The organism is Idiomarina aquatica, assembly GCF_004362895.1.
Lineage (GTDB): Bacteria > Pseudomonadota > Gammaproteobacteria > Enterobacterales > Alteromonadaceae > Idiomarina.
The window spans coordinates 56,316-113,986 of record NZ_SNXI01000007.1; the positions used below are offsets into that span (position 1 = coordinate 56,316).

The 57,671-nt window shown below is 49.2% G+C and carries 49 protein-coding genes (2 of these 49 cut by a window edge); 28 read left to right on the plus strand and 21 right to left on the minus strand.

Annotated elements, in window-relative coordinates:
* Positions 1 to 527, minus strand: the 5' portion of a protein-coding gene (locus tag DEU29_RS07120; RefSeq protein ID WP_133539559.1) for an NUDIX domain-containing protein. 85 nt of this gene lie to the left of the window's left edge; 527 of the gene's 612 nt are visible here — the first part of the coding sequence; the start codon lies at positions 525 to 527; its stop codon lies beyond the left edge, outside the window.
* Positions 528 to 750: 223 nt separating this feature from the next.
* Here DEU29_RS07120 and tolC point away from each other — a divergent pair, with 223 nt between their 5' ends.
* Positions 751 to 2,112, plus strand: a complete 1,362-nt coding sequence (tolC, locus tag DEU29_RS07125; RefSeq protein ID WP_133539560.1) for an outer membrane channel protein TolC — start codon at positions 751 to 753, stop codon at positions 2,110 to 2,112.
* A 123-nt stretch (positions 2,113 to 2,235) separates the two neighbouring features.
* Entirely contained in the window at positions 2,236 to 3,162 is a 927-nt protein-coding gene (gene lpxL / locus DEU29_RS07130; protein ID WP_133539561.1) for an LpxL/LpxP family Kdo(2)-lipid IV(A) lauroyl/palmitoleoyl acyltransferase, read from the plus strand.
* Here lpxL and glnE read toward each other — a convergent pair.
* Both glnE and DEU29_RS07140 read right to left on the minus strand, forming a co-directional pair.
* Positions 3,159 to 6,023, minus strand: coding sequence for a bifunctional [glutamate--ammonia ligase]-adenylyl-L-tyrosine phosphorylase/[glutamate--ammonia-ligase] adenylyltransferase (gene glnE, locus DEU29_RS07135; RefSeq protein WP_133539562.1), 2,865 nt, complete (start codon positions 6,021 to 6,023; stop codon positions 3,159 to 3,161). The genes lpxL and glnE overlap by 4 nt on opposite strands.
* Before the next feature lie 11 nt (positions 6,024 to 6,034).
* Complete coding sequence (locus DEU29_RS07140) at positions 6,035 to 7,639, minus strand: inorganic triphosphatase (RefSeq protein ID WP_243734507.1); 1,605 nt, start codon at positions 7,637 to 7,639, stop codon at positions 6,035 to 6,037.
* Between the two features lie 161 nt (positions 7,640 to 7,800).
* On the opposite strand from DEU29_RS07140, the gene putA reads away from it, so the two are divergent.
* Positions 7,801 to 10,968, plus strand: a complete 3,168-nt coding sequence (gene putA, locus DEU29_RS07145) for a bifunctional proline dehydrogenase/L-glutamate gamma-semialdehyde dehydrogenase PutA (protein WP_133539563.1) — start codon at positions 7,801 to 7,803, stop codon at positions 10,966 to 10,968.
* A gap of 64 nt (positions 10,969 to 11,032) precedes the next feature.
* On the opposite strand, the gene DEU29_RS07150 is transcribed toward putA, so the two are convergent.
* The 4 genes from DEU29_RS07150 to DEU29_RS07165 all read right to left on the minus strand — a co-directional run bounded on the left by DEU29_RS07150 (position 11,033) and on the right by DEU29_RS07165 (position 15,507).
* On the minus strand, positions 11,033 to 11,461 hold the full coding sequence (locus tag DEU29_RS07150; RefSeq protein ID WP_133539564.1) for a hypothetical protein: 429 nt from the start codon (positions 11,459 to 11,461) through the stop codon (positions 11,033 to 11,035).
* Positions 11,442 to 13,226 (minus strand): acyl-CoA dehydrogenase C-terminal domain-containing protein, encoded by a 1,785-nt coding sequence (locus DEU29_RS07155; RefSeq protein WP_133539565.1) that lies wholly within the window; start codon positions 13,224 to 13,226, stop codon positions 11,442 to 11,444. Before DEU29_RS07155 ends, DEU29_RS07150 begins: the two co-directional genes overlap by 20 nt.
* Before the next feature lie 94 nt (positions 13,227 to 13,320).
* A complete protein-coding gene (locus DEU29_RS07160; protein WP_133539567.1) occupies positions 13,321 to 14,055 on the minus strand; it encodes a general secretion pathway protein GspB in 735 nt (244 codons plus the stop codon).
* A gap of 3 nt (positions 14,056 to 14,058) precedes the next feature.
* On the minus strand, positions 14,059 to 15,507 hold the full coding sequence (locus tag DEU29_RS07165) for an ExeA family protein (RefSeq protein WP_133539569.1): 1,449 nt from the start codon (positions 15,505 to 15,507) through the stop codon (positions 14,059 to 14,061).
* 102 nt (positions 15,508 to 15,609) lie between these two features.
* Here DEU29_RS07165 and DEU29_RS14185 point away from each other — a divergent pair, with 102 nt between their 5' ends.
* Positions 15,610 to 16,707 (plus strand): multifunctional CCA tRNA nucleotidyl transferase/2'3'-cyclic phosphodiesterase/2'nucleotidase/phosphatase, encoded by a 1,098-nt coding sequence (locus tag DEU29_RS14185; RefSeq protein ID WP_133539571.1) that lies wholly within the window; start codon positions 15,610 to 15,612, stop codon positions 16,705 to 16,707.
* A 24-nt stretch (positions 16,708 to 16,731) separates the two neighbouring features.
* Here the strand turns inward: DEU29_RS14185 and folK are convergent, their stop codons facing one another.
* Positions 16,732 to 17,244, minus strand: a complete 513-nt coding sequence (gene folK, locus DEU29_RS07175; protein ID WP_133539575.1) for a 2-amino-4-hydroxy-6-hydroxymethyldihydropteridine diphosphokinase — start codon at positions 17,242 to 17,244, stop codon at positions 16,732 to 16,734.
* A gap of 8 nt (positions 17,245 to 17,252) precedes the next feature.
* A complete protein-coding gene (gene folB, locus DEU29_RS07180; RefSeq protein WP_133539577.1) occupies positions 17,253 to 17,636 on the minus strand; it encodes a dihydroneopterin aldolase in 384 nt (127 codons plus the stop codon).
* A 96-nt stretch (positions 17,637 to 17,732) separates the two neighbouring features.
* Here folB and plsY point away from each other — a divergent pair, with 96 nt between their 5' ends.
* Positions 17,733 to 18,329, plus strand: coding sequence for a glycerol-3-phosphate 1-O-acyltransferase PlsY (gene plsY / locus DEU29_RS07185; RefSeq protein ID WP_133539579.1), 597 nt, complete (start codon positions 17,733 to 17,735; stop codon positions 18,327 to 18,329).
* Between the two features lie 2 nt (positions 18,330 to 18,331).
* Here the strand turns inward: plsY and tsaD are convergent, their stop codons facing one another.
* Positions 18,332 to 19,351 carry a tRNA (adenosine(37)-N6)-threonylcarbamoyltransferase complex transferase subunit TsaD gene (gene tsaD / locus DEU29_RS07190; protein WP_133539648.1) on the minus strand — a complete coding sequence of 340 codons (1,020 nt, stop codon included), beginning with the start codon at positions 19,349 to 19,351 and terminating at the stop codon, positions 18,332 to 18,334.
* A 136-nt stretch (positions 19,352 to 19,487) separates the two neighbouring features.
* On the opposite strand from tsaD, the gene DEU29_RS07195 reads away from it, so the two are divergent.
* Positions 19,488 to 21,089 (plus strand): amidase, encoded by a 1,602-nt coding sequence (locus DEU29_RS07195; RefSeq protein ID WP_243734508.1) that lies wholly within the window; start codon positions 19,488 to 19,490, stop codon positions 21,087 to 21,089.
* On the opposite strand, the gene DEU29_RS07200 is transcribed toward DEU29_RS07195, so the two are convergent.
* On the minus strand, positions 21,090 to 22,124 hold the full coding sequence (locus tag DEU29_RS07200) for an alkaline phosphatase D family protein (RefSeq protein WP_133539581.1): 1,035 nt from the start codon (positions 22,122 to 22,124) through the stop codon (positions 21,090 to 21,092).
* A complete protein-coding gene (locus tag DEU29_RS07205) occupies positions 22,124 to 23,158 on the minus strand; it encodes a type IV pilus twitching motility protein PilT (protein WP_133539583.1) in 1,035 nt (344 codons plus the stop codon). Before DEU29_RS07205 ends, DEU29_RS07200 begins: the two co-directional genes overlap by 1 nt.
* Positions 23,159 to 23,179: 21 nt before the next feature.
* On the opposite strand from DEU29_RS07205, the gene DEU29_RS07210 reads away from it, so the two are divergent.
* From DEU29_RS07210 to DEU29_RS07225, 4 genes are read left to right on the plus strand one after another with little or no spacing between them, the layout of a single operon-like run.
* On the plus strand, positions 23,180 to 23,896 hold the full coding sequence (locus DEU29_RS07210; protein ID WP_133539585.1) for a YggS family pyridoxal phosphate-dependent enzyme: 717 nt from the start codon (positions 23,180 to 23,182) through the stop codon (positions 23,894 to 23,896).
* Between the two features lie 2 nt (positions 23,897 to 23,898).
* Positions 23,899 to 24,723 (plus strand): pyrroline-5-carboxylate reductase, encoded by an 825-nt coding sequence (gene proC / locus DEU29_RS07215; protein ID WP_133539586.1) that lies wholly within the window; start codon positions 23,899 to 23,901, stop codon positions 24,721 to 24,723.
* An 8-nt stretch (positions 24,724 to 24,731) separates the two neighbouring features.
* Positions 24,732 to 25,259: a YggT family protein gene (locus DEU29_RS07220; RefSeq protein WP_133539588.1), complete on the plus strand. Its 528-nt coding sequence runs from the start codon at positions 24,732 to 24,734 to the stop codon at positions 25,257 to 25,259.
* Between the two features lie 9 nt (positions 25,260 to 25,268).
* The gene (locus tag DEU29_RS07225) at positions 25,269 to 25,700 is read left to right on the plus strand and encodes a DUF4426 domain-containing protein (RefSeq protein ID WP_133539590.1); all 432 of its coding nucleotides are present in this window, start codon (positions 25,269 to 25,271) and stop codon (positions 25,698 to 25,700) included.
* Between the two features lie 8 nt (positions 25,701 to 25,708).
* On the opposite strand, the gene DEU29_RS07230 is transcribed toward DEU29_RS07225, so the two are convergent.
* Positions 25,709 to 27,436, minus strand: a complete 1,728-nt coding sequence (locus tag DEU29_RS07230; RefSeq protein WP_133539592.1) for a potassium/proton antiporter — start codon at positions 27,434 to 27,436, stop codon at positions 25,709 to 25,711.
* An 89-nt stretch (positions 27,437 to 27,525) separates the two neighbouring features.
* On the opposite strand from DEU29_RS07230, the gene rdgB reads away from it, so the two are divergent.
* Together rdgB and hemW are read left to right on the plus strand one after the other, a co-directional pair.
* A complete protein-coding gene (rdgB, locus tag DEU29_RS07235) occupies positions 27,526 to 28,140 on the plus strand; it encodes an RdgB/HAM1 family non-canonical purine NTP pyrophosphatase (protein ID WP_133539594.1) in 615 nt (204 codons plus the stop codon).
* Between the two features lie 5 nt (positions 28,141 to 28,145).
* On the plus strand, positions 28,146 to 29,285 hold the full coding sequence (gene hemW, locus DEU29_RS07240) for a radical SAM family heme chaperone HemW (RefSeq protein WP_133539596.1): 1,140 nt from the start codon (positions 28,146 to 28,148) through the stop codon (positions 29,283 to 29,285).
* 12 nt (positions 29,286 to 29,297) lie between these two features.
* Here the strand turns inward: hemW and trmB are convergent, their stop codons facing one another.
* Together trmB and DEU29_RS07250 are read right to left on the minus strand one after the other, a co-directional pair.
* Positions 29,298 to 30,014, minus strand: a complete 717-nt coding sequence (gene trmB, locus DEU29_RS07245) for a tRNA (guanosine(46)-N7)-methyltransferase TrmB (RefSeq protein ID WP_133539598.1) — start codon at positions 30,012 to 30,014, stop codon at positions 29,298 to 29,300.
* A gap of 111 nt (positions 30,015 to 30,125) precedes the next feature.
* Positions 30,126 to 31,214 (minus strand): OmpA family protein, encoded by a 1,089-nt coding sequence (locus tag DEU29_RS07250; protein WP_133539600.1) that lies wholly within the window; start codon positions 31,212 to 31,214, stop codon positions 30,126 to 30,128.
* A 204-nt stretch (positions 31,215 to 31,418) separates the two neighbouring features.
* On the opposite strand from DEU29_RS07250, the gene mutY reads away from it, so the two are divergent.
* From mutY to DEU29_RS07270, 4 genes are all read left to right on the plus strand, one after another.
* A complete protein-coding gene (gene mutY, locus DEU29_RS07255) occupies positions 31,419 to 32,477 on the plus strand; it encodes an A/G-specific adenine glycosylase (protein WP_133539602.1) in 1,059 nt (352 codons plus the stop codon).
* Between the two features lie 43 nt (positions 32,478 to 32,520).
* Complete coding sequence (locus tag DEU29_RS07260) at positions 32,521 to 32,796, plus strand: oxidative damage protection protein (protein ID WP_133539604.1); 276 nt, start codon at positions 32,521 to 32,523, stop codon at positions 32,794 to 32,796.
* Positions 32,797 to 32,936: 140 nt separating this feature from the next.
* Entirely contained in the window at positions 32,937 to 34,052 is a 1,116-nt protein-coding gene (gene proB / locus DEU29_RS07265) for a glutamate 5-kinase (RefSeq protein WP_133539605.1), read from the plus strand.
* Positions 34,049 to 35,302, plus strand: coding sequence for a glutamate-5-semialdehyde dehydrogenase (locus DEU29_RS07270; protein ID WP_133539606.1), 1,254 nt, complete (start codon positions 34,049 to 34,051; stop codon positions 35,300 to 35,302). The genes proB and DEU29_RS07270 overlap by 4 nt, the downstream gene beginning before the upstream one ends.
* 77 nt (positions 35,303 to 35,379) lie before the next feature.
* Here DEU29_RS07270 and DEU29_RS07275 read toward each other — a convergent pair whose 3' ends face one another.
* Positions 35,380 to 37,365 carry a 3-deoxy-D-manno-octulosonic acid kinase gene (locus tag DEU29_RS07275; protein ID WP_133539608.1) on the minus strand — a complete coding sequence of 662 codons (1,986 nt, stop codon included), beginning with the start codon at positions 37,363 to 37,365 and terminating at the stop codon, positions 35,380 to 35,382.
* A gap of 2 nt (positions 37,366 to 37,367) precedes the next feature.
* On the minus strand, positions 37,368 to 38,120 hold the full coding sequence (locus tag DEU29_RS07280) for a glycosyltransferase (protein ID WP_133539610.1): 753 nt from the start codon (positions 38,118 to 38,120) through the stop codon (positions 37,368 to 37,370).
* Positions 38,121 to 38,240: 120 nt separating this feature from the next.
* On the opposite strand from DEU29_RS07280, the gene DEU29_RS07285 reads away from it, so the two are divergent.
* From DEU29_RS07285 to DEU29_RS07295, 3 genes are read left to right on the plus strand one after another with little or no spacing between them, the layout of a single operon-like run.
* The gene (locus tag DEU29_RS07285; protein ID WP_133539611.1) at positions 38,241 to 38,909 is read left to right on the plus strand and encodes a flavin reductase family protein; all 669 of its coding nucleotides are present in this window, start codon (positions 38,241 to 38,243) and stop codon (positions 38,907 to 38,909) included.
* The gene (locus DEU29_RS07290) at positions 38,902 to 40,464 is read left to right on the plus strand and encodes a cryptochrome/photolyase family protein (protein WP_133539613.1); all 1,563 of its coding nucleotides are present in this window, start codon (positions 38,902 to 38,904) and stop codon (positions 40,462 to 40,464) included. The genes DEU29_RS07285 and DEU29_RS07290 overlap by 8 nt, the downstream gene beginning before the upstream one ends.
* 25 nt (positions 40,465 to 40,489) lie before the next feature.
* Positions 40,490 to 41,017, plus strand: coding sequence for a lipocalin family protein (locus DEU29_RS07295; RefSeq protein ID WP_133539615.1), 528 nt, complete (start codon positions 40,490 to 40,492; stop codon positions 41,015 to 41,017).
* 9 nt (positions 41,018 to 41,026) lie between these two features.
* On the opposite strand, the gene DEU29_RS07300 is transcribed toward DEU29_RS07295, so the two are convergent.
* Positions 41,027 to 42,793 (minus strand): DEAD/DEAH box helicase, encoded by a 1,767-nt coding sequence (locus DEU29_RS07300; protein WP_133539617.1) that lies wholly within the window; start codon positions 42,791 to 42,793, stop codon positions 41,027 to 41,029.
* 367 nt (positions 42,794 to 43,160) lie between these two features.
* On the opposite strand from DEU29_RS07300, the gene DEU29_RS07305 reads away from it, so the two are divergent.
* From DEU29_RS07305 to nspC, 9 genes are all read left to right on the plus strand, one after another.
* Entirely contained in the window at positions 43,161 to 44,618 is a 1,458-nt protein-coding gene (locus tag DEU29_RS07305) for an NAD-dependent succinate-semialdehyde dehydrogenase (RefSeq protein ID WP_432206874.1), read from the plus strand.
* Positions 44,615 to 45,985, plus strand: a complete 1,371-nt coding sequence (locus DEU29_RS07310) for an aldehyde dehydrogenase family protein (protein WP_133539618.1) — start codon at positions 44,615 to 44,617, stop codon at positions 45,983 to 45,985. Before DEU29_RS07305 ends, DEU29_RS07310 begins: the two co-directional genes overlap by 4 nt.
* Positions 45,986 to 46,070: 85 nt before the next feature.
* Positions 46,071 to 46,922 (plus strand): thioredoxin, encoded by an 852-nt coding sequence (gene trxA / locus DEU29_RS07315; RefSeq protein ID WP_133539620.1) that lies wholly within the window; start codon positions 46,071 to 46,073, stop codon positions 46,920 to 46,922.
* A gap of 72 nt (positions 46,923 to 46,994) precedes the next feature.
* Complete coding sequence (gene zapE, locus DEU29_RS07320; RefSeq protein ID WP_133539622.1) at positions 46,995 to 48,074, plus strand: cell division protein ZapE; 1,080 nt, start codon at positions 46,995 to 46,997, stop codon at positions 48,072 to 48,074.
* A 140-nt stretch (positions 48,075 to 48,214) separates the two neighbouring features.
* On the plus strand, positions 48,215 to 49,639 hold the full coding sequence (locus DEU29_RS07325) for a sodium-dependent transporter (RefSeq protein ID WP_133539623.1): 1,425 nt from the start codon (positions 48,215 to 48,217) through the stop codon (positions 49,637 to 49,639).
* Positions 49,639 to 51,276, plus strand: coding sequence for a GNAT family N-acetyltransferase (locus DEU29_RS07330; RefSeq protein ID WP_133539625.1), 1,638 nt, complete (start codon positions 49,639 to 49,641; stop codon positions 51,274 to 51,276). The genes DEU29_RS07325 and DEU29_RS07330 overlap by 1 nt, the downstream gene beginning before the upstream one ends.
* A 76-nt stretch (positions 51,277 to 51,352) precedes the next feature.
* Positions 51,353 to 53,512 (plus strand): prolyl oligopeptidase family serine peptidase, encoded by a 2,160-nt coding sequence (locus tag DEU29_RS07335; protein ID WP_133539627.1) that lies wholly within the window; start codon positions 51,353 to 51,355, stop codon positions 53,510 to 53,512.
* Positions 53,513 to 53,586: 74 nt separating this feature from the next.
* On the plus strand, positions 53,587 to 54,786 hold the full coding sequence (locus DEU29_RS07340) for a saccharopine dehydrogenase family protein (protein WP_133539629.1): 1,200 nt from the start codon (positions 53,587 to 53,589) through the stop codon (positions 54,784 to 54,786).
* Between the two features lie 3 nt (positions 54,787 to 54,789).
* The gene (gene nspC, locus DEU29_RS07345) at positions 54,790 to 55,923 is read left to right on the plus strand and encodes a carboxynorspermidine decarboxylase (protein WP_133539631.1); all 1,134 of its coding nucleotides are present in this window, start codon (positions 54,790 to 54,792) and stop codon (positions 55,921 to 55,923) included.
* A gap of 29 nt (positions 55,924 to 55,952) precedes the next feature.
* Here nspC and DEU29_RS07350 read toward each other — a convergent pair whose 3' ends face one another.
* The 3 genes in view from DEU29_RS07350 to birA are tightly spaced (at most 27 nt apart) and all read right to left on the minus strand, a layout consistent with a single transcriptional unit that may run on beyond the window.
* Entirely contained in the window at positions 55,953 to 56,609 is a 657-nt protein-coding gene (locus DEU29_RS07350) for a tetratricopeptide repeat protein (protein WP_133539633.1), read from the minus strand.
* Between the two features lie 27 nt (positions 56,610 to 56,636).
* The gene (locus tag DEU29_RS07355; RefSeq protein WP_133539635.1) at positions 56,637 to 57,398 is read right to left on the minus strand and encodes a type III pantothenate kinase; all 762 of its coding nucleotides are present in this window, start codon (positions 57,396 to 57,398) and stop codon (positions 56,637 to 56,639) included.
* A protein-coding gene (birA, locus tag DEU29_RS07360; protein ID WP_133539637.1) for a bifunctional biotin--[acetyl-CoA-carboxylase] ligase/biotin operon repressor BirA crosses the window boundary here: on the minus strand, positions 57,385 to 57,671 show its final stretch. Its footprint extends 694 nt past the window's final position; 287 of the gene's 981 nt are visible here — the last part of the coding sequence; its start codon lies off the right edge, out of view — the gene reads right to left on this strand; it ends in the stop codon at positions 57,385 to 57,387. The genes DEU29_RS07355 and birA overlap by 14 nt, the downstream gene beginning before the upstream one ends.

The window sequence follows — 57,671 nt, forward strand, 5'->3', positions numbered from 1 at the left end:
AACATGGTGATGGCTTGTTCAAATGGCAGTTTGGTTACGCGAATATCTTCGTGTTCTTCGGCAAGGCCTCCAAAATCTGAGGCCTGACTGGCATCGACTTCGGCAATATAAATAGTCAGGCGTTCGTTGGTACCACCCGGGCTCGAATAATAGCTCAACGCTTTTTGTAAGCGCTGGGTGCGTAACCCCGCCTCTTCATATAACTCCCGCGTTGCTACCTCTTCGGCACTTTCGTCAGCATCGAACATACCGGCAACAAACTCAAATAACCAAGGGCCCTGCTGGTTATTCATTGCGCCGACACGAAACTGTTCTAATACGACCAGCTCATCGGTACGCGGATCATAAGGTAACACCACGACAGCATCACCCCGGTCCATAATTTCACGGTCAATAATCGGCGACCAGCCACCACCAAACAGGCGATGTTTTAGCTGATACTTATAAATTGATAAAAAACCCTCGTATAAGGGGGTTACTTTTTCTATTTTTACGTCTTGCTTAGAAAATTTAGGCTTCACAGTCATCCTTATTGTCGCAATTCACGTTCAATTCATCGATTAACATACATTCTGTTACACTTAGGCGTGATCTGAAACCATCTTTCGCTTAAAGTTAAAGCATTCTCAGGTTAAACTAGTATTCATTCAGCTCTGTATGTAAACTATTCGGCCATTGATGGTGACTACTCTTAGGTGAACTAAGAAAATCATCAATCGCTCACATTTAAGCTACGGGACATTACGAACGATGAAAAAGCATTTACTGTCCGCAACTGTCGGTTTGGCGCTTTCCGCAGTTACTTTTACGTCAAGCGCAGACGATTTGGCTCAAATTTATCAATTAGCCGTTAGCAACGACCCGGCGCTACTGCGTGCAGCCGCCGAGCGCGATGCAACGCAAAAAAATGTTGATATCGCTGAGTCCGGTTTCTGGCCACAAGTAACGGGCTCTATTGGTATTAGTGACGCTAAAGCCGACCGTTTTCAACCAGGTCTCGGTGTTTATGAGAGCGAGCAAAATGGTTGGAACGCCGGTATCAATATCAGTCAGAGCGTATTTGACTGGAGTACCTGGAAACAAGCCGACATAGCCGAAAAGCAAGCGTATCGCGCTGAAGTTGCCTACCGTGACGCGGCTCAGGGTCTTATGCTGCGCGTAGTCAATGCCTATTTTGGCGCGCTTCAGGCACAAGATGACCTGGATTTTGCAGAAGCCGAAAAACGTGCGATAGAACGTCAGCTGGAACAAACTAAACAACGCTTCTCGGTTGGTCTGACAGCGATCACTGACGTACACGAAGCCCAAGCTCAGTACGACAGTGCAGTGGCCGCAGAAATACAAGCCCGCAACGCGGTTAAAATTGCCTTCGAAAATATCCGTGAGATTACCGGTCAATACCCGCAAACATTAGCGGGTCTGCAAACTGATGCCTTTGATCCGGTTGAGCCAACCCCAAACGAAGTGCGTGAGTGGGTAACCAAGGCAGAAAACGGTAATTTAAGCTTAATGCAAAGCATGGTTGCGGTAGATATTGCAGAGCAACAGATCAAGCTGGAACAAACCGGCCATTATCCTACCGTCTCGCTGAATGCGAGCTGGGGCACTGATGATAACGAAACCACAGTAAACGGCGACACCACCGATCTGCCACGGCTGGACTCACGGCAAATTGGTTTAAGTGTCGATGTTCCTATTTTCAGTGGCTACCGCACCAGTGCCACTGTGGCACAAGCACGCGACAACTACGTTGCTTCCAGCCAGACCATGGTAGAAACACAACGTACGGTTGAGCGTGAAGTTCGCAATGCCTATTACGATGTGACTGCGTCACTGTCGAGTATTCAGGCATTTGAGCAGGCTGTTACCTCAGCTGAGAGTGCACTTAAAGCGACCGAGGCCGGTTTTGAAGTCGGCACGCGAACCATTGTTGACGTGCTCAACAGTACGCGTAACTTGTTTAATGCTCGCCGTAACCTGGCTGAAGCACGTTATGGTTTCATCCGCCAACGGTTGGCATTAGAACAGTCAATTGGTGATTTAACACCGGAAGATCTGGAAGGCATTAATGCAGCGCTGTCTGAAAATGTTGACGGAACTGCTGCCGAGTAAAATCAAGCGGATAAATTTCGGTTTTTTAGACCTAACAAAACACCGTGAACTCATCGGTTCACGGTGTTTTTTGTTTTTATGCTAGTATGCGACGAATTGTAACGCTGATAACAAGAAAGCGCCGTGATCGAAAAACCTAAATTCCAACTTTACTTTTTACACCCTAAGTTTTGGCTAACCTGGCTAGGGGTGCTATTTTTATACTTGGTTTCATGGCTTCCTTACCGACTGCAGCTGATACTTGGTAAAGGCCTGGGTCGGTTGTTTAAAAAAGCGATGCCGCGACGTGTCAATATAGCCCGCCGGAATTTGCAATTGTGTTTCCCCGACTATAGTGACCAGCAAATCGAAGAACTGGTTAACCGCAATCTGGAAAATACCGGCATTGCTTATTTTGAAATCGGTATCGCCTGGTGGTGGCCTGACTGGCGTATTAAGCGCAAGCTACATGTTCATGGCAAGGAAAATCTGCAACAGGCACAGGCTGGCGGCAAAGGGGTGTTAATGTTGCTGTTCCATTTTTTAAGCCTGGAAGTGCATGCTCGCTTACATGGCTTTGTAAAGCCAGCGGTTGGACTTTACCGTCCTCACAACAACGCGGTTATGGAATTTTTACAAACGCGTGGCCGCGGTCGGTCGAACAAATATATGATCCAACGGCGTGACGTCAAAGGCATGTTACAGGCCATCGCCAATGGCGAGATTGCCGGCTACCTGCCCGATCAGGATTATGGCCGTCGCCGAGTCGAGTTTGTTCCTTTTTTTAACGTGCCCGATGCATCAACAACTACCGGTACGTCGTTATTTGCCAAACACCCGAATTGTAACGTATTAGTCAGCCGCTGTGTGCGACGGAATGATGGCACAGGTTACGATGTATTTTATGAACCTATGTTATTTGACTTCCCCAGCGGGGATGACAAGGCCGATGCTGCGCGCATCAACAAACTCGTCGAGCGGGCAGTTGAACAGGCACCAGAGCAATATCTTTGGGTCCACAGGCGGTTTAAAACCCGCCCGCAGGAAGACATGCAAAGTTATTACAATTAAACGCGGCTATCGGTTTTCTCGAATAAGCGTTGCCAACAGTCAATAACTGCATCACGCTCGGCACTCAAGTCATGGCTAACCAGCGCCTGTTCACCCTGCAACGCCAGGGCATGGCTTTCGCAACGTAAAATCTGGTAGGCATTAATTAAGTTCTGAGCGTCTACGTCGCTGATCAAATGCAGCTGCTGGGCGGTAGTTAAAATACGAATATTATCGCTGTAACGGCACAATTCCGGGTGCTGGTGAGAATGCGCCAGCACCAAGTACTGTGTAATAAACTCGATATCGGCTATTCCGCCGGCGTCTTGTTTGACGTCAAAACGCTGTTGCTGACCGCTACTGAGGTGCGCGCGCATTTTTTTACGCATACTCAGCACGTCTTCCCTCAGCTCCTCCAGATCGCGTTGCCGGCACAACATCGCTTGTCGAATATCTTCAAGCTGTTGGCAAAGTGCCTTATGCCCATAAACGCATCGAGCTCTGACCAGCGCCTGAAACTCCCAGGTCCATGCGTCCTCGCGCAAATACCGCACAAAGGATTCCGCTTGCATTACTAACAAACCCGCTTGCCCTGACGGTCGCAACCTTAAGTCAACGTCATATAATATGCCGGCAACTGTACGGGTGGTAAACAAATGCAAGACGCGTTGTGCCAGGCGTAAATAAAATTGTTGTACGTCAATGGGCTTCGGCCCGTCTGTGGTAGCACTGTAGTCAGCGTCACAAATAAAGACTAAATCCAGATCAGATCCGTAACCGAGTTCTAATCCTCCGAGTTTGCCATAGCCTAGTACTGCAAAACCGGTGTCATCGATAGTGCGCCCCGGCGGCTTACCATGTTTTGCCGTTAACTGCCCCCATGCCATCGCCACAACCTCGGCAATCACGGCCTGAGCCAGATAACTTAAGTGATCGCTAACTTTCATTAGTTCCAGCGCACCACTGATATCAGCTGCCGCTATCTTTAACTGCAAGGCTTGCTTAGCCTGCCGTAGCGCATCCATTTGCCGCTCCAGATCCTGTTCCGGAATTCGCACCAGGTAGTCCCTCAATACCGACGGATACTGGTTTAGCTCGGTTAGTTCATAAAGCTGCTGTGGATCAATCAGCTCATCGAGCAAAATAGGATGCTGAGATAATTGCTCCGACACCCAGGGGCTGGCAGCACACAGCTTGCACAACTGCTCGCGGGCACCGGGATTTTCGGCTAACAACTCAATGTAGGCAGTACGACTCATTATTGCGCGCACCACCGCCAATACCCGGTCAAGCAGGTTTATCGGATGTTGTTGTGACAAAACCTGCCGCAGCAGCTGCGGCATTAAACGCGCCAGCGCGGCGCGCCCCCGAGGGCCCGAGCTGCGTTTGCGGGTTTCCAGCCGAAACTTTTTTACTTGCTGCCACAGCTCAGCAGCACTAACTTCAGTTTCTTGCTGCAAAATCTCAATGGCGGCATCGTCTTCCAGCATATCCTGCCAAAGTACCTGCAGGCCATGCTCCTCTTCATCCTGTTCGGATTCCGAACCGATTACCTGACGAAACTGCGCGTGAATACGCGCCATGACCTCAGTCACTTGATCAACCAAGCTCTGCCATTGTTCAGCGCCATACAAATAGCAGAGCTGCTGCTGTTGTTCCGACGTATCAGGCAACTGCTGTGTCTGCTCGTCGTTTAATTGTTGCAGCCGGTGCTCCAGCACCCGCAAAAACTCATAATCTTCTATAAGTTGTTCAGTCTCCGCATCGTCCATCAGACCAAGTAACCCAATCTGCCCATAGGCGTTGTAAAGTGACTGAGTTTGTAATGTTTTTTCCTGACCACCGCGGATTAGCTGATGCACCTGAGCGATAAATTCCACTTCGCGAATACCACCAGCCCCCAGTTTAATATTGTTTTTAACACCCTGACGCCGGGTTTCCTGGGTAATTAGCAGCTTCATTTTGCGCAGCGCTTCGATCGCACTAAAGTCGATATAGCGGCGATACACAAACGGGCGAATAAGGCTGTAGAACATCGATTGGGCGGCTGGATCTTTATTAATAACTCTGGCCTTAACCATGGCGTAACGCTCCCAGTCCCGCCCCTGCTCCTGATAGTAATGCTCGAGCGCAGCCAGACTACACACCATAGGTCCTGAGCTTCCAAATGGTCTTAAGCGCATGTCAACGCGAAAAACCTGACCGTCAGCTGTCGACTCATCGAGAGCCGCGATAAGTGCTTGCGCCAGGCGCGTAAAATACACGTTATTTTCGAGTGTACGCCGACCACCCTGGGTCTCGCCTTGCTCCGGATAAAAGAAAATCAAGTCAATATCGGAGGAGAAATTAAGCTCGCCGCCGCCGAGCTTTCCCATCCCTAATACTACCAGCGATTGTTTGTCACCGGAGTCCGTGAAAGCTTCGCCATAGCGCGGCTTAAATGACTCATGCAACCAGGTTAACGCTTGCTGAATTGCACTGTCAGCTATAGCCGTGTAGTGAGCCATCGCTGAGCGCACCGAAAGATCACCGGTTACCTCACGCCATAGCAGCGCGGCCATGTGAACATGCCGAAAGCTACGTAACTCACGTTTTAGTTGTTGCTCGTTATCACAATCTGCTAAGCGAACTGCCAATGCGGATTCATAATCATCGACTTTCAATGGGTCAGACTTAGCTTGCAGTAACGCTTGCGGATAACGTTCCAGTACCCGCGCAAAAAAAGAGCTGGCGGCGACTAAGTGACGCAACTCATCTGCGGTATTGCGCGCAAGTGCTGACCAAATTGACTCGTCTACCCGCTCGGTAAATCGTTGCCAAAAACCATCTGTTGTTGCGATAAGTTGCTCGGGTGGAACCTGCGCGAGTCTGTTTTGGGTCATATTAATGCCACTTACTGTTGCCAATACGGCTCACGCTTAAGTGCAGCTTTGCGCGAATATTCAAGCGCTTTTAGTAGCGATTCGCGTTGCACCTGCTGCCATTGAATTAAGCGTTCATCGTTAAATTGCTCACTGTTTTTTACCGTCTCGTGCAAAATGTGGAGCGCTGTGATTTCGCGAATTCCTCTTGCCAGATCCTGCCAGGGAGCGCGGAAACTGTCGCGAATAACGCCCTCAAACAGCTGACCGAAACAAGTCCCCAGCATCAGGCTGTGCTGTAACTTTGGTAGCAGCTTCAGATAGCGTTCCTCGCTCATATCCTCGACTTCTTCAAACGCGCTTTGCACCTCTTGCCAGTCTTCGCGCAGCAGCGAAGAAGCCCAGGGCTCCGCGGGCTGTTCCATAGCTGCAGTTTGCTGCCGCTCAATTAACAAGCGCGAAATATCCAACAACAGCAATTGATAGTCATGTGAGCGCACCTGCTCAATCACCTGCGTTAATTGCACCACTTGCTGCTGGCTGTCCTGCAGCGTTTCGTACAAGCTGTTGTAGCGCTCTAACGCCCGGTGGTAAGCGCCATCCTGCGCGGTCAATTCGGCCAGCCCCTCAAAGCGTTTTAACCAACTAAAGTAATTCATCACCTCATTGATGCGCGCGACTAACGGCTCACAATCAACACCGAGTTTTGCCAGTAGCTCAATAACCGTGCGGCACAAATAAATACCATCGGCCATCCCTTGTGCCGCTCTTACGTTTGCATGCCGCTCCAGACAAGATTCATTGTGTTGCCAGTGTTTCAGACCATATTCTACGGAACGATATAAGGCCTCTCCCAATGAGTGTTCGGGCCTGATATTTACAAAGTGAGTCTGCACAAAAGGTTCCAACACACTGCGTCCGGCCAGTAGATAGCCACGCGCCGCTTTGCTTAACGAACCCATTCTGGCATTGAGTTGTTGCACCAGTTGTTGGCCCAGTTTATAAACGTCAGTTATCTCGCCACCCTGCAATTCAAGTTCAATTTCGGCTAAGGGCTCGGTTTCGCCATTCGCCTCTATTTGACCTAAATCCAAAACACACTCGATATACCCATCACCACTGGGCAGCAAAAAACGATGCCGGGTAAAATCGGTCACAAATAGCTGCTGTAAATCTCGTTGTACGTCATAAACCGGAAAGTCATCAGGCCAGATATCCGCGTCAAACAGCGTTAGATCCGGTGCCATCTCTACCGTCGGCACATTGTATTCGGGTCGCTCATGCATTCCACCTAACACCCGCCCCGCAAGTTTGATCGTCTGCTCGAGTTGATCTGCTGAGCGTCTGATACGTAATCCCATATCGAACTGTCGTAAACGTAAGTCACTGGTATCGTAGTATGCGTTTTCTAAACTAAGCTTTTGATAATCGGCTTGTTTTTGGAACTTTGTAGCGATATCCCGACACACAGTCAAGGCGTTATCCCGCTGAGCCGGGTCAATAACTAACTTTAATTCGAGCTCTTGAGCCGTTGCGTTGGGTGTTTCAGTACACGTTTCGTTTGCCGACATAAATGGATGAATTCCAGTGCTGTAAGGTGTGCTGATAAAGGTATCGAGTTGCTGCCGCCGGGTCAATAAAAAGCACCTTTGCGTTTGCTTGACAGGACCCTGTAAAAGTTGCAACGTGGGCGAGCAAAAAGAACTCTTTACCGGCGCAAAAAGTCATTTATACTTGCGCCCGATTCCCGGCATTGGGGAAGCACGCCGAGCTTCGGCCTGGCTTTACAGGAGATGCTATGTTTAAAGCGAGTGAGGTGCTATCCAAACAGCATCAGGCGGAGGACTTACGTTCCCTGCAGCAAGCGATCACCGATAATTATATCGTTGACGAAGACGCTTACATGCGCGAATTGCTGCCATTGGTCCCTGCTGATGATGAAACGGTTAGCGCAGTTACCGAGCGCGCAGCTAAGTTAGTTGAGCAAGTAAGAGAAAATGCTGACAACGGTGTTGTCGATGCGTTTTTACAGGAGTATAGCTTAGACACAAAAGAAGGCATTATTCTGATGTGTCTGGCGGAAGCCTTGTTGCGTATCCCTGATGGATATACTGCCGATGCACTGATTCAGGACAAACTGTCGGGCGGTGATTGGCAAAAACACATGGGGCAGTCAGCCTCATGGCTGGTTAATTCCGGAACCTGGGCATTAGCGCTGACCAACAGCGTAACTAACCCCACCGGTAAAGCGATGGAAACACCCCGTGGGGCATTCCGGCGCCTGGTTCGTAAGATGGGCAAGCCGGTTATCCGCAAGGCAACCTATGCTGCCATGCAGATTATGGGCAAGCAGTTCGTATTGGGACGCTCCATCGAAGAAGCCCTGAAAGAAAGCCGCGACAACCGCGATAAGGGCTATACCCACGCCTACGATATGTTGGGTGAAGCCGCGTTGACGATGAAAGATGCTGACTATTACAAGCAGCAATACGTCAACTCAATTAAAACTATCACCAAAGAAGAGTTTAACAACCCTGACGCGCCCCGGCCTACTATCTCAATTAAGTTGTCGGCATTGCACCCGCGTTACGAGGCCTCCAATCACGAACGCGTGCTGACCGAGTTGGCGACGACCTTAACCGAGCTGGTAAAGCTGGCAAAAGAGGCTGATGTTGGGGTAACGATCGATGCCGAGGAAGCCGATCGCCACGAACTGTCGCTGGAGCTATTCGAAAAAGTTTACCGCAGCGGCGTATGTAAAGGCTGGCCGCGCTTTGGTTTGGTTGTACAAGCTTACTCGAAGCGTGCATTACCAACGCTTTGCTGGATTTCAGCACTGGCCAAAGAGTGCGGTGACGAAATTCCGGTGCGTCTGGTTAAAGGCGCCTATTGGGATAACGAAATTAAGTGGACACAGGAAAACGGTCTGACCGGCTATCCGGTGTTTACGCGTAAATCGCACAGCGATATTTCTTATCTAGCCTGCGCACGTTATCTGTTAACAGATGATACCGACGGTGCTATCTATCCACAGTTTGCAACCCATAATGCGCAAACCATCGTCGCCATTCAGCACATGAACGAAGCGGCACAGCGACGCATTGAGTTCCAGCGCCTGCACGGTATGGGCGACAACCTTTATGACACCTTGATGGCCCAGGACAGCAATATGGTGGTGCGTATATACGCGCCGGTAGGCCCGCACCGCGACTTGTTACCGTACCTGGTACGCCGACTGTTGGAAAACGGTGCCAACTCGTCCTTCGTACACAAGCTGTTAGATGCTGATACCGATGTTATGGAGCTGGTTAAGCACCCGATGGAAACTGCATCCGGCTATGAAAAATACGCTAACAGCAAAATTTCGCTTCCGACCCAAATTTATGGGGATCGCACAAATTCGTTAGGATTGAATATGAATATTCACTCACAAGCAGATGACTTTATTGCGGCAGTACAGCAATACCGAGACAAACAATGGCAAGGTGGCCCAATCGTTGACGGTAAAACCGTCGAAACTGACCACCATGTCAGTATCACCAGCCCACAAGAAACATCCAAGCAAATTGGTAGTATCTATTGGGGCGACAAACAGTTAGCCGATCAGGCACTAACCAGTGCTAACAAGGCCTATCGTGCCTGGCGCGAGGTTCCGGTAGAAGAGCGCGCAAAGAGCCTTGAGAAGTTTGCTGATTTGATGGAAGCTAACCGCAATGAACTGATTGCAATTTGTTCCCTGGAAGCCGGTAAAGGCCTGCAGGACGGCATTGACGAAGTGCGCGAAGCCGTCGACTTCTGCCGCTATTATGCAAACCAGGCGCGCAAGCTGATGGGTGAGCCGATTCAGCTTCCGGGGCCTACCGGTGAAGACAACGAGCTATTCGTTGAGGGTCGCGGTACCTTTATTTGTATCAGTCCCTGGAACTTCCCGCTGGCGATTTTCGTCGGTCAGATTGCCGCCGCACTGGTCACCGGGAACTCGGTCATTGCTAAGCCTGCGGAACAAACCGGTCTGATCGCTTATCGCGCCGTACAACTGGCGTTAGAGGCTGGCATTCCGGGTAACGTGTTGCACTTTATGCCGGGCAGCGGTGCCGAAGTGGGCAGCTTTCTGACATCACAGGAAGACATTGGTGGTGTTTGCTTTACCGGCTCAACCTACACCGCGCAAGCTATTAACCGGGCGCTGGCAGCCCGTACCGGCCCGATTGTGCCAATCGTTGCCGAAACCGGTGGCCAGAACGCCATGATGGTTGATTCAACAGCCTTGCCTGAGCAAGTGGTTACGGACGTTGTTGCCAGTGCCTTCCAGAGTGCCGGTCAACGCTGTTCAGCATTACGCGTATTATTCGTACAAGAGGACGTAGCAGACCGCGTTATCGACTTGTTGCGTGGCGCTATGGAAGAGTTGTCTGTAGGCGATCCGTTGTTACATGAAACCGATGTTGGCCCGGTTATCGACGGTATAGCGAAGACCAACCTGGAACAACACATTTCGGATATCCAGCAGGCGGGCCGGCTGATTGCCCGGGCACCTATGCCTGATTACACGCTGGGTGGTACCTTCGTGGCACCGACGGCGATCGAAATTGACAGTATTAGCCAATTGGTGAAAGAAAACTTCGGTCCCATCCTGCATGTTATCCGCTACAGCACCGATAACATCGATGAGGTTATCGACAGCATCAATGCCACAGGGTTTGGTTTAACCTTCGGTATTCACAGCCGTAACGAAACCTTTGCCTATGACGTAGCCAGCCGTATCGACGTCGGTAACGTCTATATTAACCGCAACCAAATCGGTGCCATTGTTGGCGTACAACCATTCGGTGGTCGCGGCATGTCAGGTACAGGTCCGAAAGCCGGTGGCCCACACTACCTAACGCGGTTTATTACAGAAAAAACACGTTCTGATAATATTACTGCAGTCGGTGGTAACGCGACGCTGCTTTCTTTGGATGATTAACTATCGACCAATGATTGCAACTAAAAACCGGAGCTTTTGGCTCCGGTTTTTTTATGTCAGTCCGTTAATTGCTGTTGCGTTTGTCCACATTGGCAACATCGCTACCGTCTAACTCAGCCTCGAGTTCAGCATCGTAAACGATAGCGATTTCATAGAGCTTGCCGCTATCTATAAACTGCAGTGCGGCCATATCCTCTTCGTAGCGCATGACTTTGGGAGGCTCCGGCAGTTTGTGGGTGCGGGGCGGTAAAATAAACCGTTTTTCCATTAACTCCCCGTTACTCCAGCGGGCCGCCAACTGCTTAGGCCGAAACTTGATAATAACCGCCGCAACAATTGCCATAGTCGATAACGCACCCACGGCAATGACCCAAATGGGTACCACGCCACCAATATAGATTGCCATCCAAATAGCCAAAAAAAAGCCGCCCCAACCTTGGGGGCGGCGGCTATCACGATAAAACTCTACGTGCTTAGAATTCGTCTTCGTCATGCAGATATAAGCTCTCACTTCCGTCTTTAATTGCAGCAACAAGTGCATTAACACGCGGCAGAATACGGGCAAAATAGAATTTAGCCGTTTTAATTTTGGCGCCAAGATAAGGCTTCTCCGCCTGCTTTTGCTCGGCTACTGTTGCCATTCGCAACCATAAATAAGCATAGCAAACATACCCAACCAAATGCAGATACTCAACCGCAACCGCGCTAATAATATTCTCATCAGCGCCGGCTTTTTGTAACAATTCTGCACTAACACCGTTGAGCGAGTCTAATGCCTGCTGTAACTGAGCGCGTTCGGCATTCCAGTCATGCTTACTACTCATCTGCGCCAGGAACTCGTTAACTTCCTGTGTGAAAGGCTCCAGTAACTTACCCTGCGAACCACACACTTTTCGGCCTAACAAATCAAGTGCCTGGATGCCGTTGGTGCCTTCGTAGATTTGCGCTATACGGGTATCACGAACTAGCTGCTCCTGCCCCCATTCACGCACGTAGCCATGGCCGCCAAATACCTGCTGGCCATGAATGGTCGACTCTAAGCCGGTGTCGGTCAAAAAGGCTTTTGCAACCGGCGTTAGTAACGCCACCATGGCGTCCGCCTGCTGGCGAGTCTGTTCGTCGGCACCGTACTTGGCGCGATCCAACTGCTGTCCGACCCAGGTCGAAAACGCACGGCCGCCCTCAGTCATCGCTTTCATGGTTAACAGCATCCGGCGCACATCGCCATGGACCAATATAGAGTCAGCTTCGGCATTGTTGTCGCGCGTTGCTTTAGCGCCACGACCCTGAATGCGGTCTTTGGCGTACTCCAGTGCATTCTGATACGAACGTTCAGCAGCGCCTAAGCCCTGAATGCCGACGCCCAGACGTTCATAATTCATCATAGTGAACATCGCCGGTAGTCCGCGGTGTGGTTCACCCACCAACCAGCCTTTGGCGCCATCAAAGTTCATCACACAAGTTGCCGATGCATGGATACCCATTTTGTGCTCAATAGAGCCGCAGCTGAGGCTGTTAGCTTCGCCCAGCGAGCCATCGTCATTAGGTATTACCTTCGGTACGACGAATAAAGAAATACCTTTGGTGCCGGCAGGCGCGTCAGGTAACTTGGCTAACACTAAATGCACGATGTTGTCTGTTAGATCGTGTTCCCCGCCGGTAATAAATATTTTGGTTCCGGTAATGGCATAACTACCGTCAGACTCGGGGATAGCTTTTGATTTGATAATACCCAGGTCGGTACCTGCATGGGGTTCGGTAAGGCACATGGTGCCGGTCCACTCACCTGATGCCATTTTCGGCAGGTATAATTGTTTTAACTCGTCGCTGCCGTGCAAGTCCAGCGTCATAATGGCACCCGAGGTCAGCCCCGGATACAATGAAAACGAAATATCTGCACTGCAGAGCATCTCTTCGTACTGCGCAGATAGTGATTTAGGCAGGCCCATGCCGCCGAACTCAGGGTTTGCGGTAACACCAACCCAACCGCCTTCGGCCAATTGCTTAAAGTTTTGCTTAAAGCCATCCGGGGTTGTAACTTTGCCTTCTGTAAACGAAACACCTTGCTCATCCGCTGCGCGCGACAAGGGGGCTATCAGGTTTTCGGCAACTTTCGCTGCTTCATCCAAAATCGCCGTTGCAGTGTCTTCATCCATCATATCGGCTAATTCCTCAGCCTGCTGCCAGTCAGCCGAGACATTAAATACGTCGTGTAAGACGAAGTCCATGTCGTCGCGGGGAGCTCTGTAATCTGCCATAGTTACCTCTTAGCTAAACAGTTATTTCAAACACGCGTTTGATTTCTGTTTGCTAGATTAAGAAGTAAACGGACTAAAGTCAATCGACTTAATGTTATTGACCACTCCAGTCTTGCAACGCTTCAACACTAAAGGCTTTGCCGTCGACAGATAGCACCAGTTGTTGTGGTTCAATTCTTTCGATCCTGACTCCACCAAACTGCTCACCAACGTAAAAGCGTTGTTTATTGAGCTCAACCCAGCGTTGTTGCGCATCAGAAACGTACATATGACCATCATAACTAAACTGCGGCACCTGACGTTTAAATGTTTGCTCAAGTTCATTCAATGGCGGAACGAGGCTACTCGACTGAGCATCACTGTTAGTATTCTCGTAATCGCTGTCAGCGATAGCCTGCTCAAATTTGGCCAACAGCTCCGGCGAGACCTGGTTTAAATCCAGCGGCTCGCGTTGTGAAGGCTGCCGAGCAATTGCTTGTGATTCACTGCTGTCCGCTTCATTAATCACCCGCGCTTCCGTCGACGCGGGCTGTGTCGAGGCTTCCCACTTGATCGCTTCAACGGCTAACGTGCTACCCAACTGGTAGTCACTGTAGCGTTCCGCGGTCGCTTCGGTTGTGGCGATATTATTTTGCGCCAGCGTCGAACTGCGCCATTGCATAACCGATGTTGCTATCAACAGCAGTATAATGACGATGATGACTGTCCAAAGTAGCACCCTGCCCCACGGCTTATTGGTTTCTGACGACAGTAACGCCGGGTCGATATCACTGCGCTGGCTAACTAACGGCGACTGTTGTTGTTTTAATGCCTTTAATAACGACGACATGGGTTATTGACTCCCTAAAGCCTGGTTGTCAGAAAAGTATTGCCCGCTTAACCACGCCAGCGTTACGGCATCGAGTTGTCCTGACACCGGTAAATTTTGTTGCCGTTGCAATTGCATCAGTTGCTGTTGCGAAGACTTTGAGCGCAGCGTTTCGCTTAAATGCTGACTTAACTGTTCCTTCAGCCAGGTTGTTTTCTGTTGGCTGTCCATAGCAGCGCGCAAAAATGGATGCCGATATAGCAACAACGTTTCGCCTGTCCAGCCCTGCGTGTCAACGTTAGCGTTTGGTTCAACCAGCAAAGGCTCTGCCTGTTGGCGAAATATTATGGCCGGGTAACCGATGCTGCGAAGTTGCGACATACTTAAAGGTCCGCTCACGCATGCCAGCTGGTACTGTTGCACCCAGTCACAGAAAACGGCATCCGCCGGCGGCTGCGGTAACTCCCATGCGCGGGCCAATTGTTTCGCGGCCGAATAATCATTACTAACCAGAGCCGGTTGCTCGGCGTGTTGTACCGCGTTTAATTCGCTGTCAGCACCCGCTGAATCTGCTATAAACAATCCCAAATTAACCACAACTAATAGGCTGACAGTTACCACTGCGGCAGCAAGCCAGGGCATACCACGTTTTGCTTTTTGCCCCCCTGGGCCGGTCAGTTCAGCTGCAGCCACTTTGATATGCTGTGGGTTAACTTGCGCACTCTGGTCAGTGTAGGCTGCCAGCAACGCGCGGTCGCAGACCAGATTGAGTAGCCGTGGAACTCCCTGCGTGGCTCGATGAGCGGCGACACAGGCTGCATGACTAAACAACGCCCGGTTGGCACCGGCAATTTGCAGTCGATAAGCGATATAGCGCGCGGTGTCCTGTTCGGTCAATGGTAAAATATGGTAGCGTGCCGTAATACGCTGCGCCAATTGCCGTAATTCCCGGCGGCGCAACAGTTCTTGTAATTCCGGCTGTCCTATTAGGATAACACGCAGCAATTTACTCTGGTGGGTTTCTAAATTGGTTAGTAACCGCAGCTGTTCCAACACCTGGGGTTTTAAATGCTGGGCTTCGTCAATCAAGACTAAACATTGTTCGCCTTGTTCGTGCGCCTTAAGCAAAAAACTACTGAGCTTGTCGGTGAGTGCTTTTCGTGTGGCGCTACGTTTTTGATAGCGAATGCCAAATTCGTCACAAAGCGTTGCTAATAATTCGTCTTCGCTTAACATCGGATTAAGAATAAAGGCAGTACGCGTGGTATCCGGTAATTGTTCCAGCAGAGCTCGCGATACCGTGGTCTTGCCGGTACCAACTTCTCCGGTCAGCAGAATAAAGCCACCGCTGCCTTCTAAGCCGTGAGTTAAGTGCGCAAGCGCCTCTTGGTGGCGCTCACTTAGGTAAAGGTAATGCGGGTCGGGCGCGATAGAGAAAGGCGCCTCGTTTAAGCCATAAAAATTTTGATACATAGTTGGCACTGGGTTATCGGCAATTTTCTATGCCAGTGTAACGAGTCACTTGCAGTTGGGCTAGTGATTAGACAAGATCAAACAAAAAACTGAGGAATTGTAGTGAAAACCTATTTAGTCGGCGGCGCCGTGCGCGATAAATTACTGGGTCTTACCCCCCATGAGCATGACTGGGTGGTGGTTGGAGCGACCGTAGAAGAAATGCAAGCGCTTGGCTATGAGCAGGTTGGCAAAGATTTCCCGGTGTTTTTACACCCTCAGACCAAGGATGAATACGCGCTGGCAAGAACTGAGCGAAAATCCGGCCGCGGCTATACAGGTTTTAGTGTCAGTTTCGATCCCGGCGTAACGCTGGAACAAGATTTATTGCGCCGCGACCTCACCATCAACGCCATTGCAGAAACACCCGAGGGAGAGCTAATTGACCCTGTTGCGGGCCAGCAGGACATTCAACAGCGCATACTACGCCATGTGTCTGACGCCTTTGTAGAAGATCCCTTGAGGGTGTTACGCATTGCGCGGTTTCTGGCGCGGTTTTCGCACTTGGGTTTTACCATCGCAGCCGAGACTCGGCAGTTACTGGAAAACATGGCTGCTACTGGCGAACTCACTGACCTTACCCCCGAACGTGTTTGGAAAGAGTGGCAGAAGTCACTGGATACGCAATCGCCGCACAAATTTCTTGAACTGCTACAGCAGCTGAATGCCACCCCGCAAGTACTCGATGGCTTGCTAGTCAACACGCAGGTACTGGACTGTATTCGGCGAGTCGCTGAGCAGACGGAAACTACCGAGCTTCGGTTTGCTGCGGTCTTTGTAATGCAACCACCGACTTTTAAATTGGCTGAGTTTTGTCGTCAATTAGCTATTCCAAACCGTTTTTATGATGTCGCACAGTTAGCGCTGCAGCAACAACAGCTTATTTTACAACAAGCAAAACTCTCGCATCCGCAATTGTTTGAGTTGTTGCAGGCAATTGATTATTGGCGCCGTCCGCGGCGGTTAACAGAGTTCCTCTGTTTGAGGCGTGTTCTAGGACATACGCAGCAGGACAGCAACGCCATTGAAAACGCTGCGGCCGCCGCTAAACAAGTCAACGCAAAGCAGTTAGTTGCTGACGGTTTAAAAGGGCCGGAGGTAGGCCAGGCTCTGGCGCAAAGGCGACAAGCTATCTTTTTTGAGCACCTACCAGATAATTAAATGCAGCCCCAGCGTTAAGCCGATTTAAAAAGGTAGCCAGCGCTCTTCTGATAACGGCTGCAACCATTGTTCGTGATTAGCCTGGTGCTGTTGTTGGTAAGCCTGCCAAAGTTGCTGATAAGACTCGCCGCAGATCGGATGCACTCGATCCGGTGCAATTTCGGCTAACGGCCTAAGCACAAACGCATTATGCAGGATTTCAGCGCGCGGTAATTGCGGACTGCGCTCATGGCAGAGTTCGCCGTACAGCAACAGATCGATATCCAGCGTACGAGGACTATATTTAGGGCTGTGCTCGGAGCGTCCGTGGTCCTGTTCGATTTGCTTGCAGCGCTGCTGCACCTGCTGCACACTTAAGTGGGTTTGTACTTCTACCACCAGGTTATAAAAGTTGCTGCCGTCAAAACCTACCGCACGGCTCTCGTAAACCTGGGAACGCTGCAGCCATTGAAAGTGTTCTGCAATATCGATTATGCCCGCTAAAATGTGTTTTTCGCGTTCGATATTCGAGCCTAAGCCCAAAAATACACTCACCATAATACGTTTTAACCAAACGCGCTGTCGAACCGCGAACGCCTAATCGTAACCGCCACGTTGTCGGCGGCAGGAACCGCATCGGGTTTACTCACTTTTACCTTAATATCACTAACGGAGAACTGCTCAAGCACGAGCTGCGCAACGCCTTCAGCCACGGTCTCGATCAGTTGTCGAGGTTGTTGTGTAACCCATGCCACAATTGCTTCACTTACCCTGGCATAATCGACAGCCTGGGCTATATCGTCGGTTTTAGCCGCGGCCTGAATATCCCAACCCATATCGACATCAATGCGGAGCTGTTGAGTCTGCTGCTGCTCCCAGTCATAAACGCCAATGAACGTGTCTATTATTAACCCTTCAATACTGATCCAGTCTAGATCGGAGATCGCCATCTAAATCCACCATTGGTATTTCAGCTAAAAAGCGCTTATTCTAGGAGGCGCTATATTCATTGCAGTCTACACCAAACATACAGAGAATCGTACCCTATGACCGCACTGACACTTCTGATGATTATAACCGCGTACCTGTTAGGTTCCATCAGCAGTGCCGTCCTCATCTGTAAACTATGGGGTTTGCCGGATCCCCGGCGCGACGGCTCTGGTAATCCCGGTGCAACCAATGTCTATCGTATTGGCGGCAAACTGCCGGCCTTCCTGACCTTATGGTTTGATGTGCTTAAAGGCATGGTTCCGGTATGGGCGTCATATTTTTTCGGTATCGAACCATTTTTCCTTGGCCTAATCGCCGTTGCCGCCTGCCTTGGTCACATTTTTCCGCTGTACTTTAATTTTCGCGGTGGTAAAGCCGTCGCAACTGCCCTGGGCGCAATGTTCCCGGTTGCGTGGGAGATGGCACTGCTACTTATTGCGACCTGGTTGTTGGTATTTAGGATAAGCCGTGTATCGTCACTTGCCGCGCTTGTTACCGTAAGTCTGGCGCCGTTCTATGCGTTTTGGATAAAGCCTCAGTATACCGTACCGGTCATCATGATTTCGGTACTCATCGTCTGGCGTCATCAGGCCAACATCGTGCGCTTGGGCAGCGGGCAGGAATCATCATTCCGGCGCCGCGACCAAAAATAGGCTTATGCAGGCATCGGTTTTAAATCCGTCATCGGCCAGCGCGGATAGGTTTTTATAGCTAGTGGCTGAGACTCACCCGCCTGCAGGCGCAGCGCGCCAGCCAGAGCAATCATTGCGCCATTATCAGTACAGAATTCTGTGCGTGGGTAAAAAACCTCGCCGTTGATTTTATCGGCCAGCGCTGCCAGTTGTTCTCGTAAATGTCGGTTTGCGCTGACTCCTCCGGCAATAACCAAACGTTTGTAGCCTGTTTGTTGCAATGCACGTTTACACTTGATAACTAGCGTATCAACCACCGCATCTTCAAACGCGCGGGCGATATCTGCCCGGGTCTGTTCATCATTATCGTGACTCGCCAGCGTATTGGCGGTAAATGTTTTTAAGCCACTAAAAGAAAAGTCCAGGCCCGGGCGATCAGTCATTGGACGAGGGAACTTAAATCGATCACTGCGCCCCTGTTCGGCTAATTTTGCTAAGCGTGGTCCACCCGGGTAATCCAGCCCCATCAGTTTTGCGGTTTTATCAAAAGCTTCCCCCGCTGCGTCATCCACCGATTCACCCAACAGTTCATAATCACCAATAGCTTTAACCTGTACCAACTGGGTATGTCCGCCAGAAACCAGTAACGCAACAAACGGAAACTGCGGTTGGTTTTCTTCCAACATCGGCGCCAGCAGATGGCCTTCCATATGATGCACACCAACTGCCGGCAGCTTCCAGCCATAGGCCAGACTGCGGCCAATACAACTACCAACCAGCAGCGCGCCAACCAAACCCGGACCCTGGGTAAACGCCACACCATCAAGATCGGCAGGTTGTAGTTGCGCCTGTTCCAGTGCGGCATTAATCAGCGGCAGGGTTTTACGCACATGGTCGCGTGAGGCTAGTTCCGGCACGACACCGCCATAGTCGGCATGTAGCTTAACTTGCGAATAGAGTTGATGTGCCAACAATCCCTGTTGGGTGTCGTAAATAGCAATGCCTGTCTCATCACAGGAGGTTTCGATACCGAGTACCCGCATAACGTCCGCCGCTTCTGTTTCAATAAACGTGTGTTCAATAAACTCGTCAGGGCGACAGTTTACCGTATTTTTTATCGCCATTGGCGTGAATTTATGTCAATTTAAGCCAAACAATAATAACCACAGGACAACTTCGATGATGCAGAATATCAACGCAGGCAAGCGACTTAAACAACTGGCAATTGCGAGTGCTGTCGCTCTATCTTTGGCGGCATGCCAGACGGTTGACTCATCCAGCCAGCAGACCCAAGCGCCGGCATTTGCGTTCCAGCAAGCCTCGGTGACCGAGCTACAAACCGCCATGCAGCAGGGCCAGTTAACCGCCGAACAACTGGTGGCGTATTATCTTCAGCAAATCGAACAACACAATACCCAGGGAGCAGAATTACGTGCGGTTATTAGTTTGTCGGAAAATGCCCTTAGCGACGCTCGCCGCCTCGATGCTGAGCGGGCGCAGGGCGAAATGCGCGGCCCCTTGCACGGCATTCCGGTATTATTAAAAGATAATATTGATACGGCCGATGGCCTGGCTAATACAGCCGGCTCGGTGTTATTCGCTAATAACTTCCCTGCCGACGATGCATTTTTAGTTAACGAACTGCGCGAAGAAGGTGCCATCATTCTTGGCAAAGCCAACCTCAGTGAGTGGGCAAACTTTCGTTCAACCCGGTCCAGCTCGGGCTGGAGTGGTATGGGCGGGCAAGCCCTCAACCCATATGATCGCAGTCGCTCTACCTGTGGTTCCAGCGCAGGCTCAGCCAGTGCCGTAGCTGCTGATTTCACCGCACTCTCGGTTGGTACAGAAACCGATGGTTCATTGGTTTGCCCTGCCGCCATTAACGGCATTGTTACCATTAAACCGACGTTGGGGTTAATTAGCCGCGACGGTATTATTCCAATCGCGCACAGCCAGGATACCGCTGGCCCCATGGCACGGACGGTAACCGGTGCAACCCTAATGCTGCAGGCCATGGCAGAGCACGATGCCAATGATAATGCCGGCTATCGCGACGACACTGATTTTGCACAGCACCTTAAAACTGATGGCTTACAAGGCAAGCGTATCGGCGTAGTCCGTAACTTAATGGGCTACAATGAACTACTCGATGAACAGTTTGATCAACAGCTCGAGGTTTTGCGAGCTCAGGGCGCAGAAGTCGTTGATGTTACCATGCCAACTTACGGCGAGTACGGTGGTGATGAGTTTACGGTACTGCTGTACGAATTTAAGTACGACATGGAAAAATACCTCGCGACTACCGAGTTACCCTACCAAACCATGGACGATCTTATTGATGCCAATAACGCGGCGGCCGACCAGGAACTCATCTACTTTGGTCAGGAGCTATTCCAAATGGCGGCAGCTAAGTCAGAAGACGATAAGGATGACTACTTAAAGGCGCTGGAAAACAGTAAGCGTTTAGCCGGCGAAGAAGGCATTGATGCGATGCTTAAGGAGCATGAGCTGAACTTATTAATTGCACCTACAACCTCGCCGTCGTGGAAGATTGATCGCGTTAACGGCGATAATTACTCCGGTTCAGCAAGCTCGCCGGCGGCAGTTGCCGGTTACCCACATATCACTGTCCCTATGGGCTACATACAAATCGGCGAAGAGCCCGCATTACCGGTGGGATTAAGCTTTTTCAGCACCGCTAAAGCAGAGCCGGTTTTAATCGAAGCGGCGTTTGCTTACGAACAGGCGACAAAACATCGCAAAGCACCGCAATTTGACTAACTAATCGGTTAAGCCAACGCTCTGCTCGACTAACGCCCGGCCATCAACGTCACGCAGTGATAAGATGAGCTCGGGCGTATCTTGCCAGCGTACTTCTATTTGCCCATAGCGGGCTTGTTCAAGTGCGTCACCATGGCGTTGTTCGAACCGATAAGGCGCCTCGCTGGCGGATGACAAATAACCTGAAGTCACCTGCCACAATGAGTAACTTAAAACATCATCGATTTTTGCCAGTTCGCCGAAGCCCCGATCACCCGTTGCCAGCACCAGCCCCTGCGGCTGCAACTGTTGTAACATTTCTACCAGCCGCTGTTGTTCTGTCGCATACATCGCCCAACTGTCATACCCATTTAGCGGCGCAAAAAATGGCGTTGCGCTCATTAAAACCCGAACCTCGGCCGGCTCTTGCAGCTGTTCGGCTAACCATTGCCATTGCGCATCCCCTAACAGATTTGCCGACGGATTAGGCAGGTAGGGACCTTGCTCACTATCCAGCGCACGCGTTAATCGTTCTACCCATCCAACCCGGGTTAATGGGTCCCGATTCCAACGACCGTCCAGCATAATCACCTGCACCCGTTGCGGAGCTTCTCCGAATACCACCGCCTTGGCAATGCCGTGTTCCTGAAACATTCGCGGAGAACTTATTGGTTCCCGCCAAAAGGTCAAAAAATGATTGCGTACTGCGTACTTTAATGGGTTATTCGTGCCTGCCTGGCCATCAATTGCATAGTCTGTGCGATTCCACATCGACATAACTGCCGATTGTCGGCGCAATACTTTGGGGCCACGAAAACGATTCAGCACGTCATAGGCCTCCAGCATATCGTCCATGTCACCGGCATCAACATCAACGGTATTGCCTAAAAACACGAATACTTCCGGGTCAGCTAAATTCAACGCATCAAATACATCTTGTCGCTCGCTGTGGTCCATACAACAACCAAAGGCAACCCGTGTGGATTGCTGCGCCAACGCAGGAGCAACCGCAACGAGCAGTGTAATAACGACATAAATCAGCTTTGCCAACGGCATTAAAAATCCTCTTTATTAACCGCGCAACGGCGCGCCTCTTCTCTTTCTATATCGCCCCGGGCTACTAATTTCTTTAATGCCTGGTCGAGTGTTTGCATACCGCGTTCACCGCCGGTTTGGATTGCTGAATACATTTGCGCGACTTTATCTTCCCGGATCAGGTTTTTGATCGCCGAGTTGCTTAGCATAATTTCGTGCGCGGCAACACGCCCCCCTCCGATGCGCTTAAGCAGGGTTTGCGATATCACGGCCCGCAACGACTCGGATAACATGGAACGAACCATCGGTTTATCATCGCCGGGGAAGACATCAATAATGCGGTCGATTGTTTTCGGCGCCGACGTAGTATGCAACGTACCCAACACCAGATGGCCGGTTTCAGCGGCTGTCATTGCCAGGCGAATGGTTTCCAGATCGCGCATTTCGCCGACTAATATGACATCCGGATCTTCCCGCAGCGCAGAGCGCAATGCCGCCTCAAAGGATCGCGTATCGCGATGCACTTCTCGCTGGCTGACCAGACTTTTTTGATTGTCATGCACAAACTCTATCGGGTCTTCGATGGTTAAGATATGTTGCGAGCGCGAACGGTTAATGTAATCGACCATCGCCGCCAGCGTAGTTGATTTACCTGATCCCGTTGGCCCTGTAACCAGCACCAACCCGCGTGGAGCATCGACAATGTCTTTAAATATCGCCGGCGCATCGAGCTCGTCTAAGGTCGTCACTTTATTCGGAATCATCCTGAATGCCGCGGCAATACCTTTACGCTGTGTGAATACGTTAACCCGAAAGCGGGCTATGCCTTCTAAGGTGAAAGAAAAGTCGCATTCAAACCGTTGTTCGTATTCCTCTTGTTGCGGTTTTGCCATGATCTCATACAGCATTGCTTTGAGCTCATCAGCCTGGTGCACGGGTTGATTTAATGGTCGAATGTCGCCATCTACACGTATCATAGGCACACTGCCCGCGGATAAATGTAAATCTGACGCAGATTGTTTCATACTGAAGGCAAGTAAATCAGTGACATTCATAGTTAGGCCCGAGTTTAAAGGATGATTAATGTGACTAAGGTAGCAGAAATCGATGCCGAAACCCTAGCAAAAAACCTGCATCAAACCCGACAACAACTGGCTGAATTTTCGGAAGAAAGTGCCTACAAGCAGTCAGTAAATCTAATCGCCGTCAGTAAAAAGCATCCGCCACAAGCGGTTGTAGCCGCAGCCGACGCAGGGCAACGTGAGTTTGCTGAGAACTATGTGCAGGAGGGCATCGATAAAATACATGCAGTCGATAACCCTGACCTTATTTGGCACTTTATTGGTCCTTTGCAATCAAACAAAACAAAAGATGTCGCGGCACACTTTGACTGGGTTCAAAGTGTTGAAAGAGAAAAAATAGCCCGCCGCCTTAATGACCAGCGTCCGCAACAACTGGAACCGTTAAATATTTTATTGCAGGTTAACATCGATGACGATGACAATAAGTCAGGGCTTACGCCCGAGCAAGTGCCGACTTTAGCTGCCTTCGTTGCAGGTTGCGACCGGCTTAGTTTGCGTGGTTTGATGACGATCCTTAAAGCTGACACCAGCACTGAACAGCAAAGACAAAGTTTCGCAAAAATGCGAACTCTGTTTGAACAACTGCAAAGCCAATACGGCGAAAACATCGATACGCTATCCATGGGTATGAGCGGGGACATGCGACAAGCGGTACTCGAGGGTGCTAACATGGTACGTATTGGAACAGCAATTTTTGGACAACGGGAGTGATAATGAACGATATCCGTAACATCGCCTTTATCGGCGCAGGTAATATGACACAAAGTATTGTCGGTGGTATGTGTAAAAGTGGCTACCCCGCAGACAAGGTATGGGTCAGTAATCCTAGCGCCGGCAAACTTGAAAAAATGAAAGCGGAATTGGGCGTTAATACCAGCCACGACAATCTTGAAGTTGTTAATGCGGCAGACGCTATCGTGTTATCTGTTAAGCCACAATTAATGGCAGACGTTTGTGCCCACTTAAAAGAACATGTGGATAACCTCAGCGATAAACTGATTATTACTATTGCCGCAGGCATTCGTATGCCTAAGTACAAACAATACCTGGGTGATGACATTAACATCATTCGTGTTATGCCAAATACTCCGTCGTTGGTCGGCCAGGGGATGTCCGGGTTGGTCGCTGATGACGGTGTCAATGAACAGGACAAAAACTACGTAACCGAAGCCTTCAATGGCGTCGGCGATACGCTGTGGGTTGAGGACGAAGATCAGCTCGACATATTAGGCGCAGTTGCCGGCAGTGGACCTGCTTACTTTTTTGAGTTTATGGATAGCCTGGCTAAAGGTGCGGTTGAACTTGGCTTCGACCCCGAGAAAGCCCGTGCGATGGTACAGCAAACCTGTTTAGGTGCTGCACAAATGGCAAAAGAAAGTGATTTATCACTGGAAGATTTGCGCAAGCAGGTCACCAGTAAAGGCGGCTCTACCGCGAAAGGCGTCGAAGTCTATCAAGAGCGCGACCTGCATGGTATTTCTGCAGATGCTGTAAAAGCTGCCGTAAACCGTAACCAGGAAATGGCGAAACTGTTCTAGGAGCCGATATGAACAACGCTTTGACGTTTTTAGTGGCGACACTGATCGATCTGTATCTGATCGTCGTGTTGTTGCGCGTTTGGATGCAATTGGTTAAGGCGGATTATTTTAATCCGGTCAGCCAGTTTGTGGTAAAAGCCACACAGCCAGTGGTTGGCGTGCTGCGCAAGATTATTCCGGCAGCCGGACGGCTGGATACGGCCAGTCTGGTATTTGCTATCCTAATTGGCATGCTTAAAGCAGCAGCATTAAGTAGTCTCAACGGCTACGGCTTCGCTATTGTGCCAGTGGTTATTACCGGGGTCTTGTTTACACTCAGCAGCCTGCTGTCGATGCTATTCTGGATCCTTATTATTCGCGCAATTCTCAGTTGGTTCTCGCAGGGCTACAATCCGATGGAAGCGATGCTGCATCAGTTAACAGAGCCCATGCTTGCACCTGTGCGCCGCATTGTGCCACCCATCGGCGGGCTCGACTTGTCAGTGCTTATTGTCATTATCGCACTACAGTTTTTGCGCCTGTTAATCGGTGTATAAGGACTAACTATGCGAGTGCTCACTTATACGTTAACCGCAGTATTATTAACTCTGATGGCCACTTTTGCTCAAGCTGAGCAAAAGCAAAGCGTCGGTGACTGGGAGGTGCATTACAGCGCCTTTAATTCCACCTTTCTGACGCCACAAATCGCCGCTCAATACGATATAACCCGCAGTGAAAAACGCGGGTTAATCAACATTGCGATATTAGATGCTGAAACGCAAAAAGCGCTGAAAGCATTACCTAAAGGGTATGTTAGTAACCCCCGCGGTGGCGTGCAGTCATTGGAGTTTAAGCAAATCGTTGAAGGTGACTCTGTTTATTACTTAGCCAGCTTTTTGTTTGGTGACGAAGAAATCATGAAATTCAATATTAATATTCCAAACAGTAAAGCCTCTGGCGAGCCATTAGTATTTGAGCAAAAATTTTACCAAGAGTGAGTGCAAGCTCACTCTTTTGCTTTTATCCCCAGTGACTGTACTTCGCCCTGTTCGTTGACCTCCCGCACGGTTAAAACGACATCGCCTACCTGCGCTGTATCACCAATAACAACCCGACGATGAAACTTCTGAGTAAAGTAATCTTTTAGCGTTTTACCCAAAATCGCGTCATCAACCTGGCCCAGTGGATAGACCGACGATACCTCGGTAAAGGTCAAATCCCCACGCAGGCTAAAGTCACCGAAGAAGCCTTGCTCGTTAATTTTTAAGCCACGCCCGCCGGATGCAAGAATCCGACTGACTTCGTCAATATCGCGCACGGTTGCAGTGACTAATAAATTGTCACCCTCTTCTACCGTCGGCTTAGTCTCTGGCTGCAGCCATTCACCATCGCGAATAACGCCAACAAAGGTCGCTGGTGCGGTCAATTTGAGTTCGCTCCAGGTGTGATCACAGGCTGGTGAATCTTTATCGATTTTATACAACCATACCTCAAGTGCCTCTTTGGAGGGTACCGATGAAAGCGGCATTCGCTGCTGTGGTTCGGGACGTTTTGGCACTTCCAGGTTTAGCCAGCGAGCCATAGGCGCTATGGTCCAGCCCTGAATTAGCAACGACACCATCACCACCACAAAGGCGATATCAAAATACAACTCTTCTTGCTCAACACCACTTAGCCAGGGGAATAATGCCAGGATAATTGGCACCGCACCACGCAGCCCAACCCAGCTCATAAAGACTTGTTCACGCCAAGGGAAAGAAAAAGGTAACAGGCTAATGACCACGGCTATCGGCCGCGCGATAAAAATTAAAGCAAAGGCAATACCCAGTGCAACCGGCAGATAAGCGACTAAATGCGATGGCGTTACCAGCAGCCCCAGGATCAGGAACATCGATATTTGCGCCAGCCAGGCCAAGCCATCCTGTACATGAAGTATATGCACAAGTTGTGGTAAGCGTGCATTGCCGATCAAAAAGCCCATCAAATAAACGGCTAAAAACCCGCTGGCACCCAGTTTTGCCGTTACCGCAAAGGCAAGAATGGCACTGGCAACCGCTAGTAACGGAAAGAACGAGAAGCTTAACGGTAACTTGCGACCAGCGACGATAAATAGTCGGCCTCCCAGCCAACCAAAGAAAAGCCCGCCAATAAGTTGCCACAACACATCGGCAACCAGCCAGTACCACTGATTAAACTCACCACTGGCCACCGCCGCTGTCATTGTCAGTGTCAGAATAACAGCCATCGGGTCGTTACTGCCCGATTCGATCTCAAGAGTAGCGCCAACGCGCTCTTTAATCTGTAAACCCTGCGATTGGAAAATACCAAATACGGCAGCTGCATCGGTTGAGCTTAAAATGGCACCAATCAACAAGGCCGCGGGCCAAGGCAAACCGAACCAAAACACGGCAGCACTGGCAACCAGTGTACAGGTGATAGCAACGCCAACCGTTGCCAAACTAATAGCTGGCCATAATGCGACCCGGAAGCGCTGCGGGTTGGTGCGCATGCCGCCGTCAAACAGAATGATCACCAGCGCCATTGAGCCAATAATAAAAGCAATATCAGGGTCGTCGAAGTTGAGCCCGATAACACCGTCCGTACCAGCTAACATACCGATGACAAGGAAGGTCAACAGGATGGGAGCGCCGAGTCGATTAGATATAACTCCGGCCAAAATACTAACGACCAGTAGCAATCCACATATTAATAATAGTGTATTGGCAGTATCCAATCCCGACTCCCTTATTCCTGCATATCTGTTTGGCATGTTATCATGCCCATTATCTTAGATTAGCTTTATTAGATCACGAAATAAAAACGATGCAAAAAACACCAAACGAAGTTGTTTTGGCTACCGGTAATGCAGGTAAAGTCAACGAATTACAGGCCATGCTAAGAGAGCATCCGGAAACCGCTAACTGGCAGGTACATCCGCAATCCCAGTGGCAATTGTCAGATGCCGATGAGACCGGCCTCGCGTTTGTTGAAAATGCTATCATAAAGGCACGTCACGCCTGTCGTCACACCGGCCTACCCGCAATTGCTGACGACTCAGGGTTAGCGGTTGACTATTTAGACGGCGCTCCCGGCGTGTTCTCTGCTCGCTATGCCGGTGAAAATTGTAGCGATCAGGACAATATTGATAAATTGCTTACCGCCCTGCGGGATGTGCCTGATAAACAACGCGGTGCCACCTTCCACTGTGTGTTGGTTTATTTACGTCACGCCGCAGACCCGACGCCGTTAATTTGCCACGGCCAGTGGTCTGGGCGCCTGTTACATGAGCCCCGCGGCGACGGTGGCTTTGGTTATGACCCTATATTTTGGGTCGACACTGAACAATGTTCAGCCGCCGAGCTGCCTCGCTCGCGCAAACAACAGTTAAGCCACCGTGGTAAAGCGTTGAGCCAATTGTTATCACAGCTAACCAAGTAGGCCCTATGCTATCGCTGCCGCCATTATCCCTGTACGTTCACATCCCCTGGTGTATTCAAAAATGTCCGTACTGTGACTTTAACTCACATAAACTCAACGGCAGTATACCTGAAGATGCCTACATTGGCCGTTTACTGGATGATTTACGTGCCGATTTGGATTGGGTTCAGGGCCGTAGCATAGAGTCAATCTTTATTGGCGGAGGCACGCCCAGCGTAATGTCTGCTGCAGCTATTCAACGATTGATGGACGGCATACGCTCGCAGTTGACGCTGACAACAGATTGTGAGGTGACGCTGGAAGCCAATCCCGGTACTTTTGAAACTGAAAAATTCAGTGACTTTGTTAAAGCCGGCATTACCCGGTTATCGATTGGTGTGCAAAGTTTGCAACAGCATCAATTACAAGCCTTAGGTCGAATACATGATCCAGCACAAGCTCGCGCCGCTGCCGCTCATGCAGCGCAGTTGCCGCTAACAAGCTTTAATCTGGATCTGATGCATGGCCTGCCCGACCAGACCCTGGCGCAGGCACTGGATGACTTGCGACAAGTTATTGCGCTGGATCCGCCGCATATATCCTGGTATCAGCTTACTATCGAACCCAATACGCTATTTGCCAGCAAGCCGCCCGAATTGCCTGACGACGACACCTTATGGGAGATTTATCAACAAGGCCATCACTTGCTGGAAGCCGCGGGCTACCGTCAATACGAAGTAAGCGCTTACGCAAAAGCGGGGCATCAGAGCCGCCACAACCGCAACTACTGGCAATTTGGCGATTATCTGGGCATCGGCTGCGGCGCCCATAGTAAAGTGACCTTGGCAGAGCAAAATCGCATATTACGCTGTGAAAAAATCAAACATCCGCAAGGTTATTTGGATCTGACCCGGGCGCTACGTTACCAGTTAAATGACGTTGCCCCCGATGAGCGCTATTTTGAGTTTTTCATGAATCAATTACGCCTGTTAGAGCCGATCGCAAAGCGACACTTCGAGCTGACTACCGGCCTTAAAGCGACTGATGCCAGTAAAAAATTAGCCACCGCTGTGGATAAGCAGTGGCTAACGGAAACAGATTCAGAATGGCAGCTTACGCCCAGCGGCCACCGTTTTCTTAACAGTGTGCTGGAAACCCTGCTATAGCGCTTTTTGCGGTTATTGCTTACCAAAAATGAGATCCCAAACACCATGGCCTTTGCGTTCGCCACGTTGCTCGAATTTGGTTTTCGGGCGGTGCTGCGGGCGCGGAACATAGTCGTTAGTTGCCGATAAATTACGCAGATCCGAATTATCAGTGAGCACCTCAAGCATATGCTCAGCGTAGTTTTCCCAATCGGTAGCCAAATGCAGCGTTCCAGCCGGTGTTAACTTTGCAACCAGCAGTTCGACAAACTCAGGCTGAATAATACGGCGCTTGTGATGACGTTTTTTATGCCAGGGATCAGGAAAGAAAACCTGCACACAATCCAGTGACTGATCCGGAATGCATTGCTTTAGCACTTCTACCGCATCTTCGTTATATATCCGCAGGTTCGTTACTTGCTCCTGCCCTGCTGCCATGAGACAAGCGCCAACACCAGGTTCATGAACCTCAACACCGATGAAGTTTCGAGCCGGTGCCTGGCTGGCCATTTCCACCAGTGAATGCCCCATGCCGAAGCCAATCTCAAAGGTTACCGGGTTGTTATTACCGAACACCTCAGTCAAGTCAAGTTGCCCGTGACTAATACTCAACCCCATGGCGGGCCAATGACGCTCAATCGCTGCGGCCTGACCTTTTGTTAAACGACCTTCGCGCTTAACAAAACTTCTTACTGTGCGTACGTACTTACCGGCCGCTGCAGCTTCTTCTGCACTTTTAAATTGCGTCATCGTTGTATGGTTACCTACTATCTCGTTATATCCGAAACTAAAATAAAAAAACGGGCCTGTATTAAAGGCCCGTTGGATATTTTAACGGTAAGAGCGTTACAACCGCAACGCTTAACGTTCTACCGGTACACGATTAACGATTTTAAGTTCAGCTTCGATACGGCGATTGTCCTGACGTGCCGCAGCGCTGTCACCCATGGTACGTGGTTGTGACTCACCGTGACCTTTATAACTTACACGGTTCGCGTCAATACCGAAGCGCTTAACCATGACATCACCAACAGCTTTTGCACGACGCTCAGATAACCACTGGTTATAATCTTCCGGGCCAACACTATCGGTATGACCGTGGATAGTGATGTTCAGTTGCGGATGCTCTTTCATGAAGTTCGCCATGTCTTCAATTTCACCCATCGCCGATTTACGGACAACTGAAGAGTCAAAATCAAATTCAACCAGCATTTCTTCACGAAGGGTTTCGTTTTTGTACAGAACACAACCATTTTCATCGACCGAGTAATCTGCCGGGGTATTTACGCAATTATCTTTGCTATCAATTACGCCATCACCATCAGAATCCACAGGTTGCTGCGGCTCTGGCTGAGATTGTGCAGGCTGAGGAGCAACGTCCGGACGCTGACGCGGCTCTGGTGACGCATCACGCCCGCCAAAGAACCATTGCAGGCCGAAGTTAGCAAACATTTCGTTATACTTTTCATCGGTGCCTTTTTGACCACCTGCCTCTATCCGCCATGCCAGATTGTCATTGATGAATGAGCGATGGCCTACAGTCGCACGAATTGCTTTGTCGGCAATACCACCAATCTCGCTACTAACCACACCTAAACCGGCATAAACCGTATCGTTGAAGTGATACAGTGCATCGGTTCCATAGTTCTTACCGTAGGCATTACCACCCAGTTCCAGGTCTGCTTCCAGGTACTCGTAATAAGCACGTAATTCCCATGCTTCGCTAAGCATTACGCCAGCTTCAATACCTGTTGCCAGCGTGGAGAAGTTATTATCAACGGCTCGGAAGGCGTTGTTATCTATTGCAACACGCTCAGGATCTGCAGAGAACGCACCCATGCGCGCACCTACATAAATATCATTCTTTTCTACTTGAGTTTGCTGTGCGGTAGCGACAGATGTCATTCCTACGCTCACCAAAGCCAATAACACGGTGTTTAACTTTTTCATTGCAAGCTCCTTTTTAATTGCAATAGAAGAACCAACTTGGCTGTTTATACGCTATTTATATTATAACGATCACAATATGAAGTACGTTTAGGGTAAGTATAAACCTAAATCGAAAAATGTCAGATATGTTTGCAATTATTTACAGATATTCCTGGGTAGGTTGTAATACGCCTTTGCAGTTATCATTTAAGGGGCAGTACATCGATGACGTCGCTTTCGACAGAACAATGGTTTAGCAATGACGTTTTGCGATGGTTCGAGCAACATGGCAGAAAGGATCTGCCCTGGCAACAGCAAAAATCCCCCTATAAAGTCTGGATTTCAGAAATCATGCTGCAGCAAACCCAGGTTGCTACAGTAATCCCTTATTTTTTGCGATTTATGAATTCATTCCCCACCGTGGAGGCGCTGGCCGAAGCATCACTTGATAACGTACTGAGCCACTGGAGCGGACTGGGCTATTACGCCAGGGCACGAAACCTACACAAAGCAGCACAGCAGATTTGCAGCGAATTTGCCGGGCAATTCCCGACTCAGCCGGAACAACTCATGCAGTTACCCGGCATCGGACGCTCAACTGCCGGCGCCATCGCATCGCTCGGCTGCGGTGTGCCCGCTGCCATTCTGGACGGTAATGTTAAACGCGTTCTTGCGCGCTGCTTTGCGGTGGCCGGCTGGCCCGGTAAGGCAGCCGTGTTACGCCAGCTATGGCAGTTATCGGAACAGCTCACGCCAATAGCCCGGCACGACGAGTATAATCAAGCGATGATGGATTTAGGTGCACTCATTTGCACCCGTTCCTCACCACAATGTCATGCCTGCCCATTACAAAGCGCCTGTATAGCAAATAAACAGGGGCAACAGCTTGCTTATCCCGGTAAAAAACCTAAAAAAGCACTGCCGGTAAAAACCGCCTATTTAGCCGTGCAGAAAAAAGCCGATCAGGTGTTGTTACAAAAACGACCACCAACAGGCATTTGGGGAGGGCTGTGGAGCTTTCCTGAATTCAGCAGCGAAGCTGAGCTGTTGACACACTTTGAGCTGGCCAATAATGAGGTAAGGTCGTTGTCACCGTTTCGGCACACGTTTTCTCATTTCCATTTAGATTGCTACCCCCTGCTACTATGCAACGCTAACAATGCAAGCGCGCAGCTTGCAGACAGCAGCGAACAACAGCGCTGGGTTTCGCCAGGTCAGTCACTGGACGTAGGTATTGCCGCAGCGACGCAAAAAATTCTAACTCAACTAGTAACCGAGTTATGATAAAACTATTACCTAAACACCCTGCCAAAAAAAGGAACAGGTTATGAGCAGAACCGTATTTTGTGAGTACTTACAGCAACAAGCTGAAGGCCTTGATTTTCAGCTATATCCGGGCGAGTTGGGTGAGCGAATTTATAACCATATCTCGAAACAAGCCTGGGCTGAATGGCAAAAAAAACAGACCATGTTAATTAACGAAAAGCACCTGAATATGATGGCAGAAGCCGATCGCCAGTACCTGGAACAACAGATGGTTGCCTTTTTATTTGAACGTAAAGAAATAACGATCGACGGTTATACACCGCCTGAAAGTCAATAAGCGTAAAATTTATTGCAATAAACATCCAAAAGCTAAATTATTGACTAAAATATTGACAATAGTTTCAGGTTATGAGCGTTACTGGAGCTTCGCTGTCGATTCTGTTAGACTACTAACGAATTCAACAAAAGGGAGTCTTTATGAAAGCGCCATCCTGGCGAAGAGCCGTACTTAAAGTAGGCAGTGCGCTCATCGCGCCAGATGAAACCGGAGTGAGTACCAAATACTTACTTCCCATCGCTCGGTTTATTAACGAGTGTCGTGAACGAGGCCAAGAGGTCGTGCTAGTTTCTTCAGGCAGTGTTGCCGCAGGACGAAAGCACATTCACTTCGAACATAAGAAGGTTCCGGTTGCTGTTCGCAAAGCGATGTCAGCCGTTGGACAGAATGAAATGATGGGGTATTGGTCGCGCTTTTTTGATTTCCCCTGCGCGCAACTTTTGATGACCCACAGCGACTTGCGTGACCGCGCACGTTACGTGAGCATCAAAAATACGTTAAACAGATTGTTAGAGCACAATGTTTTGCCCGTCGTAAACGAAAACGACGCGCTCGCCACTGACGAAATGAAAGTGGGTGACAACGATAACCTATCAGCAATGATTGCCACCCTGGTTGACGCAGATGCACTGTTTATCTGCTCAGACATTGATGGCTTGTATGACGCAGACCCCAACCTTAACCCGGATGCTAAGAAGATTCCCGTGGTTGAGCAAATTGACGAGAGCATTTTCTCGCTCGCTGGCGGGTCAGTAAGTGCCGTAGGGACAGGTGGTATGCGTACCAAAGTCGAAGCGGCCGAAAAAGCAACTTCTCACGGCATTGATACCTATATTGTCAATGGCCGCAAAGGCGAGACGTTTGAATCGCTGTTACAGGGCGAAATACCAGGAACACTTTTCCGTCGCCAATCTGATCCAATCAGCAATAAAAAACATTGGTTAAGACATACGCTTGTCGCCCAGGGCGAGATTTTAATCGACGAGGGTGCAGAAAAAGCGTTAATGGAAAACGGAGCGTCGCTATTGAGCTCCGGCATTGTTGACGTTCAAGGCGACTTTGACCGCGGTGATGCGGTACTCGTGCGCAGCGCAAACAACACCGATGCGCTGGCTAAAGGCATTTGCCAATACAGTTCGCACGAGCTACTGCACATTAAGGGCCAGCAAACCGAAGACATTGCAGAGCAATTCGGTTACAGCCCGATTACTGAAGTAATTCATCGCGATGATTTAATGATTTTGGAGGATTCATGAGCCAGCAGTTAGCAACAGAAATTGCCCAACGCGCCGCTAAAGCCGCGCGTGCGGTAGCAACCTTGTCAGAGCAGGACAAAAACAAGGTTTTACAAAAAATGGCTGACGCAATCCGTAGCCACAAAGATAAGATTTTAGCCGTTAACGAAAAAGACATGGTAGCCGGCAAAGAGAAAGGCCTAAGTGACGCCATGATGGATCGTTTGCAGCTAGACGATGACCGTGTCGAAGGCATGGCATCTGCGATAGAAGAAATTATAGAACTTAGCGATCCGGTCGGTGACAGCTACGTGCTTGAAGAGCGCCCTAACGGCCTCAAAATTGAAAAAATGCGTATTCCTTTGGGCGTTATCGCTATGATTTACGAAGCGCGTCCAAACGTCACTGCAGATGCCGGCGCACTGTGTTTTAAATCAGGTAACGCGGTGATCTTACGCTGTGGCCGGGAAGCGATCGAGAGTAGCAAGGCGATTGCCGATGCATTGCACGAAGCGCTGGAACAAAGCGGCTTGCCGAAAGACGTAATTACCGTCGTTCCTACTCCTGACCGCGAATTAATGACCGAGCTGTTGCAGCAAAAAGACTACATCGATCTGGTTATTCCTCGCGGCGGTGAAGGTCTTATTCATTATGTCAGTGATACCAGTAAAATTCCGGTTATCCAGCATTACAAAGGCGTCTGCCACCTGTATGTGGACAAAGACGCAGACTTAGATAAAGCACTGGCGATACTGTTAAATGGTAAAACCCAGCGTACCGGTGTTTGTAACGCTCTGGAAGGCTTACTGGTACATCAGGATGTTGCCGAAACGTTCTTGCCAATGGCGGCCAAAGCACTGGCTGAAAAAGGCGTAACCATTCATGCAGACAAACGTTCAGTCGGTTATTTTGATGGCGCTGATGAAATTGCTGATGATGCCTTTGGCGAAGAATATTTAGCCTTAGAAATAGCGATTCGCACAGTGGACGATTTTGATGCCGCTGCTGATCACATCCAGCAGTTTGGTAGCGGACACACTGAAGTTATCGTGACCGAAAACCAGGATACGGCTAAACGCTTTATTCGTGAAATCGATTCAGCGGTAACCATGGCGAATGCCTCATCTCGTTTTTCTGATGGCGGTCAGTTAGGGCTTGGTGCTGAAATTGGTATCTCAACCAGTAAGTTGCATGCTTATGGACCCATGGGTTTGCAAGCGCTGACAACAGAGAAGTTTGTAGTAACTGGTAACGGCCAAATTCGCGACTAGTTCATACCAGCAAAAGCAAGTAAAACAAAAAAGCCTGTTCAGCGCGCTGAACAGGCTTTTTTATTAGCTAAGCGCCATCAGGTCGTTTCGTAACCCGTTAAAAACTCAGGCCAATCACGTTCTTGCTTCCAATAGAAGGTTTCGTTCCTGGCTTTTTCTTTAAGCAGAGAGCGCTTTAATCGTGCCAGGTTCTCTTGCTTCCATTGTCCGTTTTCTTTAAAGCCACACTTATCAAAATCAACAATCCATGGACTATCATAGTCATCAAGCATCAGATTATGACAATTTAGATCCGAGTGATAGACATTTTCGTCGTGCATGCGACGGACGACAGCGCCTAATGCATGCCACTGCTTTGCCGGCAGTTGTCGTTCGCGCAACAACCGAAAGACATCCACGGCACCGGGTATAACTTCGACTAAAATATCGGCACGATAGCTAAATAAGCCCGTTTTAATCATTCGTGCAGCAATCGGCTTTGGTACAGGCAGCCCCTTTTCCACTAACTGTGTAAGCAAATCAAACTCTTTTATTGCCCGACTTTGCTGTTCTGGTTGCCGCCAAAAACGGTCTTTATTAACTTTTCCTACCAGTCCGCCACGATAATAGTGACGCAACAACATGCCGTGATCGCCCTGCTGAATAAACCAAACCGTTGCACGGCCTGTAGAATTGCCAGCGATAGCTTTTTGCTGTTGCCAGTAGCGTGGTGAAAAATGCTTTGCTTCACACTCGGGTAAAACTGCTGAATCAAATTTTATGAATTCTTTACCGTCTGTCTGAGTTTTTACCATGAAATTTCCTGTTAAAGTGGCGTCCGTTGCACGTTCCAACATGCGTAACGTCGCCCCTTTGTGTTGTTGTAGCACTGCGCTGGCGTTGTGTTTTTGTTGTTGCAACGCCTGCTTGTCTGTAAGCAGAGCTAAAAATTGATCGCGTAGCGTATCGCAATCATCCACCCAACGTATACCCTTTACCCGATTTAACGCTGCATAAACTTCGTTAAAGTTATAAACCGAGCGGCCGCTAAGTACCGCGCAATCAGCTGCAATTTGCTCTAACGGATTGTGTCCGCCGCGCTCAATTAAGCTGCCTCCGACAAACGCCATGTCAGCGCCCGCACTCAGCATTAACATCTCGCCCATTGAGTCTGCCAATAAAAATGTCTGCTCAGCAGGGAAGCTTTCAATTTGACTGCGACGCACAAAAGAAATTTGTCGCTCAACAAGCAGTTGACTCACAGAGTTAAATTGCTCGGGGTGACGCGGCGCAATGATAAAGACAATATCGCTAAATTGTTTGACTAACTGTTGGTACGCATCAATTGCGACTTCGTGCTCACCCGGATGTGTACTTGCACAGAGTATTATCGGCCGCCCTGTAACCTGTGCAAAAAACTGCTCAGTTTTGATCTGCTGTGCTTTTGTAAGTGCAATATCAAACTTAAGATTACCGTCGACAAAAACTTTGTTTGCGCCTAACGCCCGCATGCGTAGTTGGGTTGCTCTGGTTTGTGCGCTGACTGCCGCTAGTTGCCTCCAGCAAACAGACAATAACGAGTGCACTTTTCGGTAGCCGGCCGCTGATCGTTTGGACAGGCGCGCATTAAGCATGGCAACGGCAATACCCCGGTGCCTCAATTCCGCCATAAACCGAGGCCACAGTTCAGTCTCCATTAGCCACACCGCGGTGGGCGCCAGCCGCTGAATAAACTGTTTTACCGCATACGGATTGTCGAGAGGAAAGTACACACAACGCACCGCGTCGCCAAAATGTTGTTCGATTAAGCGCCGTGCTGTCGGTGTCATACAACTGATGGTGATAGCAAGGTTTGGCTGCTGTTGCAGAAGCCCGCTAATAAGCGGCCGTGCTGCTAAGGTTTCGCCTACCGATACACTGTGCAGTAACAGTCCGCCCTGACTTTCTTTTGCGCGGCTGATAAGACCCAGGCGCTCACTTAAATGCTCACGATAACCACTGTCTTTGCGGCTTCGAGCAATAAAATAGAGTAGCAATAACGGTGTTAAAACAGTCATTAACACCGAATAGAGTCGCAGCCACATAGTTAACGCCAGTATTCAGCGATCCAGCGCGTAGGCAATACCTTACGATACCATTTGCCGCTTTTTCCACGCACCGCATCATCCGGATGAGGTTTACCATGAAAAATAATGACTTTTGCGCCTTCAGGTATCCGCGGTTGCTGAAAGAAACTGAGAGGGAAAGGTCGTAAACAGTGCCGCTTGAAGCTTCTGCACCAATCAGCAGGCCAGTATTTTAATTTGCCCTGGCGATCGACGAACTGAGTAATATACTCCTGTTCGTTACGTACCGGCTCGGTTGCTTTTTCAGGATCTGCCTTAAGATAATCCAATGCATCCTCATGAGCGCCGGCTTCGAAGCGAAAGACTGAGGTATTCCCGGTCGCGTCAGACTTATCCCATTCTTTGATAACCAGAAAATCACCCGCAGGCTCAAAAAATTCATCAAGACTACCGACAATCACAATATCCAGATCCAGAAACAGCGTCTGTCCCTGTAGGTCATGCAGCGGGTTTGCGAAGCAGGTCAGTTTTAACCAGCCATGCGCTTTGGTCCAAGGCACTTGATTGTCAAAATCTTCAAAGCCAATTTTTGGAATTGACTTAACTTCGACTTCATCTCGAATGCCTTCCTTTTCATCGGTCAAACAAACAAAACGAAACGGTCGACTCAGATTTCGGCTAACCATTGAATACAGCGTGTTGACATAGTCAGCGCCGTATTTATTGCCCCATTTAATACACAGGACGTTAACTTGTTCAGTGGTGTTGTTCATAACATTCCTCTTTACTCAGCTGGAACGAATGATGCCATAAATTGCCATTTTTAACTATCAGATCTGGTTGCTTAAATACATCGTATTAGTTATTTATTAAAAACCAAAACGGGCAACTTCATGAAGCATTTCGATCAACAACAACTCGCCGCCATGGAAAACCGCGAGCGGGTTAAATTCATAAACTCACTGTCAGGTTTTAAAAGCGCTAACCTCATCGGAACCAGTAACCGCCGCAACGATGACAATCTAGCGATTATAAGTTCAGTGGTACACTTGGGCGCAAACCCGCCGTTGATAGGCTTTATTATGCGTCCCCATTCGGTCGACCGGCACACACTCGAAAACATTGAAGAAACCGGTGTTTACACGATAAACCACGTTCATCGCGGTATCGTTAAACAGGCACACCAAACCTCGGCACGTTACGACCGTGACCAGTCTGAATTTGCGGAAACTGGACTAACCCCGGCTCGTTACGATGGGTTTCACGCGCCTTATGTCGAAGAAAGCCGCTTATCGATGGGCGTAAAACTCGTCGAGGTTGCCAGTATTACTCACAACGGTACTGAATTTGTTATTGGCGAGATCCAATGGGTGCGCACCGATGAAAAAGCCATTCACGACGACGGCTTTATCGACATCGAGGCACTGGAAACCGTTGCTGTATCGGGACTCGACCGCTACCACTCGACGCAATCCTTGTGTCGTCTCAGTTACGCTAAGCCCGATAAACCAGTGGCGGAGCTTGATCTAAACGGAGACAGCCACGATCAAAACGATGACTAAGCACGACTTTCGCTATATTCGGCTGATCCTGGGTGATCAGCTTAATGCGTCCCATAGTTGGTATCAACAGGATGCGGAAGATTCACTTTACGTGATGATGGAGCTAGCGCAGGAAACCGACTACGTAAAACACCACCGCCAAAAAGTACTGGCTTTTTTTGCCGCCATGCGAAATTTTGCGCGGGCGCTGCAACAAAAGTCATTTAATGTTCGCTACCTGCGGCTGGATGATAAAAGTAATAGTGGCTCGCTGACCCAAAACTTACAGGCGATCCTTAACCAGTATCCCAATGCTCAACTACAAATTCAGTTGCCTGACGAATACCGTTTAGATCACCAACTACGTTCATGGGCCGGCGCTAACGATATTACTATCGAGTGGTTTGATAGCGAACACTTTATTACCCGGCGCGATTCGCTGGCGAAAATCTTCGACGATGACCAGTCGCTACTAATGGAAACCTTTTATCGTCATATGCGACGGCGCCTGGGCCTGTTAATGGACGGCGACAAGCCGGTTGGCGGGCAGTGGAATTTTGACGGTGAAAACCGCAAGAAGATCCCCAAAAAACAGAGCGTACCTGAGCCTCTGCTATTTGCCAATGATGTTTCCGACATAGACGCCATGCTTGAGCAACAAAACGTCAGCATGATGGGCACTGTCAGTGCCCGGCAGTTTTTGTGGCCGACCTCGAGAAAGCAAGCGCGCCAGCTTCTGCACTACTTTTGTGAGCACTTACTACCGCATTTTGGCACATACCAAGATGCAATGTCGCTAAGTTCTCTGCATTCGTCCAGCTGGACGCTCTATCATTCTCGTTTGTCATTTGCGCTTAACTGTAAAATGCTCAGCCCACTCGAAGTCGTTACCACGGCTATTGATTATTGGAAGGCAAGCGACGACGCAATTGCGTTAAACCAGGTCGAAGGTTTTGTTCGTCAGATTATTGGCTGGCGAGAGTATATCCGCGGTATTTACTGGCACTTTATGCCGCACTATAAAAATAACAACCAATTACAACATCAGCGTAGCTTACCGCATTATTTTTGGGATGCCGATACGCAGATGAACTGCGTTAAAAACTGTGTGCAGCAATCGCTCGATTATGCTTATGCGCATCATATTCAACGTCTGATGATTACCGGCAACTTCGCATTGTTGGCAGGGATTGCGCCCGATCAGGTCGATGCCTGGTACTTAGGCATTTACATCGATGCTATCGAGTGGGTAGAGTTACCCAATACGCGCGGCATGAGTCAATATGCTGATGGCGGCGTATTGGCAACCAAACCTTATGTGTCGAGTGCCAATTATATTGATAAAATGAGCCATTATTGCGGTGATTGCTACTACAGCAAGTCTATTAAAACCGGTGACAAAGCCTGTCCGTTTAATAGCTTGTACTGGCACTTTCTCAGCCGTCACGAGCAACGCTTCAAGAGTAACCACCGCATGGGGATGATGTATTCGCTGTGGCACAAGAAAAGCCAGCAAGAGCAATCTGAATTACTCCAGCAGGCCGAGCATTACCTTGATAATATCGAACAGTTGTAACCCGTTTTAGCCAAGGATGTCATTGATGAAAAAACTTATTATCGCGCTGGCGACCACTTTTACTTTACTCGCCTGTAGTTCGGAGCCGACTCCGGTGGCACCACCGGTGCAACAATTTAGCGCCGAACGTTATCTGGGCAAATGGTATGAAATTTTACGTATGCCTCACGGCTTTGAGGAAAACCTGATTGCTGTTACCGCAGAATATCGGCTTAACGCCGATAACACGCTCGAGGTTACCAACCGCGGCTGGCATACCAACGATAAAGAATGGCAAACAGCTATTGGCAAAGCTGAACCCGTCGAAGGCATGCAGGCAGCCTATCAGGTCACTTTCTTCTGGCCTTTTTACGGCGGTTACTATGTCAGCTGGCTGGATGAGGACTATCAAATGGCTATAGTCACCAGCGATTCAACGGAATACTTCTGGCTATTAGCCCGCTCTCCTGACGTTGAGCAAAGCGATATTGACTATGCGCTGGCTAAAGCGAATGAATGGGGATTTGATATTGACCGGATGATCCAGGTGGAACATCCGGCCACGTTACCTTAATACAGGCGTTTAGTTAAAACGACGTGCTGCACCCTGGCCACGACGACCGTTATCACGGCGACCACCGCGGGGTGCACTGTCACGACCACCGTCACGTCCACGTGGTGGGCGAGGTGCACGTTTTACCTGCTCTGAGGTCAATTCCAACGACATCGGCTGCTGGCGTACACGAGCACGCTTCAATACTTTAACAACCTCGCCCGGCAAACCTTTTGGCAGCTGCACTAACGAGTGTTGGTCAAACAATTGAATTTGCCCGATAAAGCGACTGTCCATTGATGCTTCGTTAGCTATTGCACCAACGATATCGCCCGGACGTGCACCGTGTTCGCGGCCAACCTGAATTTTGTAGGTATCAAAATCGGCATCTGTCGGACGCGGCCCGCGTGCCTTTTTACGATCACCACGGTCAGCTCGGTCGTTGCGCTCAGCACGTTCACGTACCGGACGATCTTCTTTCAGGAACAATGGACGCTGTTTATGTTGTTGCTTCAGCAATGCCAATGCGATCTGCTCTGCGCTAAGCTCGCTCTCAGTCAGCCATTTTTGCAGCAACTGCTCAACCGGCTGATGATTCTCCTGTTCCAGTGTCGCTTGCATTGTCGACAGTAACTGCTGCTGACGGTGCTCACTCAACTGCTGCGCGCTGGGTACTTCAAAGTACTCAATTGACGAGTTAGTTAAACGCTCGTAGTGACGCAACAAGTGGCGCTCTTTCGGACGGAAAAACAAAATAGCTTCGCCTTCACGACCGGCGCGGCCGGTGCGGCCAATACGGTGCACATAGGATTCAGTATCGCCCGGCAAGTCGTAGTTGATAACATGGGTAATCTCTGGCACATCAAGACCTCGAGCTACCACATCAGTTGCGACCAGAATTTCGATATGACCACTACGCAACTGTGCTACTGTCTGCTCGCGCTGTGACTGGTTTAAGTCACCACTTAATGGTGATGCTTTAAAACCCGAGCGCTGCAGTAGTTCTGCAACGTCCATGGTGTCCTGGCGAGTGCGCACGAAAATTAGTGCACGCTGATAAGGCGTTACTTCTAATAAACGCGTCAGTGCCGTCATCTTAGTTAAACCGGCAACCTTCCAGGCTTTTTGCTTAATGGTCGCTTTTTCGCGTGCAATCGCTTCGATTTGAATATTAAGCGGATCGGTCAAGTAGGTTTTTGCCAATTTACGAATAGCAGTTGGCATAGTCGCCGAGAACAACGCGCGTTGTGCGGTTTCCGGAACCTTGCTCAAAATAGTTTCGATGTCTTCGATAAAGCCCATGTTTAACATTTCATCAGCTTCATCTAATACCGCGACACGCAAACCATCAAGCTTTAACACATTTTTGTTGAGCAAGTCGATAAGACGACCTGGCGTGCCGACAACCACTGAGGTGCCCTTTTTAAGCGCCTGGATCTGTGGTCCAAACGCAGAACCGCCATAAACAGTTGCAACTTCTACGCCTTTAATTTGCTGGGCAAAGCTTTCCATGGCTTCAGCCACCTGAATGGCTAGCTCACGCGTCGGTGTAACCACCAACACCTGGGTCTGACGCACACTCGGATCAATTGCTGCAAGCGCAGGCAAACCAAATGCCGCTGTTTTACCGGTACCCGTTTGCGCTTCGCCCAGCACGTCTTTACCGTCTAGTAGCGCAGGAATAGATTGCTGCTGAATAGGCGTAGGCTGGCTAAAACCGAGCTTTTCCAGTTGGTTTAATACAGCAGTCGGCAGAGACATGTCGGCAAACGACATGACAGAATTAGAATTTGACATGAATTACTCACTCATTCCTGTTTGCCATAAGCAAACATACAACTAAAAAAAGGGGTTCGGCCCGGCGACAGGAATCAATGATAAGCGCAACGATAGCGCACGCTGTGCGTGTGCAAGATGTTGAAATTACTCTCTGGAATCAGGCGCTCAACCCCACGAATCAAGGGTTACCGCAGCCTCTAGATGCCCGTTTCATTACGGGTTAAAGCGGATTTCCTTGAAGAAGTGCGCATTATACGCACTTTCACCTCAACTACAAGCTAAATCTACCGTTGCCTTGAGGTAAGCATAGTTTTTTCGAAAAAGTTGAACCAATACACGCTTTATTGCCTACATTAATACTAGATACTTTTAGGAAGGAGGCACTATGTCAGCGCATTCTATGTCATCGCTTACAAAAACGGATTGTTTTATTGAAGGGCACTGGGTTCCCACCGATAACCGCTTTAAGGTGACTAACCCGGCTACCGGTGAAGTCATTGCCGAGGTTGCCGACGCCGGTGAGGATTTGACCCATCGCGCCATTAACGTAGCCGAGACGGCATTAGCAAAATGGTCAAAAAAGACGGCCAAAGAGCGCGCCGACCTGTTACGTAAGTGGTACCAGGCAATGATGGACAACAAACAAGCACTGGCTGAACTAATGAGTGCTGAACAAGGCAAACCCGTCGCCGAGGCAGCCGGCGAAGTCGAGTATGGTGCCAGCTTTGTTGACTGGTTCGCCAGCGAAGCGGAACGTATCGATGGTGATATTTTGCCCGTTGCTGACAATAGCAAACGCGTATTGGTGATGAAGCAACCGGTCGGCGTCTGTGCAGCTATTACACCATGGAATTTTCCTAATGCGATGATTACCCGTAAAATTGCGCCAGCACTTGCTGCCGGTTGCACCATTGTGGTTAAGCCACCGCAGTTAACGCCACTCTCGAGTCTGGCATTAGCGCAGTTAGCAAGCGAGGTGGGTATTCCCGACGGCGTGATTAACCTAATCCCTACGAGTGACGCTAAAACCGTAGGTAAAATACTCGCCACCTCCGAAAAGGTCAGAAAACTATCATTCACCGGCTCAACCGGTGTTGGCAAAGTGCTAATGCAGCAGTGTTCAGAAAACGTCAAGAAAATATCGCTTGAACTCGGTGGTAATGCACCCTTTATTGTGTTTGACGATGCCGATGTAGATGCTGCCGCAGAACAGTTAATGGCCTGCAAGTTCCGTAACGCAGGACAAACCTGTATTGCGGCTAACCGCGTGTTGGTCGATGAGAAAGTTAAAGATGATTTTGTCAAAGCAATAACCAACAAGGTTAAAGCACTTAAAGTCGGTCCGGGCGATAAAGAAGGCGTCGAATTAGGTCCATTGATTGACCAGGATGCGGTCGACAAAGTGCAGCGTTTAGTATTGTCAGCTAAGTCGGATGGCGCAACTATCGAAACCGGTGGTGAAGTACTCACCGATTTAGGTAACCTGTTCTATGCCCCTACGGTATTAAGCGGCGTAACAACAGAGATGGATATCAACAATGACGAAATCTTCGGCCCGGTAATTGCCATCAGTACCTTCGAGACCGAAGAAGAAGCCATTAAGAAAGCCAATGATACACCATTTGGCTTAGCTTCATACTTTGCCGCCAAAGATACTGCTCGCATATTCCGTGTCAGCGAAGCCCTTGAATATGGCATGGTTGGTGTTAATACCGGTGGTATTTCCCATGCTTACAACCCCTTTGGCGGTATTAAAGAGTCCGGGGTTGGACGCGAAGGGTCAAAATACGGTATAGATGAGTACCTGGAAATTAAAACGGTGACCCTCGGCGGACTCGGATGAACACATGGCATAATCTGTTAGATGAATTAAATCACACCTACCACACCGGGCTAACCCGCCCGGTGTCCTGGCGTAAACAACAACTACAACAGTTGCGTCAATTTCTTGTTGAGCAAGAAGCGCCGTTATTAGAGGCTTTGCGCACAGATTTAGGTAAACACCCCAGTGAAGCCCGCCTGACCGAACTGCAGTTTTTATTAACTGATATAAAGCACACGCTGAAACATATCAACCGCTGGGCCAAGCCCCGCAAGGTAGGCACTCCAATGCTTGCCTGGCCGGCCAAAAGCGAGCTCGTTCCTGAGCCCTTAGGAACAGTTTTAATCCTTGGCGCCTGGAATTATCCGGTGCAATTGTTGTTAGCACCGCTTATTGCTGCAATTGCAGCAGGCAACTGCGCCATCATTAAGCCCTCAGAACATGCATCAGAGGTTGCTACGGTCATTGCCAGGCATTTGCCCGACTATCTGGATAGCTCAGCATTTAAAATACTCACCGGCGATGTTCAGGTTTCTGCCGAGTTAACCCAATTATCCTTTGACCATATTTTTTATACCGGTGGCGAACACGCCGCACGCTCAATTTTAGCGGCTGCCGCTCCTAATCTAACCCCGGTAACGCTGGAATTGGGCGGCAAAAGTCCCGCTGTCGTTATGGCCGACTGTGATTTAGCCGTAACAGCCCGACGCATTGTCTGGGGTAAGTTTTTAAATGCAGGGCAAACCTGCATCGCCCCCGATTATTTGCTGGTTGAGTCCTCGGTACAGGATCAACTTATCAATGCACTTAAACGCGCCATTACCGAGTTTTACGGTGATGAGCCACAGCATAGCGATGACTACGGACGTATTATTCATAGTCAGCATCATCAACGGCTGGTCGGCCTGCTCGAAGGGCAAGCTATTGCCTTTGGCGGTGATAGTTCGGGCAAAGATAACTATTTGGCACCAACCCTGGTAACCAATGTGGCTAATGATCATCCGTTGATGACCGATGAGATTTTTGGCCCGATCTTACCCATTGTTCCGATAGATTCTGCCAACCAGGCTATCGAGATAATTAATGCCAAGCCTAAACCACTGGCGTTATATGCATTTAGCAAAAACCAACGAACCTTGAGGCAGTTTACTCGCCACATCGCTGCGGGTAATGTTTGCTACAACGATACCTTGATGTTCATGTTAAATGACGAAATGCCATTTGGCGGCGTTGGTCGCAGTGGCATGGGGCGCTATCACGGCAAATTCGGTTTCGACACATTCAGCCATTTAAAACCGGTCATGACCCGACGCTTTATCCTGGATGTAGCGCTGCGCTACCCGCCATACAGCAAACTAAAAGACAAACTTTTGTCCTGGTTTAGCTAACTAGCCATTGAATTTTGCTACCAGCGCCAGCATATCTTTAATTAACAACGCGATTAGCAGCAATTAAAGGGAGCAGGCGCTGGTTATGGCAGCTGACAATATCATCGACGTAACACTGCAGAATTTCCAACAGGTGTTGCTGGAAGGTTCAAAAGAAAAACTCGTTATTATCGATTTTTGGGCCGACTGGTGTGAGCCCTGCAAGCAATTAATGCCAATTCTGGAACGAATCGCGAGCCAATATCCCGAGCAAGTCACACTGGCTAAAATTAACTGTGATGATCAGCAGGAACTTGCCATGCAGTTTGGTATTCGCAGCCTGCCGACTGTTGCATTTTTTAAGGATGGTCAGCCACTGGATAGCTTCGGTGGGGTAAAATCCGAGACCGAAATTAAAGAAATGCTCAGCAAACATTTGCCAAGCCCAGCTGATGACTATTTAAAACAAGCACAACAGGCACTGGGTGAAGGTAATGCTGCCGACGCCTACACCTTTGCCAAGCAAGCCTACGATCTCGATAGTAGCAATATGCAGGCGATTAAATTGTTAGCCGAAGCTGCTGTCGACCATGGCCGTTTAGACCAGGCTAAAGAGTTAGCCGCGGCAATTCCTATGGTGGAACAAGACAACGACTATCAGCGCTTGATGAGTAAAATTGAATTAGCAGAAGAGGCAGCGGATTCGCCGGAGATAAGAAATTTACAGGAGCATGTCGAAGCTCAGCCAGACGACTATGATACGCGTTTAAAACTCGCACTTGCCCTGCAACAGGCACATCGTGACGAAGAAGCGCTGGAGCAGGCATTTTTTGTGATGCGTAAAGATCCCGCAAATGCGGATGCAAAACGTTTTGCATTGGATATTATCAATGCTCTCCCCGATGGTGATCCGCTCGCATCACGCGCGCGTAGAACCTTGTACAGTATGATGTATTAATGGCTGTTCACTAGCAACGAGTTTGGCCGGCATCCTCTGCCGGCCGTTTTTTTACTTTTCTAAAATAATACGATGCTGCAATCCGCCTACAAAAAACTTTGTCAGCAACAAAATCTGACTTCAGATAGCAATCAACTGGCGGCAGTCGAGGCACTGGACGCCGTATCACAGGCGCTCAGCAATAATCAGTCAGTAAACAGCCTCTACATTTTCGGCCCCGTCGGCCGCGGCAAGTCGATGCTGATGGATTTGTTTTTCCAACAACTCCCCATCACCGCCAAGGTGCGCATGCACTACCATCATTTTATGCGAGAAGTACATGCGCAGTTGAATCGATATGAAGGCGAGGAAAATCCGTTAATTCAGGTTGCTGAACAATGGTCACAGCGCTATCGGGTTATTTGCCTGGATGAATTCATTGTTGAAGATATTGGCGACGCCATGCTGTTAGCCACGCTTTGGACTGCATTGTTTAACAACAACACCGTACTAGTTACCACCTCCAACACGCCACCAAAAGAGTTGTACCGAGGCGGTTTAGCGCGTCACCGATTCGAACCATTTATTGAGCTGCTTGAACAACAATGCAATGTGCTTAACCTCGACTCAGGAATTGATTACCGACGTATTAAGTCTCAGCATTGCCCGTATTTTTTTGTTAATGACAATCAAAACGCGCTTGCCAAGTTGTTACAACAAACGGGTACCATCACCACCGACTCGCTGATAACTATCATGAACCGACCGTTGCGTTGCTTATGGCGCAATGACACGGTAATCGGCTTTGATTTTTGGCAGCTCTGCTCAGGCCCACGTAGTCAGCGCGATTACATGGAGCTAGCCGACCAATTTAAGGTTATCGCGGTCGACGCCGTGCCGCAATTTAGTGCCAGCCCCGAACAAGCTGCGGCACAGGGGATTGAAGACGGCTTCCAACGGCAGCAGTCGCTGCATCTGAGCCGGCTTGATAACGAAGCCCGTCGCTTTATTGCACTAGTGGACGAATGCTATGACCGCGGTTGCTTGTTGCTAATTAATGCCGTTGTTCCCATTGACGAGCTTTACCAGGCCGAGCACCTCAAGTTTCCTTTTCAACGTTGCGCGTCGCGCCTGATCGAAATGCAAAGTTGGAAGTTTCCGGATTCAGTTTGAGCGCATGCTTTACACCTTTAATCGCATAAAGCATCTTGCCGCGCTTGCCGACTCGCAAGCCCCTTGCTAGGATTGCTGGAATTTTCTGCGCACGATAAATAATGGCGCCTGATAATAATAACGATTAAAGAAGGAAGACCATGAGCGAGCAACGCGATCAATTTAGCTCTAAAATCGGCTTTATCCTGGCGGCCGCCGGTTCCGCCGTTGGTATTGGTAACCTCGTTGGGTTCCCTGTCGCAGCTACCAAAAATGGTGGTGGTGCATTCTTGCTTATCTATGCGCTGTTCGTTGCATTTATTTGTTTACCGATCATGCTGGCCGAAATGGGGCTTGGCCGTCACGCGCAAAAAAACCCGTTAGGCTCTTACCTCAAGTTAGGCGGAGGTAAAAAGTTCTGGAGTTTTGCCGGCTTCCTGGCTGTTTTAACGCCCTTTATGATTGCCATTTTTTACATGGTCATCACCGTTTGGATATTCGGCTATTTGTTCTATGCGGTAACCGGCGATCTGGCACAATTAGCGCAGCCCGGTTACTTTGGTGAGTTTGTTAACGATTACAAGTTTATCGGTTTTTTAGTTGCCGTAACGCTGGTCATTAACTTTATTTTGATGGGTGGTGTGCGTCAGGGCATAGAAAAGGCGGCTAAGTTTCTAATGCCGGCCCTGTTTGTAATGCTGATTCTGTTAGTGATTTTTGTATTGTCGCTTGATAACGCAGAGTTGGGCATTCAATTTTACCTGGTACCAGACTTTTCTAAAATCGATGGTTCGGTAGTCAGCGGCGCGCTATCACAAGCATTCTTCTCGCTGTCTTTAGGTATGGGCATTCTCATTACCTATGGCTCATACTTTAGCCGCTCAGACGACATCGTGACTTCCGGTAAGCTGGTAGCCATTACAGATACCGCGGTTGCCTTTACTGCCGGTTTAATGACGCTACCGGCAATCTTTGCCATCAATCCTGATACCAACCCCGCTGAATTAAGCGAGTCATCGGTTGGTATGATTTTCTCGTTCTTCCCGCAAATCTTTATGGAACTGGAAGTCAGCATTGGCTACGTGGCAGCAAGTGTCGCGGCATCAGTTTTCTTCTTATTGGCTTTTGTTGCCGCCATCACGTCGCTGGTTTCAATTTTGGAAGTACCAACCGCAGCTATTATTGAGCAACGTAAAACCAGCCGTAAAAAAGCGCTGTTATTTATGGTTATTGCAAATACCATTTTAACCATTATTGCCGCGACCTCGTTCGGGTTTATTCCGGCCTTTACTGAGTTTGTAGAGTACGCCGGCCAGCCTAAATCAGTGTTTGATCTCATTTATGATGTTTTTTATGACACTATTTTGCCACTTAACGGGCTGCTAATTTGTTTGTTTGTATGGCTGCACTGGCGCAACAGCAATCTGGAACAAGAGTTAACTCATGGCAATCACAAATACCCGACAACCTTTTTGGCCAAGTACGTACGCGTATCAATTACCACCTTTATTCCGTTGATTCTGGCGGTGGTCTTTGTCAATACGGTATTAGCTAAATTCTTTGGCCCTCAATACGCCATGTTTTAATGTTAACAACAGGCTATCGCCAATTAATTTTTGCCACCCACATGAACAGCTGGCAGCAACTGCTGCCAGCCCCCACCGACCTTAGCTTAGTATTATCAGACAGTCCGTCACAGGGTGATGCGACGCTGTCCCGTTACCGTGATTACTTAGGCCACGAATACCCGTGCGTTGTTATCGACTGCACTAATTCTATCCATGTTGATGCAATTGCAGCCTTAGCCGGCACGATTACAGCAGGCGGCTATCTGGTATTAGTCGGGAATCACCCAACGTCAGCTATATGGCAGCGATTTAAAAGCGCCTGGTCAGAATTGCAGCAGATACCTCAGGGACAACCGCCGCAAGCGTCCGAACTACCGGCGTTACCTACGCAGCAGCAACGCACGTTACTCAAAGATCTCAACAATACGGCTGCAGTGCATATTGTTACCGCCCCCCGCGGGCGAGGTAAAAGTCATGTTCTGGGTGCGGCTATTGCAGAGCTGTCAGAGCACCAGCCTGACCGCCGGGTTGTCGTAACCGCACCACGTAAAGCCAATGCACGTGTGTTACTTAACAAAGCTCCTAAGGTGCAATTTGTCGCCTGGGACAAACTGTTAAAAGAAAAAAAAGCTGATGCGCTACTGGTTATCGATGAAGCGGCGGGACTGCCCTTATGGGCTATCCAGCAACTTTGTAATGACTATACCCCGTGGTTAATGGCCACAACAGTGGAAGGCTACGAGGGCTGTGGCCGCGGCTTTGCGATTCATTTTTCGCAATGGGCATCTGAGCACTTGGCTAATGTGCAGCAACACGCTTTAGAGCAACCTATTCGCTGGCCCATTAATGACCCGCTGGAGCGCTGGTTACAGCAAACCCTGCTGCTAACAAAAGCTCCCGCTGACGCATCACGGAATGAGGGTCTGCTGACAACACAGGCACGCCAATTACCCGAAGCCGATCTGCATCAGGCATTTGAACTGTTACTTGAAGCGCATTACCAAAGCAGCCCCAACGATCTGGCCCTATTACTGGATGACAGCAGTCAATTTATCACCCTGCTTTATCACCAGCAGCGTGTTATCGGCGTGTGCTGGCACGCATTGGAGGGGCCACTGCAAGACGATTTGTGCAAACCCATTATACAAGGCAAGCGGCGCCCGCCGGGTAATTTGCTGCCACAAGCTATCGGCTATTATCTGCAACAACCGTGGGCGCTAAAAACACGCTGGTGCCGCATCACTCGCATTGCGGTACATCCGGATTTTCGCCGCCGCCATTATGCCTCGGCGTTGATCGCTGAGGTAAAAGCGTGGGCTAAGCATAATCAATGCGAAGCGCTGGGAACGAGTTTCGGCTACAGCCCGGCGTTAGCTAAATTTTGGCAACACAATGGTTTTACTGCGATCCGTACCAGCAATAAACGTGACAGAGTAAGTGCTCGCCATCAGCATATTCGGGCCTGCTGGCTGACTGACACTGCGCCGACAAATTGGCACCCATTAGTTGATTACGCGCAGGCTGAATTACAATGGATAAACGGCAACCCCGGCTGCTCACTATCCGCTAACCCGATAATTCAGCAAATCAAAAAGGCCGTTGCCAATGGTTATATGCCCGAAGCCGCCGCAGCCTTCGCCCTCAGCCAGGGTTAAGAAAAAGTAAAGATACTCAGAGGGCCTGCCCACTTCGTGCTAGTGTTAATAACAAGGCGTTAATTTAGAGAGAACTATGGTGAGTCAGTCATTTTATAAATTGTTTAGCCTATGTTTGCTAGCCAGTGTTATCGGCGGCTGCAGTGTATCCAAAGAGCCTGCTCCTGAGGCTGCTTATGAAAGCCTTGAATACCCCAACACACCTCGTTCGCAACAACAAGTAACGCTGCACGACCAGACCATTGCAACGCCTTATAAGTGGCTGGAGCAGTTAAACTCAGAACAAAGCCAACAGTGGGTGACGCAACAGCAATTGTTTTCGGGACAGCAATTAGCTTCACTAAGTGCAACCGATTTCATTAAAGAGCGATTAACCGAGTTATTCAACGTCGTTCAAATTAGCGCCCCTATTGAGCAGAACGGAAAAATCTTTTACCTGCGCAATGATGGTTTACAAAGCCAAGCAAGCCTTTACATGCAAACTGATTTAGACAGCCCCCCGATTAACGTGGTGGATGCAACTCAACTTGATAGCAGCGGACTAAAGGCAATCACGCGATTCAGTGTATCACCCAACGCCAATTACTTAGCCTATGCTGTCTCTGAAGTGGGTAGTGACTGGAGTGCCTGGTATATCAAAGACCTCCGCTCGGGAGAGGTATTGGATGAGGTCATCACCGGTACAAAATTTACCAATGTCAGTTGGTACCCTGATAGCAAAGGTTTTTATTACAGCCGCTATCCCCGAACAGACGATGGTTATAATGAGCAAGTCTCGGTTGAAGTTTTTTACCACAAGCTCAACACCCCGGTTGATAGTGATATTCAAGTAAGTCCGGGCGGTTACCAACCAGGCGTCAATCCGTACCCACAAGTATCCAGCGACGGCGAATATTTATTGCTGCGAGTACAGCGTGGTCCCAGCATTAATAATTTTTATATTCGCCCGCTTAAACAAACGACGGCTGAGTTCAAGCCAATACGATTAGCTGCTGGCGAACATCGCTACCTGGGTTCACGTGATAACCACTTATATTTTTACAGTAGTCAAAAAGATGATACCGGGCAGATTGTCCGTGTTAGCAACGCTGAGTGGGACAATGCTGAGGTCGTTATTGCATCGCAAAAGCTACCTTTGGCTGACGCCGCTATCGTTGGCGAGCAACTATTCGCGCACTACCTGCAAGATGCGCAATCACGGGTAATGACGTTTAATTTATCGGGCAACTACTTACGCGAGCTTGCGTTGCCGGGATTTGGTACCGTCGAGGGATTTGTAAGTGGGAGCGATTCGTCACAAACATTTTTTAAATTTTCCAGTTATACCACGCCAGGTAATATCTACCGCTACAACGCCGACAATCAGCGCACAACGCTATGGCACCAATCACAGTTACCAGTAGATGACAGCCGTTATCAAACCGAACAGGTTTTTGTAGAAACCAGCCCGGGCATTAACGTGCCGGTTTTTCTGGTACATAGCAAAAACGCCAAGCAAAAAGGCAGAGGGCCGCTGTTATTGCACACTTATGGCGGTTTTGCACAAACCCTTACACCCCGTTATCAGCCTGAGTTTATGGCATGGCTGGAGATGGGCGGAAGCCTGGCCATAGCGAATGTCCGGGGTAGCGGCGTTTATGGCTCAGGCTGGCACCAGACTGCCATTAAAAACAATAAACCCAAGGCAATAAACGACTTTTTGGCTGTGGCTGACTGGCTGGTTAGCAATGACTATGCCGAAGCCAACAAGCTAGTTGCTTATGGAACAGGTCATGGCGGCATGCTGGTTACCGCTGCAATGCTAAAAAGACCATCGCGATTTAGTGTGGTCTTGGCCACAGCCGGCGTTTTCGATCTGCTGCACTATCAATACGCCAATGCTAACGCACTCAGCTGGCAATCAGAGTTTGGTTTAAGCGACAACGCCGAAGAGTTTCAAACGCTGCGTTCTTATTCGCCGTTGCATAACGTCACATCGGGTACCTGTTATCCGGCGACTCTGCTGAGTACCGGAGCAGAAGACCAGCGGGTTGCGCCATGGCATAGCTTTAAATTGGCCGCAACATTACAACGCGCCCAGGGGTGCAAAAAACCGATCTTACTAGACGTAGATGACAACGCAGGTCACGGCAATAAAACGCCGGTTTGGCTGCAGATAGAACGCACCCACCGACAGTGGAGTTTTGCCTTTAACCAATTAAATGTCGATTGGCTCAAAAATTCCGAACAGCAATGATGCACTAGCAAAAATGTGCTATCTTTCGCGTCAATTATTGAGTTAACGAAGCGAACAGATTAAGGATTAACATCATGTCAAAAGTTCTTGTCATTGGCGCTGGCGGTGTATCAAGCGTTGTGGTGCAAAAATGTGCCATGCTACCGCAAGTGTTCTCAGAAATTCATTTGGCTAGCCGCACCCTCGCTAAATGCGAAGCACTGCAGGAAGAAGCCGGTAAAGACCGTGTTGTCGGGGTCTACCAGGTTGATGCAGACGACGCCGCCAAAGTAGCCGATTTGATCCGTCAGGTACAACCGTCGTTGGTAATCAATGTGGCTCTGCCATATCAGGACCTGCCGATTATGGATGCTTGTCTGGAGACCGGTGTACACTATTTGGATACCGCAAACTATGAGCCAAAAGACGAAGCGAAATTTGAGTACTCTTGGCAGTGGGCTTATCAGGAACGATTTAAAGAAAAAGGCCTGATGGCGCTGCTTGGTGCTGGTTTTGATCCAGGCGTAACCAACGTATTTACTGCTTACGCTGCTAAACATTACTTTGACGAAGTACAGTACTTAGATATCGTCGACTGCAATGGCGGTGATCATGGACAAGCCTTTGCAACCAACTTTAATCCGGAAATCAACATTCGTGAAATCACTCAACGCGGCAAGTTCTGGGAGAACGGCGAGTGGCACGAAACAGACCCTATCAGCGTACGCAAAGATCTCGACTATCCGAACGTTGGTGTGCGTCCTTCGTACTTGCTATTCCACGAAGAGCTCGAGTCGCTGGTTAAACATTTCCCGACCTTAAAGCGTGCTCGCTTTTGGATGACCTTTGGCGATGAATACCTGACTCACCTGCGGGTTTTGGAAAATGTCGGCATGACTTCCATTCATCCGGTGCAGTTTCAGGGGCAGGATATTGTGCCACTTGAGTTCTTAAAAGCGGTACTGCCGAATCCGGGCTCATTAGCCGAGGGTTATACCGGTAAAACCTGTATCGGTACTTACGTAACCGGTATTAAAGATGGCCAGCAAAAAACCATCTTTATTTATAATAATTGCGACCATGCTGAGACCAATAAAGAAGTTGGCGCTCAGGCCGTGTCTTACACCACCGGCGTGCCGGCAATGATTGGTGCAGCGATGATGCTGGAAGGTCACTGGATGAAGCCCGGTGTCTGGAACATGGAGCAGTTTGATCCGGACGAGTTCATGAATCGCCTTAACCAACATGGCTTGCCATGGCACGTCACTGAATGTGATAAGCCTTTCGGTGCTTAATTTATGAATAAATACACGGCAGCCAATATTCCCTCACCTTGTTATGTATTGGACGAGGGGTTGTTACGCAATAACCTTGAACTCATGCAGCGGGTTCAGCAGCAAAGTGGCGCAGATATTATTTTAGCGCTTAAAGGTTTTGCTATGTGGTCGGCATTTCCGATCGTGCGCGAATACCTTAAAGGCTGCACCGCCAGCTCAGTGTGGGAAGCTCGCCTGGCGGCCGAGGAATTCGGCCGTGCAGTGCATGCCTATGCGCCTGCCTACAAGCAAGAGGATATCGACGCTTTATTGCCGCTGGTTAACCATATTTCGTTTAATAGCGTTGCCCAATGGCAGCGCTATCAGGAGCAAGCAGCTGCTGCGGGCGTATCGATGGGATTGCGGATAAATCCTGAACACCAGGAAGCGGAAACAGAGCTGTATGATCCCAGTGCGCCAGGATCGCGTCTTGGCGTTCGTGCCGACAGCCTCGAGGGCTTAGATCTTGATACTATCGAAGGTCTGCACGTGCACAATCTATGTGAATGTGATTCCTACGCACTTGAGCGCACGCTGGCTGCCGTAGAAAAACGCTTTGGCAATTTGCTGCATAAAGTTAAATGGTTGAACCTGGGTGGTGGACATCTGATGACTCGCCAAGGTTATGATGTCGAGCATTTAATCACGCAGTTAAAGCGACTGAAACAAACCTACGATGTACAGGTGATTCTGGAACCGGGCTCTGCAGTAGCCTGGCAAACCGGTCCGTTAATTTGTGAAGTGGTCGACATTGTTGAAAATGACGGAAAAATTGCGTTGTTAGACATTTCAGCCACGGCACACATGCCGGATGTACTGGAAATGCCTTATCGACCAGCTATTACTGGTGCGGGGCTTCCGACTGAGAAACCTTTTGCTTACCGTTTGGGCGGCAACAGTTGTCTAGCCGGCGATGTCATTGGTAGTTACAGCTTCGACCAGCCCCTGGCGGTCGGTGATCGTTTAGTGTTTGAAGACATGACGCACTACACCATGGTCAAAACCAGTTTCTTTAATGGCGTACAACACCCTGCTATCGGCATTTTACGCGCCGATGGTAAGTTTGATTGTATTAGGCAATTCGGTTACCAGGACTTTCGTGACCGTCTTTCGTAACTGCCATTATTAACAGAACATGGGCTCGCCTACAGTGAGCGTTGGCGAGCCTTTTCTACCGCAGATGCCGGCATTAACTGCCCTAGCTGCTCTAATTGTTGTTGGATCTGTTGATGCTCTTCTTCGTCACCAGTAACCGCGTTATGTAACCAGTGATAAGCATGGGTAAAATCGTACGGACTACCCTCGCCGTTAAGCATAATGTTCGCAAACCGTTTTTGTGCAGGCAAGTAACCTAACGAAGCAGCCTCACGCAAATACAAAATCGCCCGGTCAACATCTTGTTCTACTAATGTCCCTTCGTGATAGTAGCGCCCTAACTGCTCTAAGGCCTGTATCAGCCCCTGGTCAGCAGCTGTTTGCATATAGAGAAGACCTAACTCCACATCACGTTCATAACAAATGCCCCAGGCCAGCATATCGCCGTATAAGAACTGGTAGGTCGGGCGCTGTTCAAGTTCAGCCTGCGCTTCAATATCCATAACTAACTGACAACGGTCAACAGTCTCTACTTGATACAAATGAGTATTATCGTCGAACATATCGACCAACTGTTCATCGCTGTATAACTGCACCGCTTCTAACTCGTCCTGCGGCTCATCACCATTTGCATCCTGCCATGCGAGTGCCGGACATGTCAGCGTTATCGTCGTTAGTAGGGTTAGCTTGCTCAGCCAAGATGCCATTGCACACTCCGGTAAGGTATTAATAGCTTAGTTATCGGCAGCAAATGCCAAACCCTTGAATACCAAATCGTCGATACGGGTATAGTTTATACTTTCTACAGCTTGCAACGATTTAACCAGTCGCTCCCCATCACCGCCGGTTACGATAATCGAGAAGGGTTGCTGATTAAATATTTGCTCAGAGGCTTTAATTGCCTGAGAAATAGCCCCCACCAACGCATAATGTACACCAAAACTCATACCTTGCTGGGTATTAACGGCTGGTTCGCGATAACAGGACTCGGACAACAACGCGTTAAGATTGGCCGTACCTGAATGCAGCGACTGTTGCATTAACCGACGGCCCGGCACGATCCAGCCGCCTAAATGACGGCCATCGCTAACTAACCAGTCTATAGTTAAGGCAGTTCCCGCATCAATGATCAGCGCATTTTCCTGTTTTAACTGGTAATAACCAACTAAAGCAAACCAGCGATCCGCCCCCAGTTGCTGCCAACAGTCGTTATAGCCGTTACTAACACCGCCCGCTTCGGCGGATGTTTTTAACCACTCAACCACGAGACCGCTTTGTGCCAGACGTTCACTAATTATCAGTCGATCGGCAGCTGTGCCCACACTACACCCAAACACCTTGGTGTCTGTGCCTAACGCCAGTTTTATGTCTTTTACCCACGTCGGATCAATTGTTACTGCTAAGTCCGCATTAACCACTTTAACGTCGTGACGCAATTCACCCTTGTTGTAAACGGCGAATTTTGTACGGGTATTACCGTTATCAATAAGTAACATCTGTTGCCCTTAATGAGATCTCTCCACCAAAATAACGTACCGTATTACCGTTAGTTTCTAATAGTACTGCGCCATTTTCATCGATCCCGCGGCAAATTCCGGTAACTGAGCGTTGCCCCATGGTCAGTGTAACTGGTTCATTGAAATAAACGTCGTAGCGTGGCCATTGCTGTCGTGTCCACTGTAATCCATTGTTATCAAACTCGTTCAAACCAGCAACGACTTCACGATAAATACAACCACTAATAACATTACGGGAGACAGGCTTGCTCA

What these genes read in the sequence shown, in the direction of transcription:
- tolC (WP_133539560.1), top strand. Translation starts at nt 751, where the DNA reads ATGAAAAAGCATTTACTGTCCGCAACTGTCGGTTTGGCGCTTTCCGCA.
- glnE (WP_133539562.1), bottom strand. Translation starts at nt 6,023, where the DNA reads ATGACCCAAAACAGACTCGCGCAGGTTCCACCCGAGCAACTTATCGCA.
- putA (WP_133539563.1), top strand. Translation starts at nt 7,801, where the DNA reads ATGTTTAAAGCGAGTGAGGTGCTATCCAAACAGCATCAGGCGGAGGAC.
- DEU29_RS07150 (WP_133539564.1), bottom strand. Translation starts at nt 11,461, where the DNA reads ATGACGAAGACGAATTCTAAGCACGTAGAGTTTTATCGTGATAGCCGC.
- DEU29_RS07155 (WP_133539565.1), bottom strand. Translation starts at nt 13,226, where the DNA reads ATGGCAGATTACAGAGCTCCCCGCGACGACATGGACTTCGTCTTACAC.
- DEU29_RS07160 (WP_133539567.1), bottom strand. Translation starts at nt 14,055, where the DNA reads ATGTCGTCGTTATTAAAGGCATTAAAACAACAACAGTCGCCGTTAGTT.
- DEU29_RS07165 (WP_133539569.1), bottom strand. Translation starts at nt 15,507, where the DNA reads ATGTATCAAAATTTTTATGGCTTAAACGAGGCGCCTTTCTCTATCGCG.
- folK (WP_133539575.1), bottom strand. Translation starts at nt 17,244, where the DNA reads ATGGTGAGTGTATTTTTGGGCTTAGGCTCGAATATCGAACGCGAAAAA.
- folB (WP_133539577.1), bottom strand. Translation starts at nt 17,636, where the DNA reads ATGGCGATCTCCGATCTAGACTGGATCAGTATTGAAGGGTTAATAATA.
- plsY (WP_133539579.1), top strand. Translation starts at nt 17,733, where the DNA reads ATGACCGCACTGACACTTCTGATGATTATAACCGCGTACCTGTTAGGT.
- tsaD (WP_133539648.1), bottom strand. Translation starts at nt 19,351, where the DNA reads ATGCGGGTACTCGGTATCGAAACCTCCTGTGATGAGACAGGCATTGCT.
- DEU29_RS07195 (WP_243734508.1), top strand. Translation starts at nt 19,488, where the DNA reads ATGATGCAGAATATCAACGCAGGCAAGCGACTTAAACAACTGGCAATT.
- DEU29_RS07200 (WP_133539581.1), bottom strand. Translation starts at nt 22,124, where the DNA reads ATGCCGTTGGCAAAGCTGATTTATGTCGTTATTACACTGCTCGTTGCG.
- DEU29_RS07205 (WP_133539583.1), bottom strand. Translation starts at nt 23,158, where the DNA reads ATGAATGTCACTGATTTACTTGCCTTCAGTATGAAACAATCTGCGTCA.
- DEU29_RS07210 (WP_133539585.1), top strand. Translation starts at nt 23,180, where the DNA reads ATGATTAATGTGACTAAGGTAGCAGAAATCGATGCCGAAACCCTAGCA.
- proC (WP_133539586.1), top strand. Translation starts at nt 23,899, where the DNA reads ATGAACGATATCCGTAACATCGCCTTTATCGGCGCAGGTAATATGACA.
- DEU29_RS07220 (WP_133539588.1), top strand. Translation starts at nt 24,732, where the DNA reads ATGAACAACGCTTTGACGTTTTTAGTGGCGACACTGATCGATCTGTAT.
- DEU29_RS07225 (WP_133539590.1), top strand. Translation starts at nt 25,269, where the DNA reads ATGCGAGTGCTCACTTATACGTTAACCGCAGTATTATTAACTCTGATG.
- rdgB (WP_133539594.1), top strand. Translation starts at nt 27,526, where the DNA reads ATGCAAAAAACACCAAACGAAGTTGTTTTGGCTACCGGTAATGCAGGT.
- hemW (WP_133539596.1), top strand. Translation starts at nt 28,146, where the DNA reads ATGCTATCGCTGCCGCCATTATCCCTGTACGTTCACATCCCCTGGTGT.
- trmB (WP_133539598.1), bottom strand. Translation starts at nt 30,014, where the DNA reads ATGACGCAATTTAAAAGTGCAGAAGAAGCTGCAGCGGCCGGTAAGTAC.
- DEU29_RS07250 (WP_133539600.1), bottom strand. Translation starts at nt 31,214, where the DNA reads ATGAAAAAGTTAAACACCGTGTTATTGGCTTTGGTGAGCGTAGGAATG.
- mutY (WP_133539602.1), top strand. Translation starts at nt 31,419, where the DNA reads ATGACGTCGCTTTCGACAGAACAATGGTTTAGCAATGACGTTTTGCGA.
- DEU29_RS07260 (WP_133539604.1), top strand. Translation starts at nt 32,521, where the DNA reads ATGAGCAGAACCGTATTTTGTGAGTACTTACAGCAACAAGCTGAAGGC.
- proB (WP_133539605.1), top strand. Translation starts at nt 32,937, where the DNA reads ATGAAAGCGCCATCCTGGCGAAGAGCCGTACTTAAAGTAGGCAGTGCG.
- DEU29_RS07270 (WP_133539606.1), top strand. Translation starts at nt 34,049, where the DNA reads ATGAGCCAGCAGTTAGCAACAGAAATTGCCCAACGCGCCGCTAAAGCC.
- DEU29_RS07275 (WP_133539608.1), bottom strand. Translation starts at nt 37,365, where the DNA reads ATGTGGCTGCGACTCTATTCGGTGTTAATGACTGTTTTAACACCGTTA.
- DEU29_RS07280 (WP_133539610.1), bottom strand. Translation starts at nt 38,120, where the DNA reads ATGAACAACACCACTGAACAAGTTAACGTCCTGTGTATTAAATGGGGC.
- DEU29_RS07285 (WP_133539611.1), top strand. Translation starts at nt 38,241, where the DNA reads ATGAAGCATTTCGATCAACAACAACTCGCCGCCATGGAAAACCGCGAG.
- DEU29_RS07290 (WP_133539613.1), top strand. Translation starts at nt 38,902, where the DNA reads ATGACTAAGCACGACTTTCGCTATATTCGGCTGATCCTGGGTGATCAG.
- DEU29_RS07295 (WP_133539615.1), top strand. Translation starts at nt 40,490, where the DNA reads ATGAAAAAACTTATTATCGCGCTGGCGACCACTTTTACTTTACTCGCC.
- DEU29_RS07300 (WP_133539617.1), bottom strand. Translation starts at nt 42,793, where the DNA reads ATGTCAAATTCTAATTCTGTCATGTCGTTTGCCGACATGTCTCTGCCG.
- DEU29_RS07305 (WP_432206874.1), top strand. Translation starts at nt 43,161, where the DNA reads ATGTCAGCGCATTCTATGTCATCGCTTACAAAAACGGATTGTTTTATT.
- DEU29_RS07310 (WP_133539618.1), top strand. Translation starts at nt 44,615, where the DNA reads ATGAACACATGGCATAATCTGTTAGATGAATTAAATCACACCTACCAC.
- trxA (WP_133539620.1), top strand. Translation starts at nt 46,071, where the DNA reads ATGGCAGCTGACAATATCATCGACGTAACACTGCAGAATTTCCAACAG.
- zapE (WP_133539622.1), top strand. Translation starts at nt 46,995, where the DNA reads ATGCTGCAATCCGCCTACAAAAAACTTTGTCAGCAACAAAATCTGACT.
- DEU29_RS07325 (WP_133539623.1), top strand. Translation starts at nt 48,215, where the DNA reads ATGAGCGAGCAACGCGATCAATTTAGCTCTAAAATCGGCTTTATCCTG.
- DEU29_RS07330 (WP_133539625.1), top strand. Translation starts at nt 49,639, where the DNA reads ATGTTAACAACAGGCTATCGCCAATTAATTTTTGCCACCCACATGAAC.
- DEU29_RS07335 (WP_133539627.1), top strand. Translation starts at nt 51,353, where the DNA reads ATGGTGAGTCAGTCATTTTATAAATTGTTTAGCCTATGTTTGCTAGCC.
- DEU29_RS07340 (WP_133539629.1), top strand. Translation starts at nt 53,587, where the DNA reads ATGTCAAAAGTTCTTGTCATTGGCGCTGGCGGTGTATCAAGCGTTGTG.
- nspC (WP_133539631.1), top strand. Translation starts at nt 54,790, where the DNA reads ATGAATAAATACACGGCAGCCAATATTCCCTCACCTTGTTATGTATTG.
- DEU29_RS07350 (WP_133539633.1), bottom strand. Translation starts at nt 56,609, where the DNA reads ATGGCATCTTGGCTGAGCAAGCTAACCCTACTAACGACGATAACGCTG.
- DEU29_RS07355 (WP_133539635.1), bottom strand. Translation starts at nt 57,398, where the DNA reads ATGTTACTTATTGATAACGGTAATACCCGTACAAAATTCGCCGTTTAC.